Origin of the sequence: Halohasta litorea (assembly GCF_024494645.1) — an archaeon.
In the GTDB taxonomy this organism is placed as follows: domain Archaea; phylum Halobacteriota; class Halobacteria; order Halobacteriales; family Haloferacaceae; genus Halohasta; species Halohasta litorea.
The window spans coordinates 283,243-328,703 of sequence record NZ_JANHDJ010000005.1 but is presented as its reverse complement, the minus strand read 5'-3'; the positions used below and the strand labels follow the sequence as shown (position 1 = coordinate 328,703).

The following is a 45,461-nucleotide window of genomic DNA, read 5'->3' as shown; positions in this document are numbered from 1 at the left end:
GATCTTGGTATTGCAGTGGTTCGATTCCACTGATCGGCGTTACGGCGGCCATAGCGACGAGGTTCCACCCGTACCCATCCCGAACACGGAAGTTAAGCTCGTCTGCGTTCTGTGCAGTACTGGAGTGAGAGATCCTCTGGGAGTCACAGTTCGCCGCCCCCATTCATTTGGGTGATTCTTCTGGAATCACCTGTTCATCAGCCCGCGAGCAACAGCGTTGTTGCTCGTGGGCTTTGTGCAGTTATAGACGAGCGGCAGCCATACGGCTGTGGCTCATTCAATTAGGCATTCGAGAGCAGCTGTGCCGTAACGTCGACTCAGCGAACTATTCGTCGACTCCCTCCGGCGTAGTCAGGTCGTGTGAGACGACCGTCCCATCCGGTCGGAGCGTCACCGTTCCGAGCGTGACGGTCTCGCCGGGCGAGGCCTCCGCTGCAATCGCTCGAAGCGTCGGCTCCTGATCGAGGTGGTCCCACGTCACCTCGGCGACGAGCTGCTGGAACGCTTCGGGATCGCGCCAGCCAGAATCGATATCGCTCGGCACGCGGACAACGAACTCCAGTTCCGACTCGGTAACGTGAATAGCGACCAGAAACCGGTCGCCCTCGCTGTCGTCGGTGGTCATAGCCGTGTTTCGGTAACCGCGGGCAAAACGACTGTGGGTCGACGGCAGACTGTCGACGAGTAGCTCCTGCCTACTGGCGGTCGCCTGTGTATAACGGTAGCATAACGCGGAGAAGACGGAGGTAGAACAGTTTTTGCCGACCGAGCGGCCAGAAGGGGTAATGAGCTACAAGATCGGCCTGGTGGGCAAACCATCGGTCGGCAAATCCAGCTTTTTCAATGCGGCGACGATGAACGACGTGCCGGAAGGGGCCTATCCCTTCACGACGATCGACCCCAGCGTCGGCGAGGCCTACGTCCGCGTCGACTGTGCGGCCCCCGAGTTCGACCAGAGCTGCACCCCCAACGTCGGTGTCTGTGAGGATGGCACGCGCTTCGTCCCGACAAAACTCGTCGACGTCGCCGGACTGATTCCAGGAGCCCACGAGGGCAACGGGCTAGGCAATCAGTTCCTGACCGACCTCAACGAGGCCGACGTGCTGATCCACATCGTCGACTTCTCCGGGAAGACGGATATCGAGGGTGAGACGACCGAGGGCCACGACCCGCGGGACGATATCGATTTCCTGGAGAACGAACTCGATATGTGGTATCTCGGGATTCTGGAGTCGGGCATCGAGAAACACGAAACGAAGTATCAGGGCGCAGAGGCCAAAATCGAGGTCGATCTCGCCGAACAGATGAGCGCGTTCAAAACGAACAAAGACGAGATCAAACAGATCATTCTCTCCCTCGGGCTGGGGCTCGACACCGAGACGTGGGACGCCGACGACCGGGAGGCGCTGGCCCGCGAGATCAGAAAGCGCACCAAACCCATGCTGATCGCGGCCAACAAGATGGACACGCCGGAGGCACAGGCCAACTGGGAGGAAATTACCAACGATCCCGACTACGACCACCTGACCTTCGTGCCGACCAGTGCCCACGCCGAGAAGGCGCTCAAAACCGCCGCCGAAGGCGGTGTCGTCGACTACACCGCGGGAGAGGACGGCTTCGAGATCGTCGAGGAGGTCTCGGCCGACCAGGAGGCCGGGCTCGAACAGATCCGGGAGTTCGTTGCCGAGTTCGGCGGGACGGGCGTCCAGGAGGCCATCGAGACCGCGCTGTTCGACGTGTTGGGCAGTATCGCCGTCTTTCCTGGCAGCGCCAACGGGAGCGCCGACGAGAAGGGCGTCTTCCGGGACTGCTTCATTCTGCCCGAGGAGTCGACCACCTCGGATTTCGCCTACTTCCTCCACTCAGATATCGGCGATGGTCTCCTGCATGGGATCGACTGCCGGAGCAACCGTCAGATCGGCGCGGACCACGAACTCGACCACCGGGATGTCGTCGAGATCATCTCGACGAACTAATCTTCGGTTTCGACCGCCTTGATGGCATCTTCGAGCGCGACAAGCGCCTGTGTCGCACTCTGTTGGGAGACTGTCAGTCGATCCCCGTCGAAGACGTGCCGGTCGACGCGGGTGAACGACGAGCCGCTCCCCCACGGTCCAGCGTAGGCGACGCCGATGTAGACGAGTCCGACCGGTTTTTCTTCCGTGCCCCCGGTCGGTCCTGCGATTCCGGTCGTCGAGACGCCCCACGTCGTTCCGGCTGTGTCACGGATACCGCGGGCCATCTCTCCGGCAACCGACTCGCTGACTGCGCCGTCCGCGTCGAGCGTCTCCCGCGAGACGCCGAGATCGGTCTGTTTGGCCGTATTCGAGTAGGCGACGACACCGCGATCGAAGTAGTCGCTTGCGCCGGGGATGTCGGTCAGGCGGGAACAGACGAGCCCGCCGGTCAGCGATTCGGCCACTGACAGCGTCTCGCCGCGATCCTGGAGCCGCCTCCCGACAGCTTCCTCGATGAGTTCGATCTCGTCGGGCTGGTCAGTCGACATACTACACGTATCCGGGGGCAGACTCTTGAACGGTCGGGAGCCACCCACAGAGCTACCTACCGAGCGGTCGACCGTGGGGTATGGAGCCACCCTACACAGCCGGTCTCGAATCCATCGACAGAGAGTTCGACCGGATCGAGTGCTCGGCCGAAGGGACGATTCCGTCGTGGCTCTCGGGCACGCTACTTCGCAACGGGCCGGGGCGATTCGAGGTCGGCGGCCAGCCGGTGACCCACTGGTTCGACGGGCTGGCAATGGTCCGCCGGTTCCGCATCCAGGACGGCACCGTCACCGTCTCGAACCGCTTCCTGCGCAGCAAAGAGTACGAACACGCCACACACGAGGGCGAGCTTCGGTGCGACCAGTTCGGTACGACCGCGCCTTCGTCGGTCCTGGACCGCTTGCGGGAGATGATGAATCCCACACTCACCGACAATGCTTCGATCAGCGTCGACCGAATCGGCCAGCAGCCGATCGCGATCACCGAGACGCCGAACGCCGTCGCGTTCGATGCCGAGACGCTGGCGACCGAGGGCGGCCTCGACCACAACGACGGGCTGTCGATCACCGGCAGTCTGGCTCATCCCCACTACGATTTCAATAGGGAGATGGTCGTCAACATGGGCGTGGAGTTCGGCCGGACGAGCGAGTACGTCCTCTTCGAGCGACCGACAGACAGTCGGATCCGACGCGAGATCGGTCGCGTCGCGGCCGACCGCCCGGCGTATTTCCACTCGTTCGGCCTGACCGAGCGGTATGCCATCCTCCTGGAGTCCCCGCTGAGACTCGACCGGACCGCGCTGCTCCGGCATCGGCCGTTTATCGAGAACTACTCGTGGGACGACAGCCTCCCCAGCCGGTTTCTGATTTTCGACCGGGAGAGCGGGGCGGTCGTTTCGCGGCCCGCCGTCGACCCCTGTTTCGTCTTTCACCACGTCAACGCATTCGAACTGCCCGCCGAAAACAGAGTCGTGGTCGACGTCATCGCCTTCGAGAACAGTGAGGTAATTCAGTCGCTGTCCCTCGACCGGCTGCGCAGCGGCGAGGAGCCGGTCCCGGGCGGCGAACTCCGCCGGTATCGGCTTCCGATCGAGGGCGGTGCCGTCGAGGAGCGGTCGCTGTTCTCAGGGCCGATCGAGTTTCCAATGATCAACTACCGACAGGTCTCGACGCGTCCGTACCGGTATCTGTACGCGTGCGGCCATACGAACCCACCGGCGATCGGGCTGTTGAACTGTCTCGTAAAGTACGACCTCGAAACGGGTACTCGGAGCGTGTGGCATGAGCCGGGGGTCTATCCGACCGAACCGGTGTTCGTCGACCGAGCCCCGGCCCCCGTTCCCGGCGTCGATACCGGGACCGACGAGGACGATGGCGTGGTGTTGTCGGTGCTGTTGGATACGCGGTCCGATCGGTCGGCCCTGTTGGTGCTCGATGCGGCCTCGTTTTCCGAACTCGCCCGCGCCCGACTGCCAGCCGGCTTTCCGTTCGGCTTCCACGGCCAGTGGTACCCTGACGACGGTCGGCCCCACCGAACGATGCCCTGAGCTGGCGGCTACGTTCCTTCGCGGATCTGTGCCCACAGCTCTTCGAGCCGCTGGTCGGCCGTCGACTCCCGACTCGGCCGGTCGATGGTCGCCGTCAGGGTGTGTTCCTCCGAGAGGAGGACCGCGATCTCGGTAAAATCGATCTCGTAGCGCGTCGTGTGTTGGCCGCCCTGTCGGATCTCGGTCGATTCGGTGACCAGCGACGCCTCGGTCAGCTTGTCGAGCTTGCGGTACATCGTCGACAGCGGGATGTCACAGGCCTCCGAGAGCTCGTTGGCCGTCATCGGTTCGGAAAGGGTTTCGATGATGGTTCTGGTTGGCTCATCACCGAGCGTACTGAGTACGTCCTCGCACTCGTAGTCATCGTCCCGCCCCGACGGGTCACGCACCATTATCCCACGCTATACCCGACTTGCTGATAAATATACTGTTGACACGCTATACTGGTCACCACTCCCACACGAATTTGCCGCCTACTCCGTAGCAGGATTTTAAAACGGTGGCCGGAATGGACGTCCCGTGTCGGTTTATTCGCCACCGTTCTGCGGCGACTCCGGGTCGACAGCCCGTGGGAGCGTTAACACGACTCGCGTGCCGGGCGAGCGCTCGGTGATCGTCACCTCGCCGCCGAGCAGCGAGACTGTCCAGTAGACGAGCCACAGCCCCAGGCCGGTGCCGTGCTGAAGCGGGGTCTCATCGCCCATCTCGATGGTCGCTCGCTCTTGTTCGGGAATCCCTCGCCCGTTGTCGACGATGATTATATTGACCCACTCGCCGGAGCGTTCCCCGTCGGATGGGGTGGCGGTGAGCCCCACTTCGGGGGTCGGCCGGTCGTTGTGGTCGACGGCGTTGTCCAGGAGCTCCGCGAGGGCGACCTTCAGTCGGCTGTCGGCCCGGACGGCGATCGGATCGATATCGGCGACCGACAGCACCGCCTCGGGATATCGCTCCTCGAAGGAGGCTGCGACCGCCGCGAACAGCTCGCGGAGGTCATAGGCGGCGTCGGCTGGCGGCTCGTGGTCGAACAGCGAATCGATGGTGCCTGCCTTCTCGCTGAGCTGTGCGAGCGCCGCGGTGCGCTCCTCGATCGACGTCACGAACGACTGGAGTTGTGGATCGTCGACGCCGTCGCCGAGCAGGGCGGCGTTGCCCTCGATGACGTTCATTCCGTTTCTGAGGTTGTGTCGCAACACGCGGTTGAGCACCGATAGCTGCTGTTCCCGAAGCTTTCGGTCGGTAACATCGGACTCGATCGAGACGAAGTGGGTAATCGTGCCCTCGGCGTCGGTGATCGGCGAGATCTCCTGTCTCACTTGGTAGAGCTCGCCGGATTTCCGCTTGTTGATGATATGTGCTTCCCACCGCTCGCCGTCGAGGATCGTCTCCCACAGTGTCGCGTAGAACGACTCGGGCTGTTTGCCCGATTTGAGAACCCGTGGCGTGCTGCCGATGGCTTCCGCCCGGCTGTAGCCGGTCTGTGTCTCGAAGGCCGGATTGATGTACTCGATGGTCCCCTCGCGATCCGTGATCATCACCGCTTGGCCGACGGTTTCGACCGCTTTCCGGAACAGTTGGAGCTCCTGTTCACGCTCCTTCCGTTCGGTGATATCCCGAGCCGACAGGACGACCGCCTCCGAACCCTCGTAGCTGAGTGTTGCCCCCGAGACTTCGAGGTGGCGACGCTCGCCGTGCTTGGTGGTACAGGTCAGTTCGCCGGTCGACTCTTCGCCGGTGTCGCGGACCTCCTGGAGAAACGACTGCAACGTCTCATTGCTACCCTGAATCACGGTGGTCGGATCGAGCGAGCGGAGTTCCTCGCGGCTGTAGCCCGACAGCTCGCTGGCGGCCCGATTCGACTCGATGATTTCGTCGCCGGTGAGGACGAAGATCGCATCGTTCGTCGAGTCGAACAGCCGCTGAAACCGCAGCTGGCTGTTGGCGTACTTCTCGGAGAGGGCGACCGACTGTCGACGCCGAGCCAGGAGGTTCTGGAGCCGCCGGTACAGCGTCGATCGGTCGACCGGCGCGGCGACGACCTCGTCGACCAGCGGGATCGAGTCCTCGCCCTGCTCCGATGGCGGCCGAACCGACCCCTGTGTCTCCGGCCGCTGCATCAGCACCACCGGACAGAAGGTCGGATGCTGGTCGGTCTTCATCGCGCGGAGCGCGGCGTGATACTCGCCGAGGGTTCGGTCGCCGACGAGATAGCAGTCGACCGGTTGGAGGTCGTCGTCGACCACGACCTCGTACCGGTCCTCCAGGAGCGTCGTCAGCGCCCGCCGATCGCCGTCGCCGCTGACGATGAGTTGTATCCGACGCTTCGATTCACCCCCCGACCCGCTCATCGTACTCACCCCGTCTCCGGGTCCCGGCTCGGTCATCGTGTTACTCCCGTCCGTTCGGCCCGTTTCGGGTCGGTGTCCCCTGCATAATTCCCCCGACGTTGTCGAACGGTCCCTCGACGGTCAGTCCGGTGTCGCGATTGATCGAAAACCGGTGGAATCGACTGTCGAAGTCGCCGAGCCGCTTTTTGAGCACGCCGATCGCCCGGTCCAGCTCGCCGTCGACCTCGACGTAGGTAAGAAAGACGATGTTGTCGGCAAGATAGCTGGTGTTGGTGCTGGTCGCCCGCGGTATTCCGGTAAGGTGGTCGGCCTCGTCGGTGATGACGACCGCGATCCCACGGTTTTTGAGCACGCGAGTCAGTCCGTGCAGGCGGCGGACGAGCCGCCGGTCGTCGCCCTGCATCGAGATCTTGTAGCCCGACAGCCCGTCGATGAGAACCGCATCCGGGTCGTACTCGTCGACCTGATCGAGGACGTGCTGGCCGAATTCCTCGGCCGAACGCACCAGCGGCTCGAACTCCGTCAACTGTAGCGAGCCGTCTGCCCGACGTTCGGAGATCGGCATGCCGAGGTTCTCACACCGGTAGCTGAACTGTTCGATCGTCTCCTCGAACAGATAGCCCAGGGCAGTTCCGCCCGCCTCGGCGACACCGTCGAGCAGCTGTGCGCCGATCGTCGACTTGCCGATGCCGGTCGGTCCACTGATAAACGACACCGAGCCGCGCTCGAAGCCGCCGCCGAGGATTTCGTTGAGGGCGTCGTGGCCCGTGGGGATCAGCGACGGATCGAACGTCCGATTTCGGTGTTCGGGGATCACCTGCGGGTAGATCTCGATGCCGTCGCCACGGATTTCGAGGCCGTGGGTGCCGTCCATCTGCCCCAGTCCTCGGTGTTTCGGGACCGCGATACGGCGTTCGCTTTCGTCGAGCGAGAGGTTGATGATGCCGTCGCTCAGGGACTCGAAGTCATCGTCGGTGCTCGGGAGGTCGCTGTTCCGGTGAACGGTTCTCGTGGCAACGGTCGTCACCTGCCGGTCCCGGAGGAACCGGATCAGCGACTGGAGCCGTTTGCGGTACTGGTACTCGTCGCGTTCGACGTACTGCAGCTGTGTGATCGGATCGATCAGGATCCGGTCGGGGTCCGTCTCCTCGATTACCTGTTTGATGTCCTTGGTGAACCGCTCGGATTCGATCTCGGTCGTCTCGACCAGGTCGTAGGAGATGTCTTCGGCGAAGAAGTCAGTCCCCGGGCCGATATCCAGGAACTCCGCGCCCTCGATGTCGACGTTGAGCTGGGCGGCGTTCACCACGATATCCGCCTTCGACTCCTCGCCGTGGATGTAGACGACGGTCTCGCCGTTCGCAAGTCCCGCCTGGAGGAAATGCTGGCCGAGGAGTGATTTGCCGGTGCCCGAAATCCCCTGGATGAGATAGATCCGCCCGCGAATGTACCCCCCGCGGAGCAGTCGATCCAACTCCGGAACGCCGGAACTGACCGGTTCGATCTCCGCGCCCGATGGTTGTGTACTGTCGTCCGGCATTATTTCACCCACATACAATACGTTCGGACGTATTTTACCACAACTGAGAATAAGGGTTTGGGTCTTTCCTACTGTTTCGGCACTCGCGGTCGTCAGTTGAGCTGCCAGATCGTGTAGTTGAGTACCGCCGCGAAGCTCACCCAGGCGAGATACGGCACCAACAGCAGCGCTGCCCGCCGGTCGACCCGATCGAACGCCCGGACTGTCGCCACGATCAGCAGCCACAGCAGGGCGATCACGCCGAGTGCCAGTGGTGGGTCCTGGAGCGCGAAAAACGCGGGCGACCACGCGACGTTGACGAGCAACTGGAGGCCGAACAACCCGAGTGCGATCCGAACCGGTCGACGCCCGATTCCCTGTCGATAGACGAGATAGGCCGCGACGCCGATCAGCGTAAACAACAGCGTCCAGACGACGCCAAAGGCCCACGGCGGCGGATAAAACCACGGCAGCGTCAGCGACTGGAACCACTGGCTGTTGGGATCGGTGAAGACGACGCCGCTGGCCCCGATGAGATTGACCAGGAGGGCGGCCGCGAGCGCGCCGATCAGGTCCCGTCGGTCGAGGCGTCCGGTCGGCTGCAGGCGCTGGCTGAGGGACATACTGATACGTTCGTCGCCAGCAGATTGGGTCTACCGGCCAGTAGTTAGATATCGGTGACTCGGTGGTAGTCGTCGTCGAGTGCCTGGGCGTCCTCCGGCAGCAGCGCGACCACGATCGTCTCGACGTAGTCGTCGAGATACTCGACGAGGGCGGCGATTCGGTCGGAATCGATCGCCTCCAGGGAGTCCAACAGCATGAACGGGACGACCTCATGGACCTCGTGGACCAGATACCCCGCCAGCGCGAAGACGAGTCCCGTCACTTCGCGTTCGCTCTCGCTGAGGTGGCCGATCGTATCCTCGTAGCTCCGTCCCTCCTCGGTTCGCCGCACGATATGCAGCCGGAAGGCCGACTGCTCGACTGTCCGTCTCCCCTCGGTGACCTGTTCGGTCGTCCGCTCGATCCAGATGCGTTCGATGTTGTCATAGTCGAGGATCTCCACCACGCGGTCGATATGGGTATTAAAGGCCTCGACGGCCTCGCTTTCGAGTTTGTCGACTTGGGTTCGGAGTTCGGCCAGTCGCTCCTGGAGCTCCTCCCGTTCGGCTTCGAGTGCCTCGCGCTCGTCGAGTGTGGCTTCGATCTCGTCGATCCGGCTGTCGATCCGTTCGCGGTCGTTCTCCAGCCGTCCGAGCTCGAACTCCAACTGATTGATCTCCGTGTGGTGTTCCAGAACGGTACTGTCCGCGGCCTGCTCGTGGTCCTCGATCTCGGCTTCGAGCTCCGTGGCCCGCTCGCGGAGCTCCTCGAGTTCGGCCGATAGCGCCTCGACGCGGTCGGTCCGGTCGTCGAGCTCCTCGTCGGTCCGGTGGAGTCGGTCCTGGAGGCTGCTCCGCGTGTCGCTGGCGGCCTCCAGGTCCCGTTGCCGCTCGGTGAGCTCGTCGATCTCCTCGCCCAGCCCCCGGCGCTCGCTCAGCATCTCCTGGCGGAGGGATCTGAGTCGGTCGAGCGTCGACTCGATCTCGCCCTGCTCGATATCGCTGCCACAGGTCCAACAGACGACCGATTCGCTGTCGGTCAGCAGCTGGTCGGTGACTGTTTCGGTCGACTCCCCGTCGCGGAGCGCCTCGGCGATCGCTGGCGGGGTGCCGTTCAGCATCTCCTCGTTGAACTGGATGACGCTCTGAAGCTGGCTCGTCGTCGAATCGAGCTCGGAGCGTCGCTGGCGGCATTCCTCCAACTGCCGGTCGATCCGCTCGCGCTCGTCGGTCGAGGGCTCCGGCAGCTCGTCGAGTTCGGCCTCGATTTCGGCGCGCTGCTCGCGGAGCGTCTCGATGCTCTCGCGTTCTGTCTCCCGCTGAAACCGTGTCTCTTCGAGCTCCGTTTGGACCGTCTGGAGCTCGTCGAGCGCCTCCTGTTCAGCGCGGGTCGCCTCGACGGTGCCGTCCATCGCGTCGATTTCGGCCCGTTTCTCGTCGATTTCGGCTTCGATGTCGGCGATCTCCGTATCGAGCTCCGACTTCTCGGCTTCGAGCTCCGGTAGTTCGCTTTCGAGCCCGCTCAGCTTCTTGATCCGCTCGTCAAGGCGGCGTTTTTCGGCGTGTGTCTCCTCGATGGCCTCGTTGATCGCCTCGACGTCGACCGGCCGCATAATCAGCTCTCGGAGGTCATCGCCCCGACTCACCGCCTGTCTGGCCTCGTTCGATTCGAGCAGAAAGGCAAACAGATCCGCCAGCGTCGGATCGTCGAGATACGGCTCTCCCGAGGTGTGGACCCTCCCGTTTCGGCGTTCGAGCTGTCGGCTGTACGTTCCGTCCGGGGTCTGGAGCGTGACTTCCCCGGCGTCCCGGTCGGCTTTCAGCGAGACGCCGTCGCTGCCGAGTGCGCCCATAAGCGCCCGCAGCAACGAGGTCCGGTTCGTCGCGTTCCGCCCCGACAGCACGTTGACGCCCGTTCGGAGTCGGACCGTCGACTCGTCGATCCCCCCGAGGTTTCGGACTGACACGGACAGCGCCGCTTCGCTCATCTCTGACTGTCCCATGGATATGGTTGTCGACTCGACTGGTTAACCATTATTACTCGGGTCGACGCCGGAGTCCTCGCTGGGATCGGCCGACAGCTCGCACTGACAGCCTCCCGCAGCCAGCAGCTCGCCGATCCCGTACTGCTGGCCGCAGTCCTCACAGAACACCTGGACGTCCACGAGCACGCTGAACGAGCCGATCGTGAGCTCCTCGGCGCGGTCGAGCCGCCCGATCGTGTCGTCGGTCACCGCCTCAAGACGGCTCTGGAGCCGCTGGATCGTCTCGCGGTCGGCCTCCAGCCGGTCGGCCGCGGAGGGACCTTCGGGCGGTTCGATCTCCAGGTCGCTGGTCAGGAAGGTATGGATCGCCTGATGGGAGACGAAGTCGCCGGTCATCGTTTCGGGATCGACCCCCTCGCGTTCGAGGCGGCGGCGGGCTTGGGTCTCCATCCCGGCGCTCACATCGTCGTCGGTCAGCAGCCGGTAGGTGTTGTCGACCTCGCCGTCGAGCGGCGAGAGGCCTGCCGACTCCATGCTGGCCTCCAGGACCCGCCTGTTGAACCGGTCGGCGAGCGCGCGGAGGCTCTCCCGTTCGTAGCCGTCGCCGACCCATCGCGCGGCGAGTTCCTCGCCCAACCCCTCCAGCGAGTACGTCTCGATCACGCGGCGGACCTTCGTCACCATCGATGCCCACCCCTCCATTGGCTTGCTGGTGTCCTCATTCAGTTCAGAACGGTGGCTGAGCTATCTGAATCTGTCGGACTCGCTGCTCGTCTCCCCGGCCGTCTGCTCGTCTGTCTGCACCACTTACGGATTCCTGAATTAAGTTTAACGCCGAGAACCGAATACACACGGACTGAACGCCGGTATGGCCCCCTCCCAGCAGTCCATCCCAGCAGTCCATCCAGCGTCCCCTCATGATCCACGAGACCTACCACTCGCTCGTCGACCGCGTCCGAACGACGACGACCGCAGTTATAAACGAGCATCCGACCGTCGAGCCAGTGCTCTACCGGCTTCGAGACGGGTGTGCCAGACTGCTCGTCGACGCCACCTGCCTTCGGACGCGACTTCGCCACGAGGCCCCGACCGACCCCTACCGTCTCTACCGAATCGATCCCGCCGCCATCACCGAGTCGATCTCGTGGCAGGAGCTGTCAATCGATCGCGGCGAGTCGATTCCGGAGCCGTTTCGCCTGCCGAACTACCACTTCGCTGGCAGCGTCCTGGACGGCGACTGGGACGCCGACCGCCGACCGTTTTCGGAGTCCGTCGTCTATCGATCGTTTCGGGCGCATTTCGAGGCGGGGGTGCCGTGGCCCGAGACGGACCTCTATGCGCAGTGTCTCGACACCATCGACGCCGGGGGCGCGCCGTGGGGCTGTACCACTCCCGCGGACGTCGACCGGCGCTGCACCGAGATCGACCGCCTCTACGAGACCATCGAGAGCGATGGCTACCGAACGCAGTCGGCGCTCCTGGAGTCGGGAATCGACGAGCCGTTCGACCACGCCCGGCCGAACACGTATACCCGGACGGTCGACGGCGAGATCGCACTGACCGTCGGCCGCGATGGGGAGCTGCTGTTTTACGACGGGCGCAACCGGCTTGCGATCGCCAAACTGCTGGGGCTGGATGCTGTGCCGGTCGTGATTTTGGTTCGCCACAGCCAGTGGCAGGCAGTTCGGGACCGCGTGGCCACCGGCGAGACGCCGCTGGCGTCGCTTCCCGACCGTTTGCAGACCCACCCCGATCTGGTCGATCTCGCCGAGTAGGCTACTCCGCTGTCGTGTCGATGCCGAGAGCCTCGTTCAGCCCACAGAAACAGGTCACCGCGTTGATTCCGAACCCGATGGCTCCGGCCGCGGTCACAAGCAGTGCCGGATAGTTCCGTTTCCGCAGGGCGTTGGCTGCGAGGCCGGTGAAGACGACCGCGAGGACTGCCCGCAGGAGCCGATCCGTGCCGCCGACGTTCTGCTCGGGTATCATATGTGGCCCGTGGTGGCCATCATATATGTAGCTTAGCCTCCATAAGGGCCAGCAACCGGTATCCAGCCACCTCGGCACTAGTCGTCCCGCCGCTTCCGCGGTCAGTCGTTCCGCCGCCTCGGTACTCAGTTGCCCTGTCGCTTCGGTACTTAGTCGTTCAGCCGCCCGTTCAGCACTTTCGCGGCGACCAAGATCGGGTCCCACACTGGGCTAAACGGCGGGGCGTACGCCAAATCGAGCTGTTCGATCTCCCCGACAGTCATCCCGGCATCGAGCGCCGTCGACAGCGTGTTGATCCGCACCGCCGCCCGGTCGGGGCCGACGATGGCCCCGCCAAGCAGTCGCTCGGTCTCCCGATCGGCAACGAGCGTGACGTCGGTTTCGGCCGCTCCTGGATAGTAGCCCGACCGTGAGCCCGCGGTGATCGTCGCCGCCACCGGCTCGAACCCCGCCGCAGTCGCTTCCTCCTCGTCAAGGAGTCCCACCCGCCCACACTCCTGATCGAAGGCTTTGACCACCGCCGTCCCGGCGATGTCGCCGACCGGCATCGGCTCGCCCGCCACCGTCGAGCCGATGGCCCGCCCGCCGCGGTTGGCCGTCAATCCCAGCGGGAACCACGTCTCATCGCCGGTGATGGTATGCCGGGCGGTCGCGCAGTCGCCCGCCGCATAGATATCGTCGAGGTTCGTCCGGCCGTAGTCGTCGGTCCGGATCGCTCCGCCCGCGCCGAGTTCGATTCCGGTCCCCGCGAGCAGTTCCGTGTTGGGTCGAATGCCGACCCCGACGATCGCGAGGTCGACTGCCAGCTCCGCCCCATCAAATTCGACCGCCTCGATCCGGTCTTTGCCGACCAGCGCCTCGACTGGCGTGTTCGTGTGGACCGTGACCCCCTTTTCAGTGAGTTCCTCCTGGACCCGCTCGGCGACCGCCTCGCCGAACGGCGGCAGGACGTGGTCCGACCGCTGGAAGAGGTGGACATCGAGATCACGTCCCCGGAGGGCTTCGGCCATCTCGACGCCGACGTAGCCGCCGCCGACGATCGCCGCCGTCTCGGGGGCGGCTAACGCGGCGTTGTGCTCGACGCGTTTCCGGTCGACCGGGGTGTCGTCGACGCGGGCGAACTCGTAGGCATCCGGCTCGGCGATGTAGGCGTCGATCGCCGCGGCGGCGTCCATGTTGTGGAGCGTGAACGCGCCGTCGACGCCGCGGACATCGAACGGACCGGTAGTCGCCCGACCGCCGGTGGCCACCAGGAGGTCAGCGTAGGGTTGGTCGACTGTCTCGCCGTCGCTTTCGACGCTGACGGTTTGGGATTCGGGATCGACGCCCGTTACCTCGTGGCCGCGCCGGAGGTCGATCCCCCGCTCGTTGGCCTCCTCGGGCGACAGCGACAGCAGATTCGACAGCTGGTCGACCCGGCCCTCGATGAAATAGGGCATCCCGCAGTAGGCATACGAGATCCAGTGGCCTTTCTCGAAGACGATGACCTCGCGGTCGGGGGCGGCCCGACGGAACTTGCTGGCGGCACTCAGTCCGGCGGCATCGGCACCGACGACGACGAACGGATCGGTCGACATACCGATCGATTGGCGTACAAATATAAAAGGCTCAGTCGGTTGTGTGGGCTCTCGACCACCTTGCCAGCGGCTGGGACCGAACCACGGAAGTGGTTCGACGGTCTGGAGACGAGCGAATGGTTACGAGCCCCTGTATCAACGTCTGTACGGTCGACGATGGCGTCTGCACGGCGTGTGGACGGACGCTTGCTGACATCACCAACTGGGCATCGATGACCGAAGCCGAGCGCATCGAGCGAATGGGTGAACTCGATGTGCCAGCGGACTCCTGAGCCGCCGGGCGACTACTCCCGACCCGCCGACTGACCGACACCCGGCACGGCAACCCGGTCTTCGAGCCGCTGCATCGCCATCGCGGTCGTGAGCACGAGCCCGAGATAACAGAGCCCGACGACGACGTAAATCTCGGTGTACTGGAAGGTATCCGAGCCGATATCCCGCGCTCGGCGGAACATATCGGGGACCGTGATGAAGGCGGCCAGCGAGGAGTATTTGATGAGATAGACGAACTCGTTGGTCCAGCCGGGGATGGCAAACCGCAGCCCCTGGGGGAGGACGACGTGGCGAATCCCCTCACGCTTCGAGAGGCCGACCGCACGGGCCGCGGTCAACTGCCCCTCGTCGACCGACTGGAGTGCCGCCCGGATGTATTCGGCCTGATACGCCGAGGAGTTGACCGTGAAGGCGACGATGGCGACGACCGCCGCGGTCCGAGGCATTCCGCTGAGGTTCATCACCTCGAAACTGCCGACGATCCCCGCCAGCGGCAGCCCGAAATAGAAGAAAAACAGCTGTGCCAACAGCGGCGTCCCGCGGATCAACTCCGTGTAGGCCAACGAGATCCAGCTGCTGATCAGCCCGCCGTAAACCCGCGTCACCGCCAGCGGCACCGCGATCACCAGCCCGAGGGCCATCGAGATGACCGTCAGGTAGACTGTAATAAAGGCCCCTTCGGCCAGCGCTGGTCCGGTCGACGTGGCGAACGCTGCCACCTCGAAGGGCCACGCCAGCCACTCGACGAGGAACTCCAATGGGCCGACGGCGGCTGCCACGCTATCGAGGGCGTCGGCAACCGCCTCGAACGGTGCGGCTGGAATCCACGGCTCGCGGGCTCCGACGCGCACCTCCGACCGGATCAGATCCGGAAGCCCGATGGCCGTAAATATGCTGTCGAGCAGCGTGTTGTGGGCCGCCCAGCGTGCGAGTAGCCACAGCCAGAGGGCCCCACCGACACCCCCGGCGACCACCTTCTTGCGGCCGCGGATGGTCCCGACGGCCGAATCGACGGTGTCGGCGCTCATTGGTGGAGGCCAGTCAGTTCACCGAGGAACGTTTCGGTCCGTTCGTGTTCGGGGCTCTCGAAGAGCTGTTCGGGCGGGCCCCGCTCGACAATGCGGCCCTCATCGAGGAACGTGATCGTGTCGGCGGCCGACCGGGCAAAGCCCATCTCGTGGGTGACACAGAGCATCGTCATCCCTCCCTCCGCGAGGTCTTCCATCACCGTCAGCACCTCGCCGATAAGTTCGGGATCCAGCGCGCTGGTTGGTTCGTCGAAGAGAATGAGTTCGGGGTCCATCGCCAGCGCGCGGGCGATGCCGACGCGCTGTTGTTGGCCCCCCGAAAGCTCCGCGGGATACGACTCGGCTTGGTCCGCGAGGCCAACGCGGTCGAGATAGTCGTCGGCCTTCGCCTCAGCTTCCGGTTTCGAGAGGCCCAGCACCTCACGCAGGCCGAGGGTGATGTTGCCGCGGGCGGTGAGGTGGGCAAAGAGGTTGAAGTCCTGGAAGACCATCCCGACTCGGCGGCGGAGTTCGTTTTCGTCGACCGTGTGGATCTCTTCGTCGTCGAGATAGATCTCGCCGCTGTCGATCTCGGTGAGCCGATTGACACACCGCAGCAGTGTCGATTTCCCCGAGCCGCTGGGCCCGACGATCACTTCGACCTGCTGGCGGTCCATCCCGAAGCTTACATCATGCAGTACCGGTTCGTTGCCGTAGGATTTGTCGACGCTGTCGACGCGTAGTAGACTCATTGGGTGCCTCCTGGAATCGCATACCGACTGTGGACGTAGTCGAGCGCGCGGTTCGTCGTGAACGTGAGCACGAAGTAGATCACGCTAATAGTGATGATGACCTCGATCACCGCAGTGTCGCGGCCGGGCTGCAGATAGAGCCGCTCGGCGCGGGTCAGCAGCTCCGCGAGCCCGATCGCAAAGGCGACGCTGGTGTCTTTGAGGACGATCGTGAACTCGTTTTGGAACCCCGGCAGCGACCGTCGGACGGCCTGCGGGAAGACGACGTGTCTGATCGCCTGTAGCTTGGTCATGCCGACCGACCGGGCGGCCTCCAGTTGGCCCTCGCCGATCGACTGGATCGACCCGCGGAAGACCTGGCCTTGATAGGCCGCACTCCGCAGTCCGAGCGCCAGCGTCGCCGCAATGAACGCATTGAGCTGGATGTCGATGACTGGAACGGTCCCTATACGGGGGAGTGGCAGGGTGAAATAAAACAGCACGATCAGCACGACGATCGGCGTCCCGCGCAGGACGATCCCAGCGGTGCTGACAGCGTTGGCAAGCCAGCCGTCGCCGTAGACCTCGATGGCTCCCGAGGGGAAGCCGAGCCCGAAACCGAGGGTGAGACTCGTCGCTGTCAGGAGGACGGTGACGACGACGCCCAACACGAGGGTATCCCAGTTGGCGAGGATGAATCCCCAGTCGCTCGCCTGCAGTACTCCCGGCTCCATCGCTCTACTCGAACCACTCGGCGACGAGTTCGTCGTAGGTGCCGTCCTCCTGAATTTCGGCGAGCGCGTCGTTGATGTCGGCGAGTCGGTCGTCGTCCTGTCGCATCCCCATCCCGTAGACCTCGCCGGTCTCGATGGTGAAGGCGATACTGACCGCTCGGCCGTCGGCGAAGTTCCGCGCCACGGGGATGTCGATAATCAGCGCGTCGACGTTCCCGTTTTCGAGGTCCTGGACGCCGAGGGTGTAGTTGTCGTACTGCCGGACATCATCGGCGTTGACGGTTCCGTCGTCGACCAGCGCCTCGACTTCGTCCTGGCCGGTCGTCCCCGACTGGGCTCCGACACGTTGGTCCGCAAGATCGTCGACGCTCTCCGGATTGAGTTCGCCGTCTTCCCGCACGAGAACCGCCTGATCCGACTCGTAGTAGGAGTCGGTGAAGTCGATCGTCTCCTGGCGTTCCTCGTCGATGGTCATCGCCGCGGCGATCAGATCGATGTTGCCCTGGGTCAGTGAGGGAATCAGCGAGTCGAACTCGATTTCGGTCCACTCGCCGACCTCGTAGCCTGCCCGCTCGATGGCCGCCTCCGCGAGGTCGACGTCGAAGCCGACGAGTTCGCCGTCTTCGGTGTACTCGAACGGTGGAAAACCGGGAGCTGTCCCGGGGTTGATGACATCAGTGTCGCTGCCACTGTCGCCGCCCGTACAGCCTGCAAGCGAACCGGTCGCACCGACTGCCCCGACCGCTTTGAGGTAGCTCCGTCGATCTATATTGGCATCGGGTGTCATAGTATCGTACTTGGCGGTTTCAGTGTTTAAGGTTTCGACACACATAATAGTTGAATAAATTATATTGAATGCTGAATTTTTCAATAATTTGCTTTGATCATGAGCTTTCATTTTTTAAATAACACGAATCGGGTTGGTTGTCGCCCAGGCTCCAGAGCGTCTCGGGCGGACCAGCAGGTGCTCGCTCATTCCGGAACGTCCCTTTTCAGTGCTGTCGTTCACTGTGCGCGACTAATTGGATTCAAATCTGGCGTGGAGTAAGCAGCCTCGGACGGAGAGTGAGCGACACAACGGTCGCTCACTGTTGTAGTCCTCGACAGAAAATGTGCCGGCCGGGATTTGAACCCGGGCCATGAGCTTGGAAGGCTCAGGTCCTACCACTAGACCACCGGCACGCAAGACGTCGACCGCGGCAATCGTCGCGTTCCAACGCCGCTGTATCGACGTACATCCTCATTCAGGACTCGCCATTAATTACCTTACTGTTTCGTCCCGCGATTCGATTGTCGTCAGTCGTCGCCGAAACTCCGCGCGGCGGCCTGCAGTTCGGCCGATACCCCTGGCACCTCGGTTTCGGTGATCGGCCCCTCGGCCTTGATCTCCTCGAGTGACTTGGGGAACGTCCGGAGCTCCTTGTGGATTGCCAGACCCGCCTTCGCGCCCTTGCCCATCGCCACCGGGACCTGATTGTGTCCCGGTGTAATGTCACCGACCGCGTAGACACCGTCGACGCTCGTCTTCCCGTGGTCGTCGACCACGATCGTCCCGTCGTCGTTGAGATCACAGCCCAACGCCTCGGCCAACTCGGTGTTGTAGTTCGAGCCGTACATCGCAAAGCCGCCCTTGTACTCGCGTACTGACCCATCTTCGAACTCGAAGCTTTCGAGCCAGCCATCCTCTGCTTTGTTCATCCCTGTGATATCCTCGTGGATGACATCGACCGGGTGGGCCTCCACGAGTTTCTGGGTCTCGTCGCTCCACTCGATGTCGTCGCCACGAGTGAGGATGTCGACCTCGTCGGTGAAGTTGAGCATGATCATCGCGACGTGGGCGGCAGCCTCGCCGGTCCCCATCACGTACACCGACTCGTCGATGAACATGTAGGCATCACAGTGGAGACAGTAGTGGAGCCCCTTGCCGGTCCGCGGCAGCGGCGGCTCGGGCCGCTCGTCGGAGAAGCCGACGCCGAGGACGACGCGGTCGGCCAGGATTTCGGTGTCGTTGCCCTGCAGGCGGAAGCGGCCGTCTGGCTCGCGTTCGATGTCGGTCACGAAGTCCCGGACGACGTCGCCGCCGTACTCCTTGACCTGCTCGGTCGCCGTGCCGAGGAACTCGTTGCCGGAGACGTCCTCGGTGACGCCGATCACGTTGTGGGTGTCGAGCATCATCGCTGCGCGGCCGCCGCCGCGGTCGACGACGACCGTATCGTGCCCCAGTCGTGTGGTGTACAGCGCCGTCGACAGTCCGGCCGGCCCCCCGCCAACCACTGCTACCTCGTAGGATTCGACGCCCGATTCCGCATCCGCACCTGCTGTCTCACTCATTACCCTTCCTACGAACTCGACTTAAATAAGTACTACACAGTTGTGCGCTCCGGTTACAATACATCATCCGGCGGCGCAACGACGGCATAACAGTTCCCGCTCGACACGCGGCAGTCGATCACCTCGACCGCAGCGGCCTCCAGGTCCGCCCGGAACTCTTCGGGATCGTAAATGTGGTAGTAGCGGCCGACCTGCTCGCCGCCCGGCAGCGTCCAGTCGACGGTCGTATCGAACCCCTCCTCGGCGTCGAACCGGTCGTGGGCCGTGCTCCACGCCGAAACGAGTCCACGGCCGCCGGGTGCCAACACGCGGCCGACCGCCGAGAGACTCTGCCGCCGGGCCTCACGCGTGCGGAGATGGTGGAGCGTCGCCACGTAGACGATCTGCGAGAACGCATCGTTCAAAAACGGGAGCCGAGAGGCGTCGCCGTGGACGAGGTCGACCACGAATCCACGCTCGGTGGCTCGCTCGCGGGCTTCAGTTAAGAGGCCGCGGCTCACGTCGAGGCCGACGACATCCGCTCCGGCTTCGGCGAGGGCTTGGGCGTGGCGACCATTACCACACCCCAGATCGAGGGCGCGTTCGAGGGAGTCACAGCGGTCGAGTTCGTCGCTGATAAACGACTCCACCTCCGGCCACGCGTACTCTCGTGTCTTCGCAAAGTGGTCGGCGATCCGATCGTAGACGCCCTGCAGATCTTCAGCGGGCGGTTCGCCAGTAGTCATACCACTGCGTCGGCGGCCACACCTAAAAGCGTCTGTGGCTTGCCATCGGCTCGGAGATTCCGGCACGTTCGGGACACAGCATAACCTACATACGACTCGTCTCCCTACCCCTATCCATGTCAGTAGACTCCGATACGGTCGTCGAACACCGGCCATTGATCATCGCCGGAACCGGGATTTCTGGGCTCTCGGCGGCGATCTACGCCGCGCGATCGAACAACAACCCGCTCGTCTTGGAGGGCGACGAGCCGGGCGGCCAGCTCACTCTCACCACCGATGTCGAGAACTATCCGGGCTTCCCGGAGGGCATCTCCGGGCCGGAGCTCATCAACAACATGAAAGAGCAAGCCACCCAGTTCGGCGCGGACACGAAAAACGGTGTCCTCCAGTCGGTCGACGTCGAAGGCGAGGGCACCGACCGGCTGTTCCGGATCACGCTCGCCAACGGCGACGTCTACACCGCCGACGCCGTGATCGCCGCCTCGGGGGCGAGCGCCCGCACGCTCGGCATTCCGGGCGAGGACGAACTCATGGGCTATGGGCTCTCGACGTGTGCGACCTGTGACGGCGCGTTCTTCCGCGACGAGAAGATCGTGGTCATCGGCGGCGGCGACGCCGCGATGGAGGAGGCCCACTTCCTCACGAAGTTCGCCTCGACGGTCTACATCGTCCACCGACGCGAGGAGTTCCGCGCCGAGGACGTCTGGATCGAGCGCGTGATGGACAAAGCCGACGCGGGCGAGATCGAGATCATGCGCAACACCGAAGCTATCGAACTCCACGGCAGCCGTGAGGAGGGCGTCGACTCGGTGACGATGGTTCGGCATCCCGAGGGCCACCCGACCGACAAACTCGACGATCCCGAGACGGAAGAATTCGAGTTCGACGCGGGGGCAGTCTTCTACGCCATCGGCCACACGCCGAACACCGACTACCTCGAAGGCACTGGCGTCGAGACTGACGCGGAAGGATATCTAAAAACACAGGGCGGCGAGGGCGGCAACCAGACCGCGACCGGCGTCGACGGGCTGTTCGGCGCGGGCGACGTGGTCGACTTCCACTACCAGCAGGCCGTGACCGCCGCAGGCATGGGCTGTCAGGCCGCGATGGACGCCGACGCCTATCTCGAAGAACTCGAACGCACACGGGCTCGGTCGGCCGCAACGGGCGGCGACACCGCCGCGGCCGAATCCGACGACTAACTCGTTTCGCTCTACATTTTTTCGAGACGAAATTCGTCTGCAAGCCGGTCGAGCGCCGAGTGACGTTCCGTCGAGTGGGGTGCGGTCAGCGGCGAGACGCTGATCTGTCCCTCGGCGACGGCGCGTCGGTCGGTTCCTTCGGGATCGGTGATCGACCCCGAGCGCATGAGCTCCCAGATGCCGTCCTGGAGGTCGACCTGCTCACCATTCCGCTCGGCCCCCATCTCGTAGCGCGTCGAGGGATGGGTGACGACCATTTCGCTCGGCTCGACAAGTCCGGTGTCGGTCTCGATGTAGGGGACGTTCACGTTCAGGTAGTCGGCGGCCTCGAAGACGCCCGCCTCGCCCGCGCGGTCGACCAGATACCGCGTTGCAGCGGTCGCATGGCGGAAATCTTCGATCTCCGTGGCGAGCTGTTCCCAGTCATCGCCACCATCGATATACAGGGAGACGGAGATCGCCGGAACCTCGAAGAAGGCGGCCTCGACGGCCGCACTCACGGTTCCCGAGCGGCCGAGGACGTAGGCCCCGATATTGGCCCCCTTGTTACAGCCCGAGACGACGAGATCGGCATCGGGACACAGCGTCCCGAGGCCCGCAATGACGCAGTCTACTGGGGTGCCTTCGACCTCGTAGCCGAGGTCGTGGTCGTGCACGTCGACGGCCTGAGAGATCGCCCGGCCGACCGAACTCTGGTCGTCGGCCGGGGCGACTGCGGTTACCTCGCCGAGGTCCGACAACCCCTTGTAGAGCGCCCGGAACCCGACGCTGTCGATCCCGTCGTCGTTGGTCAACAAGATCCGTGGCTCGTCCATACAGAGGCCAACACGGGCGGGACGAAAAGTACTCGGCTCCCGTCCGGGCCGCTTGGTTCGGGTCTCGTTTACCCAGTCGCCCCCCAAGTCGGCCGCGCGGCCAAGCCACAAAGGACACAAAGCCTGACACTCAAGCGGTAGTATGGGACTTGGAAGCACGACAAAGAAGATCCAGACGCTGGCTGATACCGCCGAAAAGATGTTCCACCGGCTCAACGAGGTCCGCGAACAGGTCGAAACAACCCAGACAACGGTTCAAGACACCGGCGATCGAGTCCAACAGCTCGAAACCGAGATCGTCGAACAGCGGGCGATCCTGGAGGCGATCGCGACCGACCTGGATATCGACCTCGATGCGGTCTCGGCGGACGCCCACATCAACGATGCCGAGACCGAAGCTGCCACCGACTCCGAGACTGACGACGACACCGACACCGAACCTGACGACTCTGGGGCCGAAGCCTAACGCTCTCGTCTCACTCGACTAACCGCTGGTGTTCGACCTTCATACAGCGATCTTCGACGACCGATAGCCCGGCGGCTTCGGCTTCGGTGACCGCCTCGTCGTCGTGAATTCCCAACTGGAGCCAGATCGCCTCGACGTCGCCTTCGGTCTCTCTGCGCTCGATCGCGTCGTCGACGATTCCCGCAACCTCCTCGCTGGGCCGGAAGACGTCGACGAGATCGATCTCGCCGTCGATCTCGGCCAGCGAGTCGACGGCCTGTTTGCCGAGGATTTCGTCGGCAAAGGGGTTGACTGGGATGATTTCGTACCCCTGTCGCTGGAGGTACGCCGGGATCTCGTGGGCCGCCTTGCCGGGGCTGCTCGAACAGCCGACGACCGCGATTCGGTTCAGCTCCAGGAGGTCACGAACGGCGGCGTCATCTGAGAGGGGCATAGCTCACGGTTCGGGCGGCGACCGCAAAAATCGTTCGTCGGCTACTGCTGGAGGCGGACTTCCGGCGGTTCGTCCTCGGACATTCGAATAACGCCGTCGAACAGCTGGGTCAGGGTGTTCATCGCCTGGTCGTCGTGGGACGACGAGTCGATACAGAAGACGCCCAGTCCGTCGACGCTCTGAATCCGGCCCGTAAAGACGTGGAGGAACCGGAAGACCGTCTGGAGATCCGCATACATCAGCAGCGTCGACAGCGAGTGGACCATGATCCGGTTGTGACTGATTCCCTGATCCTGGTGGAATGCCTGGAGAAATTCGGAGAGTTTGATCCCGATCCCGGTCATATCGACCGGCGAAGAGGTGTATTTGATCCGTTTGTCCTCCCGTACCTCACCAACGCCCTGCTGGCGGGTGACGCAGTCGACGACCGCGACGGGTCGGCCCTCGTACTCGGTGCGGCGAGCGAAATCCTCCAGGACACGCGTCGCGCTGTCCTTTGTCGTGACGATAATCGCTCCCTCACCCTTTTCGACACCCGTTGCGAGGATGTCGAGGGCGAGTGATCGCTTGCCGGTCAGTGGGGGTCCGGAGATGAGAATATTGGTTCCCGGTAGGACTTCCTTATCGAGATCCGCAGTGAGGTCATACATTATCCCTGCTCCCGAGAGGTGCGGCGGCTCGGCTGGCTCCTACTCGTATGTCGGTCCGACAGTCCGGGAATCATCGGCTGAATGGATCATACCGGTTGCGGGTAATATTCTTTTTGATTATGCCAGTTGGATTCGACGGCAATACTACCAATGTATACTCAGAGAACCGCCATCGTCCGCCCAGCAACGAACGCCACGGCGGCCAAGAGCATCCCACGTTTGAGCCACTGCTGGCCCGCCCGCGGATCGGAAAACGCCCGAATCGTCGCCCCAAGCATTACCAGATCGGCCGGAATCACGACTGCGAGATACACGACGCCGAACGTACCAGCGAGATAGGGCCAGCCGCTTGCGACCACCGCGAGAACCATCACTGCGACTCCAACGAAAAGCGCCCGCCGTTCGCCGATCACGATCGGGAGCGTTCGGAGTCCCTCCTCGCGGTCGCCGTCGATGTCTTCGACGTCTTTGACGATCTCCCGTGTGAGCGTGGCGATCGCTGCGAGCCCGAAGAGGGCGACCGCGCCGAACGGCTCGCCGACTGCTGCGCCGCCGAAGAGAAACGTGCTCCCGGTGAGATAGCCAACGAGCACGTTGCCGACTCCTGGTAATCCCTTGAATAGCTCCGTGTAGGCGACGAGTGCGACGAAGTTGAACAGCGCAATCACGATCGCAGCCGTCGGCAGCAGTAATGCGGCTCCGGTTGCGATGGCAAACAGCAGCAGGCTGTACCACAGCGCGCCGCGTGCGGAGATATCGCCGCGCGGAATAGGTCGCTCTGGCTGATTGATCGCATCGATCTCCCTGTCGAAGTAGTCGTTGATCGCATTGCCGCCGCCGGTTGCGGTGATCGTCGCCACTACTGCGGCCACTACGGCCGCCGGTGCGGTGGTGATACCGCCAGCGACGAATGCGCCGGTAAAGGTGAGAGCCCCGGCCGATATCGCGTTTCCTGGCCGCGTGAGGTCGAGACAGGCCCGCCCCCGGGCAACCAACGTTCCCATACCTCTCGGTCGTGAGTGTCACCGAATAAAGGACGTGGATGTGTACTGGCGGGTGGTGTGTGAGCAGTCGACTGACGGCTGGTCGACCGACGCGCTTATTATGGCAGGTTCGATACAATCGGGTGCGGGCGCTTAGCTCAGCCTGGACAGAGTGCTTGGCTTCGGACCAAGTTGCCGCGGGTTCAAATCCTGCAGCGCCCATCCGAAATAAACCTTCTTCGGGGCAAATTTAGATCAACAATTAGGGGCATCAATACCGCCTTTTCGGCGTAATTGAGCATTCAAATCCTCCCGCTGAACTTATTCCCCATCTCGTGTTCGAATGTACCCCTGCCCAGTCGCGCGGTTTATTCAGCCTGGTGCTCAATTGAGGCAGCCCCTCGACGAGCTGGGGATCGCCTACAACTACTGCGTGATCCCCGAGGACGTCGACGGGCTCGTCTATCCTGACGAACATCGAAATAGTGTAACATTTTCCATATATTTCGCACAATATAACAACTATTTTAGACAAGTCGCATTCGACGACCCGACGAAAGATATGACACACAATATCAGGGTTTTGTTTAAATAGTATTTAAATCATTCCGTGTCCAAAACAGTTTTTGGTTCGAATTCCTGCTTTTGAGATCTATATATAGCTAAACATACCAGTAAATTTAGTATGTATAAAAACAAAACAATAATATCCGTAGCATCTGGCTGTCTTGACAGTGATACTCATAGGTCATTTCGGAATAACGTTGCTTTTCTGTGCACCCCTCGCGAATGTTCTCGTGACTTCGGGCTATCGGAACGACGTTCCCCAATGGGTCGGGATCGCCCTCGTCGTAACGCTGCTCCCCGATTTCGATCTCTTCCTGCCGTGGTTCACACACCGGGGAGTGACCCACTCGTTGGTAGCTGCGATCTGTCTCGGCGTCATTGTCGCTGTCACTGTCACCGCGGTCGGATCGGGAAGCCAACCCACAACTTCTACGAATCGCCTCAGACGGGCGGGACTCGGATTCACAGTGGGTGCAGGGGGTATCGTTAGTCACCTCATCGGCGACGTTCTCACGCCGATGGGTATCCGTCCGTTCGTCCCGGTCGACTCGGTCTACTCGCTAAATCTCGTGTATGCGAAAGACATTGGTGCCAATCTCGCGTTTATCGCGATCGGTGTTGTGGTGTTCTTGACGGTCTACTCTCGATCGAACGATCCAGTGCCGACTGACGGATCGATGTCGAGTGAGCTAGCAGCCGACTCGGAGATATCTCCTTTCAATCCGTGATGGTGGCCTTTCGCTTGGTACAGCCGTCGATAGTGAGACGGGAGTTCCAGGAGAGCCTGCTGCATCCGGAAGATGGCTGTCGGTACGTATCGTAAGAATCTCGGCAGCGCAGACGCCGGGGACCGACCCTCATGGTGTGGGCTACTCACCGTGAACCCCACCACTTACGTATCGACTACCCGATGAGACCGGTACGGTATGGGATCGGACAATAGAGAAGCGACACCGCAAGCCCCCGTTCCATCCTGCCCGGACTGTCAGGCTGCCCTGGAGGCGACCGGCCGCGATGCCGTCTCGTTTCTCCTGGTCGATTCGCTCACCCTGCCAGTGGTCGGCTGTGAGGTGCATCTCGAACAGTTCCGGCTCGTCTGTGGACTCACCTCCGAGAACCCGGCACGGCTGCTGTCCCACCGACCAGCTGGCGGGATCATCTGTCCGGGCTGTCGGCGGGCCTCCCGGCAGCCGACGCATCCGATCGTTCGGATCGGACAGGGAGCCGTCGCGCTCATCGGGTGTCAGAGCCACGAGAAAGACGTGATCGACCGCTACCGGGCTGGCCGCGAAACCCGCGGCCAGCTGAACGTCGATGGACCGCTGTCGGAGTCGCCCCTCGACTAACGCCGTAGGCGTCCTCCGTACAGCAGCCTAATTGTCTCTTCGTTCGACCGCGTGATCGTTAGGTGTCTTCCGAGCGAGTGATTTCGTACTCGAAGTTCATCGTGTTGGTCGGCATGATGCGCACCGACCACTCGCCGGCAGCCGGGTCGTCCAACTCGTAGGTGAACGTCTGGTGGCTGCCCTGGGCGGCGTACGTTTCGCCGGTCTGAGTCGGATCTCGCTGTGCGCCGAGATTGACCTGACCGCTGTCGGTCAGTTGGCTCCGTTCGGCTGTAATCTCCTCGCCGTCAGGTGAAACGAACGTCACCTCAAAGTCGGCGTCCTGGCCGGTCTCGGCGGTTCGGTATCGGTTGGTGTTGAGTTCCAGCGTCGCGTTGCTCGTCGACTCGCTCACGCTGAAGCTCGTCTCGAAGGGGTCGTCGGGTTCGGTCCACAGCTGGAAGCTGAGATCGACCTGCTGCCAGTACCCCTGATCGTCGGCGCGGGCGGGATCGGAAATCCCGAGGTCGACGGTCGCACTGTAGTCACCGCGGTCGGCATCCGCGGGCGGTTCGACGGTGATCTCGACGGTCTCGGTCTCGCCCGCTGGGATCTCGCTGGGGGCGTCGATGCTCACCCACGACCGATCGAGCGTGTCACGATTGGACGGCCGATATCGGCGGTTGTTTTCGGCGTTGAACTGCGGGTTGACCGGAACGGCTTGGTCGCCGTTGTTCGAGACGGAGATCTCGCGGGTCATCGTCTCGCCAGCCTTCAGGTGCGTGTAGATGTGGGTGTCGGATTCGACTTGGACGGTCGGCTCCTGCCAGACGTTGACGTGGATCGAGGCGCTGTGGATCGGCTGCGGCGGTCGCCCCGGATACTGCATTGTCTCGTCGGTAAAGGCGATGAAACTACTGTAATCGCCGATCTCGGCGTCATCCGGTACGTCGATGGAGATCTCGAACTCTCGGGACTCGCCAGCATCGAGAGTGGTGTCGTCGGACTCGATCGAGACCCACGACGACTCGACCGGCGGCTGTGATCGGGTCGGCGGCGTTGCGATCCGCGGGGAGAGCTCGACGGCCTCGTCTTCGCCGTTCTCGACCGAAACCGTCACCGTGTCGCTCTCGCCGGGTTTGAGTTCGACGTTCCGATAGCCGTCCTCGACGTAGAGCCGGGTGTAGTTGTCGGCGTCGGGCGTGGTAACGTCGCTGTCGCCCGCGACAGTGGTTGTTGAACTGCTCTGGGTGGTCGCAGAGATCACACCGGTGGCGGCAACGGCACCGACGACCACCAGCGCGATCAGTATGAGTGTGCGTGTCTTCATTGGTTTCGCCAGCGTCTGTCGTCCCACCTCTTCCGGTGGGGCTGCTGACACTCGGACGTCGACGCTACCGGGACCTTCCTTTTTGGAAGAGTGAAATTCCTATTTGTGTCACTCACAGAGGCAGTCTACGATCCACCGACGCCGTCCTCACGGAACCGTCAGGCGAGTTCGGTGCCACAGGCAGGGCATTCGGGGCCGCTCTCCCCCGTCGACGGGTTGACGCTCAGCTCGCAGTGCTCACACCACAGCCGCCGCTCGTTCGTTCCGTTCGGCGTATCGTGGGTCATGTGTGACTGTCTCTGCCGCGCCCAGTTAAAAACTGATTCAGGTACGGATGGGGTCGTGTTGGCTACCGTTCGGCCGGTGGGGCGCGGACCCTTGATGCGATCGGATCGTCCAGCGGGAGGACCATTCGCATATCGAGCTCATCGTCGACGACTTCGAACCCGATCCGACGGTAGACAGTGATTGCGGCGCGGTTGCGCCGCTCGACGTGCAGCTCGATGGCCTCACAGCCAGCCTCGACGGCGGCCGCCGCCGCGTGTTTACACAGCTCGGTTCCGATGCCGCGGTCGTGATACTCGGGGTGGACGAAGACGGCCAATTCCGGTCGGTCGCCGTCGACTGGCGTGTAGGCGACGTGGCCAACGAGCCCGTTCGGCCCCTCGGCGACGATGTTGTGGCCCTCCGAGAGCAGCATTTCGATCCAGGAGACCCGCTCGTGGTCGGTCGCGGGTGGAATACCCTGTGCGCGGTCGGTCGGGCCGAACGCGTCGTACATCTCTTCGAGCCGGTCGGCATCCCCCGCTTGGGCCGGGCGGATCGTCCAGCGGGCACCCTGTTTGTCGACGAACCGTGGACAGCGGGGCGGACAGTACTGCGTGCCCGTACACCCGGAACTGTTCCAACCGCCACAGCCAGCCTCGGACGGTTCGCTCATACCTCCTCGTTCGGTGTCCTGGAAGTTATGATAGTCCCAGAATCTCAGTATTTGGGAATCGATCACTCGTCCCGAGGAGCCCCTCATCGGCCAGTGGTCGTCTGCTCGCGCTTGCAGTGACAACGACACTCCGAGAGGGGAGTTATTGTGTAGTTATAAACTACTTACCAGACACTCACAGGCTGTTTGTCTCCTATTACCATCCAGTACGTTCGTATTCCGTCTATAACAATTATCGAGTCTTCAAAAGAAGGGAGGTGATGCACTACACAGCAACCCTCCATGTCGCGACACCGGTGGCGGTGGATCCATGAAATCAGTTATCCTCGCTGCCGGTGAGGGGACACGACTCCGCCCGCTCACCGAAGACAAGCCCAAAGGGATGGTCGAAGTCGACGGCCAGCCGATCATCACCCACTGTCTCGAACAGCTCGCCGAGCTGGGGACCGACGAGTTCATCCTCGTCGTGGGCTACATGAAAGAGGAGATCATCGAGCACTACGGCGACGCCTTCGAGGGCATTCCGATCACCTACACCCACCAACGAGAACAGAAGGGACTCGCCCACGCATTGCTGACCGTCGAGGAGTACGTCGACGACGACTTCATGCTCATGTTGGGCGACAACATCTTCAACGCGAACCTCCAGGACGTCATCCGTCGACAACGGGAAGACCGCGCGGACGCCGCCTTCCTCGTCGAGGAAGTCCCATGGGAAAACGCCGACCGCTACGGGGTCTGTGAGACGAACCCCTACGGCGAGATCACCGACGTCGTCGAAAAACCCGACGACCCGAACTCGAACCTCGTGATGACCGGCTTTTATACGTTCTCACCGGCGATCTTCCCGGCCTGTCGGCTCGTCCAGCCGTCGAACCGCGGCGAGTACGAGATCAGCGAGGCGATCGATCTGTTGATCCGCAGCGGCCGGACGATCGACGCCATTCCGATCGACGGCTGGCGGATCGATATCGGCTATCCTGAAGACCGAGACGAGGCCGAACAGCGCCTCGAATCGCAAGACACGGTCGTCGCCGACGACTGAGTAGCTGCCGTCTACCGGCCGAAACTCGACAGGCTGTGCCACAATCGCTTTTTATTGGATCGCAGAAACAGGGAGTGACCGATCAGTCCAACATTTCGGTCGTCAGCTCGTGGGTCGCGGTCTGGTCTTCTCTGATGCGAATCACCTGAAAGGCCTCCGCGTACCGGGTGTTCGCCTGCCGACCGCGGAACCGAGCGAGTCCTTTCATCGCCTCAGCTTCTAGGTACTTCTTTTCGCGCTGGCTCTTGTGGGTCCTGATGGCGTCTATTTTCCGTTCGAGGAACTCCTCGCTCAGGGAGTTGTAGTACTGTGGATCGAACGACGACCGCGTCGACGGCGACTCGAAGGCCAGCACCTCGTCGGTGTTCCGGCCAGCGGCGATCGAGGCGAGCGCGGCGTGTCGGTGATCCTGGTGGGTGTCCTCTTCGGTGTGGATGTAGGCGCGGTCGACGTCGATCTCCGTGAGGTGGTCATCGATCCGTTTGACGATCTCGTTGTCGTAGGGAACTTTCGTGTCGTCGTACCCCATCACGTGGATGTCGTCGACGTCGAGGACGTCGGCTGCCTCTCTGGCTTCGGTCTCCCGTTTTGCGGGCGGCGAGAGCTCGCCGCCGCGTGTGAGGATGAGAAACCGAACCGAGTCGCCGCGCGCCCGATGGAGTGCGATTGATCCACCAGCCCCGATTTCGATGTCGTCCGGATGCGCCCCGATTGCGATCACGTTCATTATGACAGTCAACGTATCCACAGCTACCGGCTTAGTTACTCTCAGAATTACACCGTATTCGTTCAGGATACTCCACTCAGCCCCCTCCGGACCCACAGACTGCGTTCGGAGCGTCGCCCTGTGTGGAGTGATCTCTCTGCCTGTGGTCGCTGTGTTTCGAAAAACCGGAGCCGAGCGGGGTTATTCTCGGTATACGCCCCTGAATACGGGGTAGACGGCCCCTACTACCCAGGCTGACCGCCCGATCAGGAGCTCACGACGAGGGGTTCGTACCACTCGCGGTTCTGCCGGTACCACTCGATGAATTCACCCACTCCCTCGCGGATATCAGTCGACGGAGCATACCCAATCAGATCGCGTGCTTTCGAGACGTCGGCGTGGGTGTGGCGTGCGTCGGCTTGCTGTTCGGCCTCATAGATCGGTTCGAGCTCGCTGTCGACCTGCGAAATGACGTGATCGGCGAGTTCGGTGATCGTAATGTTGTCCGTCGAGCCGATGTTCAACACCTCGCCGTCGGCGGCGTCGGTCTCCAGGAGCCGGAGGTTCGCCGCGACCACGTCGTCGATATACGTGAAGTCTCGGGTCTGTTCGCCGTCGCCGTAGATCACCGGCGGTTCACCGTTGAGACCGCGTGAGACGAAATTCGAGATCGCCATGTTCGGTCGCATCCGCGGCCCGTAGACGGTGAAATACCGGAGGCTCACCGTCGGGAGGCCGTGGACCGACTGCCAGACCTTACAGTAGTGTTCGGCCGCGAGCTTCGTCGTCCCGTAGGGGCTTTTCGGGTAGTTCGGATGGGCCTCGTCGTACGGCAGATAGTCGGGCCGACCGTACACCGACGACGAGGAGGCGTTGACGAACCGCTCGACGCCGTGGTCGGTCGCGGCTTCGAGCAGCGTTAGCAGGCCGCCGACGTTGTTCCGTTCGTAGAACAGCGGCTGTTCGACACTCGTTCGGACGCCCGCGCGGGCGGCCTCGTGGTAGACGAACTCGACATCGTACGTCGAAAAGACCTCCTCGACGAGTCGTTCGTCGGTGATCGACCCCTCGACGAACTCGAAGCGGCCGGTTTCGATTTCCCGACACCGTTCGATGTTCTGCCGTTTGATGTCGACGTCGTAGTAGGGATCGAGGTTATCCAGGACAACGACCTCGTGGCCGCGTTGCAACAGTGCCTCGGTAATGTGGGAGCCGATGAATCCCGCGCCGCCGGTGACGAGAACGCTCATGCGGTCCTCCCCTGTCGGCTGGCCGTGGTCGAGCGCTCGGCTCTCTTTGTCCCCGGGCACAACTGTCGCGCCGTCCGAGTTGGGGCCGTGAGATAATTGTCTGACATCTACACAGACCGTCCGAAGCGAACTGCTTAGTTATCCAATCCATACCGGTTACTATCAAAAATCCAATCCGAATATCAGATGTTTATCATACAGAGTGCAGCTCGCTAGTGCAAATAGGGGCCAAACAGGTGAGAAACTGCTGTTGTATGGCATCTCGATGAACATATATGTATAATATATAGCTACCGCCAGCTGGCCCAGTGTAGTAGTTAGTTGTTATCCACAGCGACGGTTCACAGACAAGACATTACAATACGGATGGTTCGTGTCGGGTCGGCCATATGACCACCTCTCGGGTCGGCCCGTCCCGCTTTATACCACCTGTCATCCCGTCTGCGGGCAATCGGTGTTCGTCCAACCCACGTGACAGCGAGCAGCCAACCCTCGCCCTCCGGCCGCAGAACAGCGGCAATCGGCAGCGTCATCTCGGACCAGCAGGACCGCACTGGCCCTGCAGTACGGTGAACTGTGCTGCTGTTTGCGGTGGTGTGTGAGATGTACCGGGACCACGCTGTCGCCGTCGTCATCCCGGTGTACAACGAGGCACAGTTCATCGGGGACGTGCTCGAAGCGGTCCCGAGCTACGTCGACCGGATCTATCCGGTCGATGACTGTTCGACCGACGAGACGTGGACCGAGATCCAACGATACGTCTCCCGCATCGAGTCGGCCCCGAGTACGACGACGGACTCCCGCGGCGTCGAGTCGGAGCTGACATCCGACGGGGGGCGGGAGACGGCGGTCGTGCCGATCCGCCACGACACCAACACGGGCCGCGGCGGCGCAGTAAAAACGGGATACAACGCGGCCATCGACGCCGGGATGGATCTCGTTGCGGTCATCGACGGCGACGGCCAGATGGATCCGACCATCCTGGATCGGTTCCTCGATCCGATCGTGGCTGGCGAGGCAGCCTACACGAAGGGAAACCGACTCGACAACCCGACACAGCGGGCCCAGATGTCGTCGTGGCGGCTGTTCGGAAACGCCTTATTGACGGGGTTGACACGCATCGCCAGCGGCTACTGGGGGATGACCGACCCACAGAACGGTTACACCGCCATCAGCACGGCAGCCCTCCAGGAGCTGGAGATCGACCGCCTCTATGACGGGTATGGGTTCCTCAACGATATGCTCGTCCACCTCAACGTCAACGACGTCAACATTCTGGATGTCCCGACGACAGCCCACTACGGCGAGGAGGAAAGCGGCATCGAATACCGGTCGTTCGTCCCTATGTTGACGCTGCTTTTGGTTTCGCGGTATCTGTGGCGACTCCAACTGAAACTGTTCTGATCGCCCTGCGCCGAGCGGAACCGATCGGCTACAGTAGCCGCGTCCGACGCTTGTATCGAGTGCCTACCGGATAGTATCCGGACACTACGCCAGCCACCAGTGGTCAGCCGCCAGTGGCCAGTGACTGCCTCGGAGCCAGCTCTCGGCACAGCTGTCGCCCCATCGGGGAAGGCGGGTGGTAACTAACCGAGCGAGGGTCGATCAGCCGCCAATGGGAACGCCGAGCGTCTGTCTCGTCTCGCTCGACTCGTATGGCTACTTCGTCGACGGACAGGGGGTGACCGGCGGCGGCGCCGAGCGCCAACTCTCGTTGCTCGCCGCGGAGCTGACCGACGCGTTCGACGTCCACGTGATCGTCGCCGACTACGGGCAGCCCCTCAAAGAGATCCGCAACGGGGTCGTCCTCCACCGAACCTACGATCCACACTCGGAGGCCTCGGCGACCGATCAGCTCGGGCGGCTGGCCGATCTGGCCGCCACGATGCACCGGATCGACCCCGACGTGTTCGTCCACCGTGGCACGCCAGCCTTCGCGGCGGTGGTGGCCACACTCGCCGATGTCCTCGGGACGCCGTGGGTGTACAACGTGGCGAACGACGCCAACATCACCGACCGCCCGGCCGAGCTCGGCGCGGTCAAACGCCGGTTGTTCGAACGGGGAATGGACCGGGCGGCGGCGATTATCGCACAGACGCCGAAACAGTCGCGGCTGGTTCGACGGCAGTACGGCAGGGAGCCAGCGGTCGTTCCCAACGGTTATCCGCTCGCCGATTCCACCAGGCCCTATCACGATCGTGAGTACGTGCTATGGGTCGGGCGGCTCGACCAGGACCAGAAACGCCCCCACCTGTTTGTCGACCTCGCAGCGGCGCTGCCCGACATCGAGTTCCGGCTGGTCGGCCCCGCGGGCAGCGACGACAGCTACCACCAGCGGCTGCGTCGGCGGATCGACTCCCTCGACAACCTCCACTACGAGGGGGTCGTCGACCCGGATGCGATCCACGAGTACTATCGGTCGGCGACCTGTCTCGTCTCGACGTCCGCCTACGAGGGGTTCCCCAACACCTTCCTGGAGGCCTGGCGGGTCGGCACGCCCGTCGTGAGTTTGGCGGTCGATCCGGGGCGTATCGCGGGCGACCAGTCGGTCGGCGGCTTCGCTGAGGGTGATTTCGACACGCTCGTCGACACGGTGTCACTCCTTGCGACCGACGACACAGCCCGCAAGAATCTCGGTACCACCGGCCAGCGGCTCTTCGAAACACAGTTCGAAATTAGTGCTGTCGCCCAGGCCTACGGCGATGTCCTTCGGCAGTGTTCGGATGAGTGAGTCGGGCCGACTGGTGGACGTCTACAGCGCTAGTCGCCCAGTGCGGTGCGGTAGACGTCGGCGTACTGTTGGGCGACGGTCTCGAAGGTGTGGTTTCGGTGGACGTACCCTCTCGCGTTGTCGCCTAATCGGTTCGTCGAGTCGGCGATCACCGATCGGACACCATCGATCAGTCCGCGTACGTCGCCGCTGTCGGCCAGGTAGCCCCGCTGGCCGTCGACGACCAACTCGGGCATTGATGTCGCGTTGTAGCCAACGACGGGTGTGCCGGAGGCGAAGGCCTCCAGGACGACGTTCGGACAACCCTCCATCGTCGAGGGGAACAGCAGTCCGTCGGCGTTCGCATAGACTGCCGGGAGTCGATCCTTCGGGACGCGACCGACGACGTGTGCGTTGTCGACGTTGGCCGCCCGGTCGGCGACGAGTTCGTCCCGATCCTGTGTCCCGCCCCCGCCGATCAGCAGAAACGTCGCCTCCGGAACCTGCTTGGCGACACTGATCACGTCCAGTGGGTGTTTCCGTCGCTCGAAGCTCCCGACGAAGACGAACACCGGGCGGTCGGCCCCGTATCGCTCCAGCAGCGGTGTCCGCTCGTAGTCCGGGTGAAACTGGGCCGTATCGACGGCGTTGTAGATGACGACCGGATCGAGGCCGAACGTCGACCGTACGGTGCCAGCCGTGTGTTCGCTAACCGCGGTCGTAATCGTGGCCCGTCGTCCGAGTCGTCGCCTGAGGGCTGTCGGCGTCCGGTCGGAATCCGGGTCGGCGTCGATCCGGTAGGTGTGGACATGGGTTGCGGTCGGGTTTCGAAGCCGGGCGAGCAGTGCAACCGGATAATGGAGTGCCGGAATCCCACCCGTATGGAGTAGGTCGTACGACTCGATGGCGTGGCGAGCGAGTGTGAGCCGCCCCGCCCACGTGTAGAACTCCGCTGCCGGGATCGTCCGCACGTTGTCGGCTTCGAGCTGTCCGTCTCCGCCCGAGGCCAAAACGGTAATGTCGAACTCCCCCGCGTCGAATTTCGGGGCGATCTGCTGGTAGAGGTAGGAGATCGGGTTGTCGGTTCCGATGAAAAACGGCCAGAAGACCCGAGTTTGTTCGCTTTGTGATGTCTCGGCCGGATTGTCAGCCTCAGTTAGCAGTTCGCCGGTTCGGTCGGTCATTGGTCAACACCCCGCGGTACGTCTGCTCTCCGCTCGTGTGTCGCCGTGGTCGTCGGCTGGTCATCGAGCAGCGCGTAATACTCCGCAAGCGTCTCCTCGACGGTCGTTTCCCAGGAGTGGTGCTCGACAACCCGGCGTCTGCCCGCCCGGCCCATCGCCCGCCGACGGTCGGGGGCTTCCAGGAGTTCCGCGATCGCCCGGGCGAAGGCTGACGGCTCGCGGTCGTCGACAGTCAGGCCGCCGTCGGACAGTACCGTTGTGAGTTGTGGGAGGGGTGTCGTCACGCCCGGCGTTTCGCAGGCCAGCGCTTCGAGAACGGTCCGTGGCATCCCCTCGTTCCGGCTCGGCAGGACGAACAGCGTGCTCTCGCTGTACAGTTCGGGTAGCTGCTCGTTGGGGAGGCGACCGACAAACGTGACCGTCTCTTCGAGCCCCAACTCGTCGACGAGTGCGTCGAGATGGCCCCGGTTCGGCCCCTCACCCACCACGATCAGCGAGAGGTCGGGGAACTCGGCGTCGAGGTGAGCGACCGCCCGAATCAACAGTTGAACGCCTTTCGCCTCCGTCAGCCGCCCCACGTACAGCAGCTGTCGGTCCGACCGCTCGGTCTCGACGGGCCGGAACACCGAACAGTCGATGCCGTTGTGGATGACGCGTCTGCGGGTATCGACACCGAGTTCGTCGAGTCGGCGGCTGTCGGTGTCGGTATAACAGAGGATGCTATCGGCGGCCTCGAAGGTGAACCGGCCGACAGTCGGGAGATACAGGTCCTGGAGCCACGGCGGTGCGGTCTGGGAGCGGAGCCCGTGGTTCGTGAGTACGAACGGCGTCTCGGTGAGCCGCCCGGCGACTGCCGCCATGTTCGTCGAGAAAAACAGATGTGAGTGGGCATGAAGTACGTCGAACTCCGCGAGGTGTTCATAGAGGCTTCGGCCGATCGACGGACAGAGGCTGTTGCCGAACGGGGCCGCGAGCTCCGGGTGGTAGTGAACGGTGTAGCCGTCGCGGTCCTCGCGTCGCCCTCTCCCGCCGCCCTCCCTTTCGGCGGCGAGCACGTGGACGTCGTGGCCACGCTCGCCCTGCTCGCGCGAAAGGTGGTGGACGTGGAGTCCCAACCCACCGCTGACATCGGGATAGATATCGCTGGCGACCCGGAGAATCCGGAGGGAGTCGCCCGTGGACCCCCCATACTGTTCGCTCTCGTCGCGTCGGTCGGTCGGTGAAACCCGTTTCATGAGTGGTCGCTTCGAAAACGGAGTGCGGATGGCTGCTTAGTTATAGCTCAGTTACAAATTATGAATACTGTTACAATACAGAGAGTATATGACAATGACGACGAGGGTCGCGGATATGCATCCCTTCCATCACAGTTGTAGAGTGCATGCATCTCTATGACGCGTTTTGAGCGGTTAGTAGGACTAGATTACGGCTGTTGTTCGATATAAGCCTCAGTTACATACCAGTCTACACTGTTTCACAACTCAATATATCTCTGCTAATTTCGTTTAGCTATGTTTGACTATCAGAATATTATCATAGTAAGAACTCTTATACAAATTCTCAGATACACGTCGAACAGGATCACGGTACGGGCACCTTACTGCTAAACAAGGTGTGCCTTCGTGATCCGGTACACCGGGCAACAAGACACACTATGACCGAAAACAACGATTACAACATACCGGACCAAGGGGCAACCGACTGGCATACCCCACTGAACGACAACTTCGAGAAACTCGATACGGATGTCGAGATTCGGGACGTCGACGCCAACAAGGGCGACTACGAACCGAAATCGGGCGCGAAGTACCTTGCGACCGACACCAAGCGCATCTATCTGGGCAGCGGCGATGCCTGGGAACCCTTTGCCAGACTCGGCGGGTTCTCCGGGCAGGTATACGTCCAGGAGACCGAACCCGACGGCCAAGAGGGAGATATCTGGTTTGACACGAGCGAACAATGATTGACACCGCAGAGTACGTCGTCTCCACCGACGGCGATGATTCGAACGACGGGAGCGAAAGCGCGCCGCTGGCGACGGTTCACGAAGCGGTGAGCCGCGTCGAGGCCGGTGAGAGCATCTACATCCACGGGGGCGAGTACCAGTACGAAAACGGCACCCCCGTCGAAATCGAAACCTCCGGGTCGGAGGCCGATCCGATCACGATTTCGGGAGATCCCAACGATCGCCCACGCCTCCAGTGGGAGGGAGGAAGCTCCGAGTGGGAGATCACGGGCGGGCTTCACTTCCTCGAAGACGCCGCACCGGAACACTGGGTCGTCGAAAACCTCGAAATTTCGGAGTGTTCGTCGGTGGCGATCCGCTCGCATACTGGCGGGAATTTCACCTTCCGCAACCTCGATCTCCACGATAACGGCAACTCCGGAATCCACATCAGCGACGGCGAAAACGTCGAAATACGGAACGTCGCTTCCTACAACAATCACGATCCGGCGACCGGCGGGGAAGACGCCGACGGGATCGTTCTGTCCGGCGTGAACAACGGCCGGATCGTCGACTGTGAGTGTTACAACAACTCCGACGACGGTGTCGATCTGTGGACGTCGACCAACATCGTCATTCGCGATACCGTCTGTTATGACAACGGGTACGACAGCAACGGTGACGGCAACGGTATCAAGTCGGCCAACACCGACAGCGGTGGTGGCAACACCTTCATTCGCTGTGTGACCTACGGCAACAGTACGAAGGGGTTCCGCTTCTACTCGCCCGAGGGTGATACGCTCATCAACTGTACGGCCTACAACAACGACGGCTACGGTATCGCCGGGGCGTTCGGCGGGGACCACGAGGTCTACAACTGTCTCAGCTACGGGAACAATGGGGGAGAGGAAACACTCCACGACGGCGTTACAAGCGAGTCGAACCTGTGGGATCTCGACAGTACTGATCCAGGATTCGTCTCGACCGATCGATCGGACTCCGATTTCCTTCGGCTGCGGGACGACAGCCCGGCCATAGACGCCGGGAGGCCCCTCGAAGCCGTAGATTATAGCGGAGACGCGCCGGATCTGGGCGCCTACGAGTACGGGACGTCCGAGAACTCGGACGACACGGATTCCTCGGAGTGGGGCCCGGTTGGCGTCTACTATCATGACGGAACCGGGTTCGTCGAGATGACGATCAAATCGACCTAGCCCCGTCTACGAGGCCGACCGAATTCGGTCGGCTGCAGCGGCACCACAACCGTTTTCGGCGGTATTTGGCAGCGACAAGACCGTATTCGATGGACTGATCGGATGACAACACCTCCCTAACAGTCTTGTGGGCGACCGAAAGCCGGAGTGTAACTAACTGCCCTGATCGCCTCCGTTTCCGGGAGTACGATGGAACAGACGGATCTCGATTTCGAACGGATCGACAAGGTAGGGACGGCACAGTTTTTCATCTCGGAGGACGACCAGTATTTCAAAAAACGGGTGGCTGGCGAGACGGAGATTCTGACCAAGGAGTTCAAAAATCTCCAGCGAGCCAACGACATCCCGACAATCGACGGGCTGGAATTTATCAGGCCGGTCGACGTCTCCGACCAGTATCTCATCACCGAGTACGTCGACGCCGAAAGCCTGTTGGATTTCCTCTCGCCCGAGGCCTACGAGCAGTTCGGCAGCCGGTTGCGGAAGCTCCATCAGCACGGCCACACCCATAGTGAACTGCAGTTCAACGATGTCCTGTACGACGGGGAGACGTTCTATCTAACTGATCTGGGCTATCTCGACGAGCGCGAGCCCATCCACGACCTCGTCTCCCCGAAGGTCGGCATCGAGGTGTTCAAGATCAAACAGCCGTGGCGCTGGCGGCTGTTCGACCGCTGTTTCGATCGGTTCCTGGAGGGCTACGGCCACGAGAACGTCGATGGGGACCACTTCGATGAGTTCTACAACTGGTATTTTCAAAAACGCATAGACAGCTACAAAGACAGGGATGTCCTGAGCTGGCGGTTTTATCTCCTCTCGGTGCTGCGAAAGACGGGCGCGATAAAATAGGGCCCAGAGAGCAATCGTCCACTGCCGGGACACGAAGACGAGCAGCCGACAGGATGCGACTTATCGTGTTCTTGCCTTAGCGTTCGGCTCCGTCCGTGAGATCCGCTAGATCGGGGTGTGCGGGGTAGTCGTCGACCCCGCCATCACGGATCGCGTTCCGAAGCTGCTGCCACTGTTTGTGGCGAACGATGACATACACCGGAATCTCATCGATCCCGGCGAGCTTCGCCATCATGAGTCGGTGTTTGCCATCCGAGTTCTGTAACAGCTCCCCGTCACGCCCGACGTTGACCATCACCTCCGCGAAATCCTTCCGCCAGTCCGGGACGTCGTTCACGACGGCCTGCCGACGATAGCCGTTGGTTGTGATGTCGTTCCAGACCCGATCGAGTCGGCCACAGCGGTCACGCACGTCCTGGCGGGACGAACAGCTGTGCCACGTTGTTTCGCCCCGGTCGACCAGCTCGAACTGCTGCTGAATGAACGTCGTCTCTTCCCACGGAACTCCGTCTACGAAGTGGGATTCGAAGCAGTCGTAGAGAGTGTTGTGGAACTCCAGGAAATCGGCTCGCTGGCGGTCCCACGGCCCATCATACACCCGGTTCCGTTCGTCCCACCAATAAAAGTAGCCGACATCCCGATCGGGGTCCTCCAACCGGAGCTTGTACTCGATCCGTTCGGGATCGACGTATATTATTTTGTATGGGTCTGCATCACTGTATTTATACGGGTGTCGGTAATGCCGGTAGCTGTGGAGTAGTGTATCTCCTCGATGGTGTATCTGTCCAACGTATCTGTTTTTAAATAGAACGTACGAAACCGTCTTTCTGAGGACCCCACCGATCCCGGTACGATCGTATACGTCGAACGCTCGCTCGGGGAGGGAGGGGTTCCCGGACTGTCGGGTGTTCCGTAATGCCATGCGCTGTTGGTATTCAAACCGTAGTAACCGGTTAGTTAGTAACGTCCTACCGGAGTGTCAATTGAGGTTTACTGTATCGGACCGCGCCAGTGGGCTACTGTTCGGTTCCCAATGTCGGCGGCTCCGACAGTCGCTACCTACCGGCCGACCTGTGTCTGGTAGAGGCTCGCGTACTGACCGTCCTGATCGAGGAGTTCGCCGTGATGGCCGGACTCTTCGATCCGGCCGTCCTCGATCGTGTAGATACAGTCGGCGTTCTCGACCGTCGACAGTCGGTGGGCGATGGCGATCACGGTGTACTCCTGTTCCATCGCCTCGATCTCGCGTTGGACCTCCCGTTCGAGGTTGGTATCGAGGTTGCTTGTGGCCTCGTCGAGAACGAGCACGTCCGCGTCTTTCAGCAGTGCCCGTGCGAGTGCAACACGCTGTTTCTGTCCGCCGGAGAGCTGGACGCCGTCGTCGCCGAGGACGCTGTCGAACCCGTCGGGCATCTCGTCGAAGAACTCGTCGATTTTGGCGATCCGGCAGACTTCCTCCAGTTCGGCCTGCGAGACGTCGTCCCGATCGAAGGTGATGTTGAATTCGAGGGTATCGTCGAAGATGTAGGGGTTCTGCCGGACGACCGCAACGTTCGACCGCCACTCGCCGATATCGAGTTCGTCGAGCGGGACGCCACCGACCTCGATCCGTCCGTCGTCGACGGGATACATCCCAAGCAGTATCGAGACGAGCGTCGACTTGCCGCTGCCGGAGGTGCCGACGAAGGCCACGAACTCGTCCTCGTCGATCGTCACCGAGAAATCGTCGAGCACGGTCTCGTTGCCGTCATAGGTGAAGGTGATATCCTGATACTCGATGTCTTTGATGGGCGAGGGGACCGGACGGTCGCCGCCGACTTCCTCACGTTCGGCCGACAGCTCGTCGATGAACCGCTGGGTTCTGATGACGTGCGGGAGGTCACCTTCGATCTGGTAGAGCCGCTGGTTGAGCGTGCTCACTCGCGGTGCCAGCCGGAACATGGCGAAGAAGAACAACGCGAGGTTGCTGAGGGACAGCGAGATGACCGTGATCGCGACATAGACCAGGACGAAAACGGTGACGGCGCTCAGCCAGTTGTAGACGTTCGTGATCAGCGCGTCGTTACGGCGGAGTTTGATCGACGCGTGGGTGAAGTTGTTCACCGCGTCCTCGAAGGAATCGAAGAAGCGCTCGCGGAGGCCGAACAGCTTCACGGCCCTGATCCCCTGTGTTCCGGCTTGGACAGTCTCCTGAATGCGTTCGTTGGCCTCGGCGACGCGATCGCCGATGTCGTAGCCGGGCTCGATGACGTTCCGGACGAGGTAGGTCATCCCGCCGAGCAACACGGCCGCCAGTACCGTCAACGTCGGTGCGATATAGAACGCGATCCCCAGATACATCGCCGAGAGCAACACCTGCTGAAACATCTGGACGATCCGTTTGATCGACCGTCCGGCGTAGAACGTCTGAGTGATGATCGCGTTGAGGATCTCGTCGGAGCCTCGTGTGTCGAAAAATCCGATCCGGGCGTCGAGGGCGGCGTCGTAGGCCGACCGCTGGAGTTCACGGATGTACTGCGTCCGGAGTGACTCCCGGAGATAGGCGACGACGAAGCTCGTCCCGTACCGAACCGTGATGACGGCTGTCAGCCCGGCAACGATGTATTCGAGGGTGAACGGGACGCCGAACAGGTCGTACATCGTAATAAATGCGCCTAAGATTCCTGATGGATCACCCGACGGTGGCCCGTTTTGGGCGACTTCGATGACCGGCAGGATGAGGCTTATCCCGATGCCTTCGAAGATCGCCGTCACGAATCCGAAGACGACGATCAGCGAGACGAGTTTCGGATCGTACGAGGCGATGATCCGGAGCGCGTGGAACTTCTCTCGAAGTGAGATATCCGACTCCGACATTACTGGCTCCTTCCCCGATACTCCGCGTTCGTTCCTCGACCTCGTGGTCGAGCGATATGCAACCGATGTATGCGACGCTGCTCACGCACCGATGGCGGCTGGTGGGTCGATCCACTCTGCGGCCGACGCCCGCAAGCAGCACCCGTCGACCGTCCAACACACCTGCGCAGAGAACTCCCGGTAGCCGGTGTTGTGAACAACTCGTGACAGTCCATCGAGGCGTCGTACACCAACCACTAACTAAAGAATAGATCGACTACTCGGAGTAAGTCCTCCCAAACGCCGCTGGCTATTCTGGTATTTTACGCCAACTAAGTCGGTCTGTGGACGTTTTAGCCATCAAAAGCGAGTTCACAGCAGTCGCTCGCTACATGGCATCTACTTCCGGGATATCACTGGCATCGTGACCAGAAGGCGATCTATACTTATTGAGCATGGTAGCGAGGTCTGTGATCGATGGATGCGTCTGTCGACGACACACGGCCGTGGCACCGGTTCGGACGGTTGGGGAGCGACCTCGCCGTCGTGGCGGGACTCGCAGTAACGATCGGCGCGATACAGACGTCGCTGCTCCCAGTCCCCGACCCAATCCGCACGCTGAGTGGGTTTCCGTTGCTGTTTTTGCTGCCCGGATACGCGCTGGTCGCGGCGCTGTTCCCACGATCGCGGCCGATCATCGCACGCTCGCCGGACTCGCAGTCGACGTTTTTCGGACGGGAGCCGGACGATCGATCCGACGAATCCAGGACGCTCGTCCGTCTCACACTGTCGGTGGTCGCCAGTATCGCCGTTTCGAGTCTCGTGGGGATCGCTCTCGGAACGACCATCGGCTTCACAACCAGTCAGTTCGCCGTCGGGCTAACGAGTATCACTGCCCTCGCCGCACTCGTCGCACTCGCCCGCCGAGCACCCCTCGACCCCGAGATCCGGTATGCGCCCGCTGTCGGGAGCCGTCTCGTCGGGGCGAGTCGCTCGCTCGGCCGAGGCGGTCCCATCGGCGGACTGGTCCGGCTGGTCGTCATTGCGAGCCTCCTGATCTCGCTGGGAAGCGTCGCATACGCCGTGTCGGTTCCCCAACAGGGCGAAACGCCGACCGAACTGTATCTGCTGACCGAAAACGAGACCGGAGAGTTGACCGCCAGCGGCTACCCCTCCACGCTGGGAACGGACGAGCCACAAACCCTCCGGTTCGGCGTTCGGAACTACGAAGGAGTCGAACAGCGGTTTACGGTCGTTGTCACGATCGACCGCGTCGTGACCACCGACAACAGCTCGGTCGTCATCGAGCAGTCCGAAGTCGACCGCTTTTCGAAAACGCTGGCCCCCAACCAGTGGTGGCGGCAGTCCTACGAGGCCGACCCCCAGCTCTCGGGGTCGAACCTCCGGCTGACACACTACCTCTACCGTGGTGATGCGCCTTCCGACCCGACTGCCGAGGATGCCTACCGCGTTACCTACCTCCAGCTCTCGGATGACGGGACGGTACAGACGACAACCGAGGGGACTTCCCTGGATACTGTAAGCGTCGGATCGGCCGACGAGCCGGGGGAATCGGACGGCGACCCATCAGAATCGAGCAGCGATACGACGGAGTCGAGTACTGAGGAAGACCCTTCGGACAGTGATGACGAACAAGCAACTGATGAAAGTACGGAATCGGATGACGGAAGTACGGAATCAGATGACGGAAGTACGGAATCAGATGACGGAAGTACGGAATCGGATGACGGAAGTACGGAATCGGATGGCGAGAGTACGGAATCGGATGGCGAGAGTACGGAATCGGATGGCGAGAGTACGGAATCGGATGGCGAGAGTACAGAATCTGATGACGAAAGTACAGAGTCGGACGACGGGAGCACGGGGTCTGATGACGAGAGTACGGAGTTAGACGATGGGAGTACAGCAGCCGATGACGATGCGAGTACGGGATCGGATGACGAGACCACAGCGTCGGACGATGAGAGTTCGCAACCGATCAATGAGAGCGCATAGTCGCTTCGGGCGCTGCTGACATCCTCCCTGCTGTGACCTGCTCGTAGATCTCGTGGTAGGCCTCGACCGTCCGGTCGATTTCGTACCGTTCGGCCACACGGGTTAGAGACGCTCGGCCGAGCTGTGTTCTGTGATCGACAGCTCTCAGTGCGGCCATCGCATCAGCGAGTTCCGGTGGTGATTCCGGCGGCACGAGAAGCCCGGTCTCACTGTCGATGAACTCGGCGATTCCAGGAACCTCGGTGCCGACCAACGGCAGTCCCGACGCCATCGCTTCGAGCAGCGTCATCGGCATCCCCTCGTAGGCCGAGACCTGTGCGTAGGCGTCGGCGGCGGCGTAGTAGTCGTGAATCCGCGATGGCGACACGCGACCGACGATCGACACGTGGGCATCGAGCCCGCGATCCCGAACCGCCGCTTCCAGTTCGGATCGCTGTGGTCCATCGCCGACGATCGCGACGTGCACACCTGGATCGCCTAGGCGGTGGGTCAGCCGGTCGACGGCCCGAACCAGATCGAGCTGTCGCTTGGCCTCGATACAGCGGCCGACCTGCAACACCAGCAGCTCGTCGGCCACACCGAGATCGGCCCGCACCTGATCAGCAGCAGCCGACTGGAGCTGCTCCCGAAACCCCGCGACGTCGATTCCGTTGTAAATAGTCTCCACCAGCGTGTCGTCAGTCGGGCCGTCGAATGACCCGGCGACCGCATCCGAGACGAACACCGTCGCGTCGTCGTACCGCCGGGTGGCTCGTTCGAGCGTCCGCTCGATGGGGTGGTAGTTCTGCCGGACGCTGTGGTGGGTGGTGACAACTGCCGCATCCGCTCTCCGGCCGGCGATCCGCCCGAGCACTGCCCCATACGGGAGGTGACCGTGGACGACATCGACATCGTGGGTTCCGAAATACTGGAGCGTCCGGGCGACCGCACGCGGGTCGAACTGTGGTGGGTCCGTCCGCGCGCCCAAGTCGACGACGTCGACGCCCAGCGCCTCGAACTCGGAGCCGAACTCGTTGGGACCACCGGCATAACAGACGGTGTAGCTGACATGGGGTCGGTCGTCCAACGCGACGATATTCCTGAGGAGCGTCTGGGCCCCGCCAGCATCGAGGTGGTTGATGAGGA

At 62.2% G+C, this 45,461-nt stretch carries 45 protein-coding genes, 2 tRNA genes and 1 rRNA gene (1 of these 48 running past the window's edge); 17 read left to right on the top strand and 31 right to left on the bottom strand.

All coding sequences use genetic code 11. The features are described 5' to 3' along the window. The first annotated feature begins 40 nt into the window (after nucleotides 1-40). A 5S ribosomal RNA gene (gene rrf / locus NO877_RS13820) occupies nucleotides 41-162 on the top strand. Between the two features lie 163 nt (nucleotides 163-325). On the opposite strand, the gene NO877_RS13815 is transcribed toward rrf, so the two are convergent. After that, the gene (locus NO877_RS13815; protein ID WP_256396935.1) at nucleotides 326-625 is read right to left on the bottom strand and encodes a DUF8124 family protein; all 300 of its coding nucleotides are present in this window, start codon (nucleotides 623-625) and stop codon (nucleotides 326-328) included. Nucleotides 626-785: 160 nt separating this feature from the next. On the opposite strand from NO877_RS13815, the gene NO877_RS13810 reads away from it, so the two are divergent. Continuing rightward, nucleotides 786-1,976: a redox-regulated ATPase YchF gene (locus NO877_RS13810; protein ID WP_256396934.1), complete on the top strand. Its 1,191-nt coding sequence runs from the start codon at nucleotides 786-788 to the stop codon at nucleotides 1,974-1,976. Here the strand turns inward: NO877_RS13810 and NO877_RS13805 are convergent. Next, nucleotides 1,973-2,506, bottom strand: a complete 534-nt coding sequence (locus NO877_RS13805) for a CinA family protein (protein ID WP_256396933.1) — start codon at nucleotides 2,504-2,506, stop codon at nucleotides 1,973-1,975. The two genes, NO877_RS13810 and NO877_RS13805, sit on opposite strands and share 4 nt — an antisense overlap. Before the next feature lie 80 nt (nucleotides 2,507-2,586). On the opposite strand from NO877_RS13805, the gene NO877_RS13800 reads away from it, so the two are divergent. Next, nucleotides 2,587-4,053 carry a carotenoid oxygenase family protein gene (locus tag NO877_RS13800; RefSeq protein ID WP_256396932.1) on the top strand — a complete coding sequence of 489 codons (1,467 nt, stop codon included), beginning with the start codon at nucleotides 2,587-2,589 and terminating at the stop codon, nucleotides 4,051-4,053. A gap of 8 nt (nucleotides 4,054-4,061) precedes the next feature. On the opposite strand, the gene NO877_RS13795 is transcribed toward NO877_RS13800, so the two are convergent. The 6 genes from NO877_RS13795 to rdfA form a co-directional block, all read right to left on the bottom strand. Then, entirely contained in the window at nucleotides 4,062-4,445 is a 384-nt protein-coding gene (locus tag NO877_RS13795; protein ID WP_256396931.1) for a winged helix-turn-helix domain-containing protein, read from the bottom strand. A gap of 135 nt (nucleotides 4,446-4,580) precedes the next feature. Further along, nucleotides 4,581-6,434, bottom strand: coding sequence for a PAS domain S-box protein (locus NO877_RS13790; RefSeq protein ID WP_256396930.1), 1,854 nt, complete (start codon nucleotides 6,432-6,434; stop codon nucleotides 4,581-4,583). 4 nt (nucleotides 6,435-6,438) lie between these two features. Continuing rightward, nucleotides 6,439-7,938, bottom strand: a complete 1,500-nt coding sequence (locus tag NO877_RS13785; protein WP_256396929.1) for an ATPase domain-containing protein — start codon at nucleotides 7,936-7,938, stop codon at nucleotides 6,439-6,441. A gap of 92 nt (nucleotides 7,939-8,030) precedes the next feature. Further along, nucleotides 8,031-8,540, bottom strand: a complete 510-nt coding sequence (locus NO877_RS13780) for a TspO/MBR family protein (RefSeq protein ID WP_256396928.1) — start codon at nucleotides 8,538-8,540, stop codon at nucleotides 8,031-8,033. A gap of 44 nt (nucleotides 8,541-8,584) precedes the next feature. Continuing rightward, entirely contained in the window at nucleotides 8,585-10,522 is a 1,938-nt protein-coding gene (locus NO877_RS13775) for an archaea-specific SMC-related protein (RefSeq protein ID WP_256396927.1), read from the bottom strand. 24 nt (nucleotides 10,523-10,546) lie between these two features. Continuing rightward, nucleotides 10,547-11,206: a rod-determining factor RdfA gene (gene rdfA / locus NO877_RS13770; protein ID WP_256396926.1), complete on the bottom strand. Its 660-nt coding sequence runs from the start codon at nucleotides 11,204-11,206 to the stop codon at nucleotides 10,547-10,549. A gap of 215 nt (nucleotides 11,207-11,421) precedes the next feature. Between rdfA and NO877_RS13765 the strand changes: the two genes are divergently transcribed. Next, nucleotides 11,422-12,279, top strand: a complete 858-nt coding sequence (locus NO877_RS13765) for a ParB N-terminal domain-containing protein (RefSeq protein ID WP_256396925.1) — start codon at nucleotides 11,422-11,424, stop codon at nucleotides 12,277-12,279. A gap of 1 nt (nucleotide 12,280) precedes the next feature. Here the strand turns inward: NO877_RS13765 and NO877_RS13760 are convergent, their stop codons facing one another. Together NO877_RS13760 and NO877_RS13755 are read right to left on the bottom strand one after the other, a co-directional pair. Further along, a complete protein-coding gene (locus tag NO877_RS13760; protein ID WP_256396924.1) occupies nucleotides 12,281-12,493 on the bottom strand; it encodes a YgaP family membrane protein in 213 nt (70 codons plus the stop codon). Between the two features lie 149 nt (nucleotides 12,494-12,642). Next, nucleotides 12,643-14,070 carry an FAD-dependent oxidoreductase gene (locus tag NO877_RS13755; RefSeq protein ID WP_256396923.1) on the bottom strand — a complete coding sequence of 476 codons (1,428 nt, stop codon included), beginning with the start codon at nucleotides 14,068-14,070 and terminating at the stop codon, nucleotides 12,643-12,645. 116 nt (nucleotides 14,071-14,186) lie between these two features. Between NO877_RS13755 and NO877_RS13750 the strand changes: the two genes are divergently transcribed. Continuing rightward, nucleotides 14,187-14,342 carry a DUF1289 domain-containing protein gene (locus tag NO877_RS13750; RefSeq protein WP_256396922.1) on the top strand — a complete coding sequence of 52 codons (156 nt, stop codon included), beginning with the start codon at nucleotides 14,187-14,189 and terminating at the stop codon, nucleotides 14,340-14,342. 12 nt (nucleotides 14,343-14,354) lie between these two features. On the opposite strand, the gene NO877_RS13745 is transcribed toward NO877_RS13750, so the two are convergent. From NO877_RS13745 to NO877_RS13715, 7 genes are all read right to left on the bottom strand, one after another. Then, nucleotides 14,355-15,371, bottom strand: a complete 1,017-nt coding sequence (locus NO877_RS13745; protein WP_256396921.1) for an amino acid ABC transporter permease — start codon at nucleotides 15,369-15,371, stop codon at nucleotides 14,355-14,357. Next, nucleotides 15,368-16,102 carry an amino acid ABC transporter ATP-binding protein gene (locus NO877_RS13740; RefSeq protein ID WP_256396920.1) on the bottom strand — a complete coding sequence of 245 codons (735 nt, stop codon included), beginning with the start codon at nucleotides 16,100-16,102 and terminating at the stop codon, nucleotides 15,368-15,370. The genes NO877_RS13745 and NO877_RS13740 overlap by 4 nt, the downstream gene beginning before the upstream one ends. Beyond that, nucleotides 16,099-16,815: an amino acid ABC transporter permease gene (locus tag NO877_RS13735; protein ID WP_256396919.1), complete on the bottom strand. Its 717-nt coding sequence runs from the start codon at nucleotides 16,813-16,815 to the stop codon at nucleotides 16,099-16,101. The genes NO877_RS13740 and NO877_RS13735 overlap by 4 nt, the downstream gene beginning before the upstream one ends. A gap of 4 nt (nucleotides 16,816-16,819) precedes the next feature. Continuing rightward, nucleotides 16,820-17,602, bottom strand: a complete 783-nt coding sequence (locus NO877_RS13730; RefSeq protein ID WP_256396918.1) for a transporter substrate-binding domain-containing protein — start codon at nucleotides 17,600-17,602, stop codon at nucleotides 16,820-16,822. A gap of 324 nt (nucleotides 17,603-17,926) precedes the next feature. Next, a tRNA-Gly gene (locus tag NO877_RS13725) sits at nucleotides 17,927-17,997 on the bottom strand. A gap of 114 nt (nucleotides 17,998-18,111) precedes the next feature. Further along, nucleotides 18,112-19,146, bottom strand: a complete 1,035-nt coding sequence (locus NO877_RS13720; RefSeq protein ID WP_256396917.1) for an NAD(P)/FAD-dependent oxidoreductase — start codon at nucleotides 19,144-19,146, stop codon at nucleotides 18,112-18,114. A gap of 53 nt (nucleotides 19,147-19,199) precedes the next feature. Continuing rightward, nucleotides 19,200-19,871 (bottom strand): class I SAM-dependent methyltransferase, encoded by a 672-nt coding sequence (locus NO877_RS13715; RefSeq protein ID WP_256396916.1) that lies wholly within the window; start codon nucleotides 19,869-19,871, stop codon nucleotides 19,200-19,202. A 116-nt stretch (nucleotides 19,872-19,987) separates the two neighbouring features. Here NO877_RS13715 and NO877_RS13710 point away from each other — a divergent pair, with 116 nt between their 5' ends. After that, complete coding sequence (locus tag NO877_RS13710; protein WP_256396915.1) at nucleotides 19,988-21,073, top strand: NAD(P)/FAD-dependent oxidoreductase; 1,086 nt, start codon at nucleotides 19,988-19,990, stop codon at nucleotides 21,071-21,073. A gap of 11 nt (nucleotides 21,074-21,084) precedes the next feature. Here NO877_RS13710 and surE read toward each other — a convergent pair whose 3' ends face one another. After that, complete coding sequence (surE, locus tag NO877_RS13705) at nucleotides 21,085-21,888, bottom strand: 5'/3'-nucleotidase SurE (protein ID WP_256396914.1); 804 nt, start codon at nucleotides 21,886-21,888, stop codon at nucleotides 21,085-21,087. A gap of 142 nt (nucleotides 21,889-22,030) precedes the next feature. On the opposite strand from surE, the gene NO877_RS13700 reads away from it, so the two are divergent. Then, entirely contained in the window at nucleotides 22,031-22,354 is a 324-nt protein-coding gene (locus tag NO877_RS13700) for a DUF5798 family protein (protein ID WP_256396913.1), read from the top strand. A 10-nt stretch (nucleotides 22,355-22,364) separates the two neighbouring features. Here NO877_RS13700 and NO877_RS13695 read toward each other — a convergent pair whose 3' ends face one another. The 3 genes from NO877_RS13695 to NO877_RS13685 form a co-directional block, all read right to left on the bottom strand. Continuing rightward, on the bottom strand, nucleotides 22,365-22,787 hold the full coding sequence (locus tag NO877_RS13695) for a CoA-binding protein (RefSeq protein WP_256396912.1): 423 nt from the start codon (nucleotides 22,785-22,787) through the stop codon (nucleotides 22,365-22,367). Between the two features lie 41 nt (nucleotides 22,788-22,828). Next, on the bottom strand, nucleotides 22,829-23,437 hold the full coding sequence (locus tag NO877_RS13690; protein WP_256396911.1) for an RAD55 family ATPase: 609 nt from the start codon (nucleotides 23,435-23,437) through the stop codon (nucleotides 22,829-22,831). A gap of 158 nt (nucleotides 23,438-23,595) precedes the next feature. Then, entirely contained in the window at nucleotides 23,596-24,441 is an 846-nt protein-coding gene (locus NO877_RS13685; RefSeq protein ID WP_256396910.1) for a geranylgeranylglycerol-phosphate geranylgeranyltransferase, read from the bottom strand. Nucleotides 24,442-24,567: 126 nt separating this feature from the next. Here NO877_RS13685 and NO877_RS13680 point away from each other — a divergent pair. The 3 genes from NO877_RS13680 to NO877_RS13670 all read left to right on the top strand — a co-directional run bounded on the left by NO877_RS13680 (nucleotide 24,568) and on the right by NO877_RS13670 (nucleotide 26,333). Continuing rightward, nucleotides 24,568-24,642: transfer RNA gene (locus NO877_RS13680), tRNA-Arg, on the top strand. A gap of 512 nt (nucleotides 24,643-25,154) precedes the next feature. Further along, a complete protein-coding gene (locus NO877_RS13675; RefSeq protein WP_256396909.1) occupies nucleotides 25,155-25,715 on the top strand; it encodes a metal-dependent hydrolase in 561 nt (186 codons plus the stop codon). 198 nt (nucleotides 25,716-25,913) lie between these two features. After that, a complete protein-coding gene (locus NO877_RS13670; RefSeq protein ID WP_256396908.1) occupies nucleotides 25,914-26,333 on the top strand; it encodes a hypothetical protein in 420 nt (139 codons plus the stop codon). 58 nt (nucleotides 26,334-26,391) lie between these two features. On the opposite strand, the gene NO877_RS13665 is transcribed toward NO877_RS13670, so the two are convergent. The 3 genes from NO877_RS13665 to NO877_RS13655 all read right to left on the bottom strand — a co-directional run bounded on the left by NO877_RS13665 (nucleotide 26,392) and on the right by NO877_RS13655 (nucleotide 28,582). Then, nucleotides 26,392-27,642: a COG1470 family protein gene (locus NO877_RS13665; RefSeq protein ID WP_256396907.1), complete on the bottom strand. Its 1,251-nt coding sequence runs from the start codon at nucleotides 27,640-27,642 to the stop codon at nucleotides 26,392-26,394. A 158-nt stretch (nucleotides 27,643-27,800) separates the two neighbouring features. Further along, nucleotides 27,801-27,929, bottom strand: a complete 129-nt coding sequence (locus NO877_RS13660) for a hypothetical protein (protein WP_256396906.1) — start codon at nucleotides 27,927-27,929, stop codon at nucleotides 27,801-27,803. 62 nt (nucleotides 27,930-27,991) lie between these two features. Next, the gene (locus NO877_RS13655) at nucleotides 27,992-28,582 is read right to left on the bottom strand and encodes a GNAT family N-acetyltransferase (protein WP_256396905.1); all 591 of its coding nucleotides are present in this window, start codon (nucleotides 28,580-28,582) and stop codon (nucleotides 27,992-27,994) included. 310 nt (nucleotides 28,583-28,892) lie between these two features. Between NO877_RS13655 and aglF the strand changes: the two genes are divergently transcribed. Next, the gene (aglF, locus tag NO877_RS13650) at nucleotides 28,893-29,627 is read left to right on the top strand and encodes a UTP--glucose-1-phosphate uridylyltransferase AglF (protein ID WP_256396904.1); all 735 of its coding nucleotides are present in this window, start codon (nucleotides 28,893-28,895) and stop codon (nucleotides 29,625-29,627) included. Nucleotides 29,628-29,709: 82 nt separating this feature from the next. On the opposite strand, the gene NO877_RS13645 is transcribed toward aglF, so the two are convergent. Then, on the bottom strand, nucleotides 29,710-30,354 hold the full coding sequence (locus NO877_RS13645) for a PIG-L deacetylase family protein (protein ID WP_256396903.1): 645 nt from the start codon (nucleotides 30,352-30,354) through the stop codon (nucleotides 29,710-29,712). Between the two features lie 245 nt (nucleotides 30,355-30,599). Beyond that, complete coding sequence (locus NO877_RS13640; protein ID WP_256396902.1) at nucleotides 30,600-31,583, bottom strand: SDR family oxidoreductase; 984 nt, start codon at nucleotides 31,581-31,583, stop codon at nucleotides 30,600-30,602. Nucleotides 31,584-32,186: 603 nt separating this feature from the next. Between NO877_RS13640 and NO877_RS13635 the strand changes: the two genes are divergently transcribed. Beyond that, entirely contained in the window at nucleotides 32,187-32,987 is an 801-nt protein-coding gene (locus NO877_RS13635; RefSeq protein ID WP_256396901.1) for a glycosyltransferase family 2 protein, read from the top strand. A gap of 211 nt (nucleotides 32,988-33,198) precedes the next feature. Continuing rightward, nucleotides 33,199-34,314: a glycosyltransferase family 4 protein gene (locus tag NO877_RS13630; RefSeq protein ID WP_256396900.1), complete on the top strand. Its 1,116-nt coding sequence runs from the start codon at nucleotides 33,199-33,201 to the stop codon at nucleotides 34,312-34,314. A gap of 29 nt (nucleotides 34,315-34,343) precedes the next feature. On the opposite strand, the gene NO877_RS13625 is transcribed toward NO877_RS13630, so the two are convergent. Both NO877_RS13625 and NO877_RS13620 read right to left on the bottom strand, forming a co-directional pair. Further along, entirely contained in the window at nucleotides 34,344-35,477 is a 1,134-nt protein-coding gene (locus tag NO877_RS13625; RefSeq protein ID WP_256396899.1) for a glycosyltransferase family 4 protein, read from the bottom strand. Next, the gene (locus NO877_RS13620; protein WP_256396898.1) at nucleotides 35,474-36,712 is read right to left on the bottom strand and encodes a glycosyltransferase family 4 protein; all 1,239 of its coding nucleotides are present in this window, start codon (nucleotides 36,710-36,712) and stop codon (nucleotides 35,474-35,476) included. Before NO877_RS13620 ends, NO877_RS13625 begins: the two co-directional genes overlap by 4 nt. A 419-nt stretch (nucleotides 36,713-37,131) precedes the next feature. Between NO877_RS13620 and NO877_RS13615 the strand changes: the two genes are divergently transcribed. The 3 genes from NO877_RS13615 to NO877_RS13605 all read left to right on the top strand — a co-directional run bounded on the left by NO877_RS13615 (nucleotide 37,132) and on the right by NO877_RS13605 (nucleotide 39,485). Next, nucleotides 37,132-37,440: a hypothetical protein gene (locus NO877_RS13615; protein WP_256396897.1), complete on the top strand. Its 309-nt coding sequence runs from the start codon at nucleotides 37,132-37,134 to the stop codon at nucleotides 37,438-37,440. Then, entirely contained in the window at nucleotides 37,437-38,636 is a 1,200-nt protein-coding gene (locus NO877_RS13610) for a right-handed parallel beta-helix repeat-containing protein (RefSeq protein ID WP_256396896.1), read from the top strand. The genes NO877_RS13615 and NO877_RS13610 overlap by 4 nt, the downstream gene beginning before the upstream one ends. A gap of 189 nt (nucleotides 38,637-38,825) precedes the next feature. Further along, entirely contained in the window at nucleotides 38,826-39,485 is a 660-nt protein-coding gene (locus NO877_RS13605) for a BUD32 family EKC/KEOPS complex subunit (protein ID WP_256396895.1), read from the top strand. Nucleotides 39,486-39,561: 76 nt separating this feature from the next. On the opposite strand, the gene NO877_RS13600 is transcribed toward NO877_RS13605, so the two are convergent. Beyond that, nucleotides 39,562-40,407 (bottom strand): hypothetical protein, encoded by an 846-nt coding sequence (locus NO877_RS13600; protein WP_256396894.1) that lies wholly within the window; start codon nucleotides 40,405-40,407, stop codon nucleotides 39,562-39,564. Nucleotides 40,408-40,544: 137 nt separating this feature from the next. Beyond that, the gene (locus tag NO877_RS13595) at nucleotides 40,545-42,341 is read right to left on the bottom strand and encodes an ABC transporter ATP-binding protein (protein ID WP_256396893.1); all 1,797 of its coding nucleotides are present in this window, start codon (nucleotides 42,339-42,341) and stop codon (nucleotides 40,545-40,547) included. Nucleotides 42,342-42,797: 456 nt separating this feature from the next. Between NO877_RS13595 and NO877_RS13590 the strand changes: the two genes are divergently transcribed. After that, on the top strand, nucleotides 42,798-44,336 hold the full coding sequence (locus NO877_RS13590; RefSeq protein WP_256396892.1) for a DUF1616 domain-containing protein: 1,539 nt from the start codon (nucleotides 42,798-42,800) through the stop codon (nucleotides 44,334-44,336). Here NO877_RS13590 and NO877_RS13585 read toward each other — a convergent pair. Then, a protein-coding gene (locus NO877_RS13585; RefSeq protein WP_256396891.1) for a glycosyltransferase crosses the window boundary here: on the bottom strand, nucleotides 44,320-45,461 show its 3' portion. The gene runs 31 nt beyond the window's last position; the window shows 1,142 of its 1,173 coding nt (coding positions 32-1,173); the start codon falls outside the window, past its right edge; the stop codon is at nucleotides 44,320-44,322. The genes NO877_RS13590 and NO877_RS13585 overlap by 17 nt on opposite strands.

Bases quoted from the DNA above. Each gene is read 5' to 3' on its own strand.
- NO877_RS13815 (WP_256396935.1), bottom strand. From the start codon at position 625: ATGACCACCGACGACAGCGAGGGCGACCGGTTTCTGGTCGCTATTCAC.
- NO877_RS13810 (WP_256396934.1), top strand. From the start codon at position 786: ATGAGCTACAAGATCGGCCTGGTGGGCAAACCATCGGTCGGCAAATCC.
- NO877_RS13805 (WP_256396933.1), bottom strand. From the start codon at position 2,506: ATGTCGACTGACCAGCCCGACGAGATCGAACTCATCGAGGAAGCTGTC.
- NO877_RS13800 (WP_256396932.1), top strand. From the start codon at position 2,587: ATGGAGCCACCCTACACAGCCGGTCTCGAATCCATCGACAGAGAGTTC.
- NO877_RS13795 (WP_256396931.1), bottom strand. From the start codon at position 4,445: ATGGTGCGTGACCCGTCGGGGCGGGACGATGACTACGAGTGCGAGGAC.
- NO877_RS13790 (WP_256396930.1), bottom strand. From the start codon at position 6,434: ATGACCGAGCCGGGACCCGGAGACGGGGTGAGTACGATGAGCGGGTCG.
- NO877_RS13785 (WP_256396929.1), bottom strand. From the start codon at position 7,938: ATGCCGGACGACAGTACACAACCATCGGGCGCGGAGATCGAACCGGTC.
- NO877_RS13780 (WP_256396928.1), bottom strand. From the start codon at position 8,540: ATGTCCCTCAGCCAGCGCCTGCAGCCGACCGGACGCCTCGACCGACGG.
- NO877_RS13775 (WP_256396927.1), bottom strand. From the start codon at position 10,522: ATGGGACAGTCAGAGATGAGCGAAGCGGCGCTGTCCGTGTCAGTCCGA.
- rdfA (WP_256396926.1), bottom strand. From the start codon at position 11,206: ATGGAGGGGTGGGCATCGATGGTGACGAAGGTCCGCCGCGTGATCGAG.
- NO877_RS13765 (WP_256396925.1), top strand. From the start codon at position 11,422: ATGATCCACGAGACCTACCACTCGCTCGTCGACCGCGTCCGAACGACG.
- NO877_RS13760 (WP_256396924.1), bottom strand. From the start codon at position 12,493: ATGATACCCGAGCAGAACGTCGGCGGCACGGATCGGCTCCTGCGGGCA.
- NO877_RS13755 (WP_256396923.1), bottom strand. From the start codon at position 14,070: ATGTCGACCGATCCGTTCGTCGTCGTCGGTGCCGATGCCGCCGGACTG.
- NO877_RS13750 (WP_256396922.1), top strand. From the start codon at position 14,187: ATGGTTACGAGCCCCTGTATCAACGTCTGTACGGTCGACGATGGCGTC.
- NO877_RS13745 (WP_256396921.1), bottom strand. From the start codon at position 15,371: ATGAGCGCCGACACCGTCGATTCGGCCGTCGGGACCATCCGCGGCCGC.
- NO877_RS13740 (WP_256396920.1), bottom strand. From the start codon at position 16,102: ATGAGTCTACTACGCGTCGACAGCGTCGACAAATCCTACGGCAACGAA.
- NO877_RS13735 (WP_256396919.1), bottom strand. From the start codon at position 16,815: ATGGAGCCGGGAGTACTGCAGGCGAGCGACTGGGGATTCATCCTCGCC.
- NO877_RS13730 (WP_256396918.1), bottom strand. From the start codon at position 17,602: ATGACACCCGATGCCAATATAGATCGACGGAGCTACCTCAAAGCGGTC.
- NO877_RS13720 (WP_256396917.1), bottom strand. From the start codon at position 19,146: ATGAGTGAGACAGCAGGTGCGGATGCGGAATCGGGCGTCGAATCCTAC.
- NO877_RS13715 (WP_256396916.1), bottom strand. From the start codon at position 19,871: ATGACTACTGGCGAACCGCCCGCTGAAGATCTGCAGGGCGTCTACGAT.
- NO877_RS13710 (WP_256396915.1), top strand. From the start codon at position 19,988: ATGTCAGTAGACTCCGATACGGTCGTCGAACACCGGCCATTGATCATC.
- surE (WP_256396914.1), bottom strand. From the start codon at position 21,888: ATGGACGAGCCACGGATCTTGTTGACCAACGACGACGGGATCGACAGC.
- NO877_RS13700 (WP_256396913.1), top strand. From the start codon at position 22,031: ATGGGACTTGGAAGCACGACAAAGAAGATCCAGACGCTGGCTGATACC.
- NO877_RS13695 (WP_256396912.1), bottom strand. From the start codon at position 22,787: ATGCCCCTCTCAGATGACGCCGCCGTTCGTGACCTCCTGGAGCTGAAC.
- NO877_RS13690 (WP_256396911.1), bottom strand. From the start codon at position 23,437: ATGTATGACCTCACTGCGGATCTCGATAAGGAAGTCCTACCGGGAACC.
- NO877_RS13685 (WP_256396910.1), bottom strand. From the start codon at position 24,441: ATGGGAACGTTGGTTGCCCGGGGGCGGGCCTGTCTCGACCTCACGCGG.
- NO877_RS13670 (WP_256396908.1), top strand. From the start codon at position 25,914: ATGGGATCGGACAATAGAGAAGCGACACCGCAAGCCCCCGTTCCATCC.
- NO877_RS13665 (WP_256396907.1), bottom strand. From the start codon at position 27,642: ATGAAGACACGCACACTCATACTGATCGCGCTGGTGGTCGTCGGTGCC.
- NO877_RS13660 (WP_256396906.1), bottom strand. From the start codon at position 27,929: ATGACCCACGATACGCCGAACGGAACGAACGAGCGGCGGCTGTGGTGT.
- NO877_RS13655 (WP_256396905.1), bottom strand. From the start codon at position 28,582: ATGAGCGAACCGTCCGAGGCTGGCTGTGGCGGTTGGAACAGTTCCGGG.
- aglF (WP_256396904.1), top strand. From the start codon at position 28,893: ATGAAATCAGTTATCCTCGCTGCCGGTGAGGGGACACGACTCCGCCCG.
- NO877_RS13645 (WP_256396903.1), bottom strand. From the start codon at position 30,354: ATGAACGTGATCGCAATCGGGGCGCATCCGGACGACATCGAAATCGGG.
- NO877_RS13640 (WP_256396902.1), bottom strand. From the start codon at position 31,583: ATGAGCGTTCTCGTCACCGGCGGCGCGGGATTCATCGGCTCCCACATT.
- NO877_RS13635 (WP_256396901.1), top strand. From the start codon at position 32,187: ATGTACCGGGACCACGCTGTCGCCGTCGTCATCCCGGTGTACAACGAG.
- NO877_RS13630 (WP_256396900.1), top strand. From the start codon at position 33,199: ATGGGAACGCCGAGCGTCTGTCTCGTCTCGCTCGACTCGTATGGCTAC.
- NO877_RS13625 (WP_256396899.1), bottom strand. From the start codon at position 35,477: ATGACCGACCGAACCGGCGAACTGCTAACTGAGGCTGACAATCCGGCC.
- NO877_RS13620 (WP_256396898.1), bottom strand. From the start codon at position 36,712: ATGAAACGGGTTTCACCGACCGACCGACGCGACGAGAGCGAACAGTAT.
- NO877_RS13615 (WP_256396897.1), top strand. From the start codon at position 37,132: ATGACCGAAAACAACGATTACAACATACCGGACCAAGGGGCAACCGAC.
- NO877_RS13610 (WP_256396896.1), top strand. From the start codon at position 37,437: ATGATTGACACCGCAGAGTACGTCGTCTCCACCGACGGCGATGATTCG.
- NO877_RS13605 (WP_256396895.1), top strand. From the start codon at position 38,826: ATGGAACAGACGGATCTCGATTTCGAACGGATCGACAAGGTAGGGACG.
- NO877_RS13600 (WP_256396894.1), bottom strand. From the start codon at position 40,407: ATGGCATTACGGAACACCCGACAGTCCGGGAACCCCTCCCTCCCCGAG.
- NO877_RS13595 (WP_256396893.1), bottom strand. From the start codon at position 42,341: ATGTCGGAGTCGGATATCTCACTTCGAGAGAAGTTCCACGCGCTCCGG.
- NO877_RS13590 (WP_256396892.1), top strand. From the start codon at position 42,798: ATGGATGCGTCTGTCGACGACACACGGCCGTGGCACCGGTTCGGACGG.